This window comes from Dactylosporangium sucinum (genome assembly GCF_014647515.1).
In the GTDB taxonomy this organism is placed as follows: Bacteria; Actinomycetota; Actinomycetes; order Mycobacteriales; family Micromonosporaceae; genus Dactylosporangium; species Dactylosporangium sucinum.
Genome location: NZ_BMPI01000042.1, coordinates 21,272 through 76,468, shown reverse-complemented (window position 1 = coordinate 76,468; position 55,197 = coordinate 21,272). Strand labels below are relative to the sequence as shown.

56 protein-coding genes, 3 pseudogenes and 1 riboswitch (1 of these 60 running past the window's edge) are annotated in these 55,197 nt (G+C 74.0%); of the genes and pseudogenes, 37 read left to right on the top strand and 22 right to left on the bottom strand.

The genetic code is table 11. From position 1 onward, the window contains the following. A protein-coding gene (gene metX, locus IEZ31_RS35280; RefSeq protein ID WP_229836127.1) for a homoserine O-acetyltransferase MetX crosses the window boundary here: on the bottom strand, positions 1-987 show its 5' portion. Its footprint begins 189 nt before the window's first position; the window shows 987 of its 1,176 coding nt (coding positions 1-987); it begins with the start codon at positions 985-987; its stop codon lies beyond the left edge, outside the window. A gap of 75 nt (positions 988-1,062) precedes the next feature. On the opposite strand from metX, the gene IEZ31_RS35275 reads away from it, so the two are divergent. The 4 genes from IEZ31_RS35275 (at position 1,063) to IEZ31_RS35260 (ending at position 4,056) form a co-directional block, all read left to right on the top strand. Continuing rightward, on the top strand, positions 1,063-1,611 hold the full coding sequence (locus tag IEZ31_RS35275; RefSeq protein ID WP_190254402.1) for an OsmC family protein: 549 nt from the start codon (positions 1,063-1,065) through the stop codon (positions 1,609-1,611). Between the two features lie 10 nt (positions 1,612-1,621). Next, a complete protein-coding gene (locus tag IEZ31_RS35270; protein WP_190254430.1) occupies positions 1,622-2,845 on the top strand; it encodes an NAD(P)-binding domain-containing protein in 1,224 nt (407 codons plus the stop codon). A 257-nt stretch (positions 2,846-3,102) separates the two neighbouring features. Further along, complete coding sequence (locus IEZ31_RS35265) at positions 3,103-3,837, top strand: hypothetical protein (RefSeq protein WP_190254401.1); 735 nt, start codon at positions 3,103-3,105, stop codon at positions 3,835-3,837. Between the two features lie 42 nt (positions 3,838-3,879). After that, positions 3,880-4,056 carry a hypothetical protein gene (locus IEZ31_RS35260; RefSeq protein ID WP_190254400.1) on the top strand — a complete coding sequence of 59 codons (177 nt, stop codon included), beginning with the start codon at positions 3,880-3,882 and terminating at the stop codon, positions 4,054-4,056. An 18-nt stretch (positions 4,057-4,074) separates the two neighbouring features. On the opposite strand, the gene IEZ31_RS35255 is transcribed toward IEZ31_RS35260, so the two are convergent. Continuing rightward, complete coding sequence (locus tag IEZ31_RS35255) at positions 4,075-4,671, bottom strand: cadmium resistance transporter (protein WP_190254399.1); 597 nt, start codon at positions 4,669-4,671, stop codon at positions 4,075-4,077. Between the two features lie 55 nt (positions 4,672-4,726). Then, complete coding sequence (locus tag IEZ31_RS35250; RefSeq protein WP_229836126.1) at positions 4,727-5,611, bottom strand: carbohydrate kinase family protein; 885 nt, start codon at positions 5,609-5,611, stop codon at positions 4,727-4,729. Positions 5,612-5,648: 37 nt separating this feature from the next. On the opposite strand from IEZ31_RS35250, the gene IEZ31_RS35245 reads away from it, so the two are divergent. Next, positions 5,649-5,870: a hypothetical protein gene (locus tag IEZ31_RS35245; protein WP_190254397.1), complete on the top strand. Its 222-nt coding sequence runs from the start codon at positions 5,649-5,651 to the stop codon at positions 5,868-5,870. A gap of 98 nt (positions 5,871-5,968) precedes the next feature. On the opposite strand, the gene IEZ31_RS35240 is transcribed toward IEZ31_RS35245, so the two are convergent. Then, positions 5,969-7,447, bottom strand: coding sequence for an ankyrin repeat domain-containing protein (locus IEZ31_RS35240; RefSeq protein WP_190254396.1), 1,479 nt, complete (start codon positions 7,445-7,447; stop codon positions 5,969-5,971). 240 nt (positions 7,448-7,687) lie between these two features. On the opposite strand from IEZ31_RS35240, the gene IEZ31_RS35235 reads away from it, so the two are divergent. The 10 genes from IEZ31_RS35235 (at position 7,688) to IEZ31_RS35190 (ending at position 19,707) form a co-directional block, all read left to right on the top strand. Beyond that, the gene (locus IEZ31_RS35235) at positions 7,688-8,692 is read left to right on the top strand and encodes an ABC transporter substrate-binding protein (RefSeq protein WP_190254395.1); all 1,005 of its coding nucleotides are present in this window, start codon (positions 7,688-7,690) and stop codon (positions 8,690-8,692) included. Next, complete coding sequence (locus IEZ31_RS35230; protein WP_190254394.1) at positions 8,692-9,708, top strand: FecCD family ABC transporter permease; 1,017 nt, start codon at positions 8,692-8,694, stop codon at positions 9,706-9,708. The genes IEZ31_RS35235 and IEZ31_RS35230 overlap by 1 nt, the downstream gene beginning before the upstream one ends. A 3-nt stretch (positions 9,709-9,711) precedes the next feature. Further along, positions 9,712-10,755 carry a FecCD family ABC transporter permease gene (locus tag IEZ31_RS35225; RefSeq protein WP_190254393.1) on the top strand — a complete coding sequence of 348 codons (1,044 nt, stop codon included), beginning with the start codon at positions 9,712-9,714 and terminating at the stop codon, positions 10,753-10,755. Continuing rightward, the gene (locus tag IEZ31_RS35220; protein WP_190254392.1) at positions 10,752-11,525 is read left to right on the top strand and encodes an ABC transporter ATP-binding protein; all 774 of its coding nucleotides are present in this window, start codon (positions 10,752-10,754) and stop codon (positions 11,523-11,525) included. Before IEZ31_RS35225 ends, IEZ31_RS35220 begins: the two co-directional genes overlap by 4 nt. Positions 11,526-12,049: 524 nt before the next feature. After that, positions 12,050-13,558, top strand: coding sequence for a hypothetical protein (locus tag IEZ31_RS35215; RefSeq protein WP_229836125.1), 1,509 nt, complete (start codon positions 12,050-12,052; stop codon positions 13,556-13,558). A gap of 16 nt (positions 13,559-13,574) precedes the next feature. Further along, positions 13,575-14,012 carry a hypothetical protein gene (locus tag IEZ31_RS35210; RefSeq protein WP_190254390.1) on the top strand — a complete coding sequence of 146 codons (438 nt, stop codon included), beginning with the start codon at positions 13,575-13,577 and terminating at the stop codon, positions 14,010-14,012. Beyond that, complete coding sequence (locus tag IEZ31_RS35205) at positions 14,009-15,025, top strand: FHA domain-containing protein (RefSeq protein ID WP_229836124.1); 1,017 nt, start codon at positions 14,009-14,011, stop codon at positions 15,023-15,025. The genes IEZ31_RS35210 and IEZ31_RS35205 overlap by 4 nt, the downstream gene beginning before the upstream one ends. Before the next feature lie 32 nt (positions 15,026-15,057). Next, positions 15,058-15,846 (top strand): protein kinase domain-containing protein, encoded by a 789-nt coding sequence (locus IEZ31_RS35200; protein ID WP_190254389.1) that lies wholly within the window; start codon positions 15,058-15,060, stop codon positions 15,844-15,846. Next, a complete protein-coding gene (locus IEZ31_RS35195) occupies positions 15,843-17,774 on the top strand; it encodes a cation:proton antiporter (RefSeq protein ID WP_190254388.1) in 1,932 nt (643 codons plus the stop codon). The genes IEZ31_RS35200 and IEZ31_RS35195 overlap by 4 nt, the downstream gene beginning before the upstream one ends. Positions 17,775-17,790: 16 nt before the next feature. Continuing rightward, the gene (locus IEZ31_RS35190) at positions 17,791-19,707 is read left to right on the top strand and encodes a serine/threonine-protein kinase (protein ID WP_190254387.1); all 1,917 of its coding nucleotides are present in this window, start codon (positions 17,791-17,793) and stop codon (positions 19,705-19,707) included. Between the two features lie 48 nt (positions 19,708-19,755). On the opposite strand, the gene IEZ31_RS35185 is transcribed toward IEZ31_RS35190, so the two are convergent. Next, a complete protein-coding gene (locus tag IEZ31_RS35185; protein ID WP_190254386.1) occupies positions 19,756-20,262 on the bottom strand; it encodes a DUF1269 domain-containing protein in 507 nt (168 codons plus the stop codon). A 160-nt stretch (positions 20,263-20,422) separates the two neighbouring features. Here IEZ31_RS35185 and IEZ31_RS35180 point away from each other — a divergent pair, with 160 nt between their 5' ends. The 4 genes from IEZ31_RS35180 to IEZ31_RS35165 all read left to right on the top strand — a co-directional run bounded on the left by IEZ31_RS35180 (position 20,423) and on the right by IEZ31_RS35165 (position 22,270). Then, entirely contained in the window at positions 20,423-20,830 is a 408-nt protein-coding gene (locus tag IEZ31_RS35180) for a cupin domain-containing protein (protein WP_190254385.1), read from the top strand. A 98-nt stretch (positions 20,831-20,928) separates the two neighbouring features. Next, positions 20,929-21,348: a helix-turn-helix transcriptional regulator gene (locus IEZ31_RS35175; RefSeq protein WP_190254384.1), complete on the top strand. Its 420-nt coding sequence runs from the start codon at positions 20,929-20,931 to the stop codon at positions 21,346-21,348. Positions 21,349-21,359: 11 nt separating this feature from the next. Continuing rightward, positions 21,360-21,770 (top strand): VOC family protein, encoded by a 411-nt coding sequence (locus IEZ31_RS35170; RefSeq protein ID WP_190254383.1) that lies wholly within the window; start codon positions 21,360-21,362, stop codon positions 21,768-21,770. Positions 21,771-22,009: 239 nt separating this feature from the next. Continuing rightward, on the top strand, positions 22,010-22,270 hold the full coding sequence (locus IEZ31_RS35165; protein ID WP_190254382.1) for a hypothetical protein: 261 nt from the start codon (positions 22,010-22,012) through the stop codon (positions 22,268-22,270). 195 nt (positions 22,271-22,465) lie between these two features. Here the strand turns inward: IEZ31_RS35165 and IEZ31_RS35160 are convergent, their stop codons facing one another. Further along, positions 22,466-23,383, bottom strand: a complete 918-nt coding sequence (locus IEZ31_RS35160) for a diacylglycerol/lipid kinase family protein (RefSeq protein ID WP_190254381.1) — start codon at positions 23,381-23,383, stop codon at positions 22,466-22,468. 185 nt (positions 23,384-23,568) lie between these two features. Further along, positions 23,569-23,967: a DUF6010 family protein gene (locus IEZ31_RS35155; protein WP_190254380.1), complete on the bottom strand. Its 399-nt coding sequence runs from the start codon at positions 23,965-23,967 to the stop codon at positions 23,569-23,571. Between the two features lie 229 nt (positions 23,968-24,196). Here IEZ31_RS35155 and IEZ31_RS35150 point away from each other — a divergent pair, with 229 nt between their 5' ends. From IEZ31_RS35150 to IEZ31_RS35135, 5 genes are all read left to right on the top strand, one after another. Further along, positions 24,197-24,361: a hypothetical protein gene (locus IEZ31_RS35150; RefSeq protein ID WP_190254379.1), complete on the top strand. Its 165-nt coding sequence runs from the start codon at positions 24,197-24,199 to the stop codon at positions 24,359-24,361. An 87-nt stretch (positions 24,362-24,448) separates the two neighbouring features. Then, positions 24,449-26,299, top strand: a complete 1,851-nt coding sequence (gene asnB, locus IEZ31_RS35145) for an asparagine synthase (glutamine-hydrolyzing) (RefSeq protein ID WP_190254378.1) — start codon at positions 24,449-24,451, stop codon at positions 26,297-26,299. Between the two features lie 83 nt (positions 26,300-26,382). Then, on the top strand, positions 26,383-27,075 hold the full coding sequence (locus tag IEZ31_RS57085) for an Hsp70 family protein (RefSeq protein ID WP_229836135.1): 693 nt from the start codon (positions 26,383-26,385) through the stop codon (positions 27,073-27,075). Further along, positions 27,002-28,279, top strand: coding sequence for a WD40 repeat domain-containing protein (locus IEZ31_RS58950; RefSeq protein ID WP_308429462.1), 1,278 nt, complete (start codon positions 27,002-27,004; stop codon positions 28,277-28,279). Before IEZ31_RS57085 ends, IEZ31_RS58950 begins: the two co-directional genes overlap by 74 nt. Before the next feature lie 159 nt (positions 28,280-28,438). Then, on the top strand, positions 28,439-29,158 hold the full coding sequence (locus IEZ31_RS35135; protein WP_190254376.1) for an SDR family oxidoreductase: 720 nt from the start codon (positions 28,439-28,441) through the stop codon (positions 29,156-29,158). 72 nt (positions 29,159-29,230) lie between these two features. Here the strand turns inward: IEZ31_RS35135 and IEZ31_RS59510 are convergent. The 4 genes and pseudogenes from IEZ31_RS59510 to IEZ31_RS35120 all read right to left on the bottom strand — a co-directional run. Continuing rightward, positions 29,231-29,947, bottom strand: a pseudogene (locus tag IEZ31_RS59510) (GNAT family N-acetyltransferase); the annotation flags it as partial. A gap of 494 nt (positions 29,948-30,441) precedes the next feature. Continuing rightward, positions 30,442-30,792 (bottom strand): annotated as a pseudogene (locus IEZ31_RS35130) (ADP-ribosylation/crystallin J1); the annotation flags it as partial. Next, the gene (locus tag IEZ31_RS35125; protein ID WP_268241714.1) at positions 30,789-31,130 is read right to left on the bottom strand and encodes an RBBP9/YdeN family alpha/beta hydrolase; all 342 of its coding nucleotides are present in this window, start codon (positions 31,128-31,130) and stop codon (positions 30,789-30,791) included. The pseudogene IEZ31_RS35130 and the gene IEZ31_RS35125, both read right to left, overlap by 4 nt. 10 nt (positions 31,131-31,140) lie before the next feature. After that, a complete protein-coding gene (locus IEZ31_RS35120) occupies positions 31,141-31,476 on the bottom strand; it encodes an HPF/RaiA family ribosome-associated protein (protein ID WP_190254374.1) in 336 nt (111 codons plus the stop codon). A 136-nt stretch (positions 31,477-31,612) separates the two neighbouring features. Between IEZ31_RS35120 and IEZ31_RS35115 the strand changes: the two genes are divergently transcribed. From IEZ31_RS35115 to IEZ31_RS35095, 5 genes are all read left to right on the top strand, one after another. Then, positions 31,613-32,797: an MFS transporter gene (locus IEZ31_RS35115; protein ID WP_190254373.1), complete on the top strand. Its 1,185-nt coding sequence runs from the start codon at positions 31,613-31,615 to the stop codon at positions 32,795-32,797. Between the two features lie 121 nt (positions 32,798-32,918). Further along, a riboswitch (cyclic di-AMP (ydaO/yuaA leader) is annotated at positions 32,919-33,065 on the top strand. A gap of 6 nt (positions 33,066-33,071) precedes the next feature. Then, positions 33,072-34,052 (top strand): C40 family peptidase, encoded by a 981-nt coding sequence (locus IEZ31_RS35110; protein ID WP_190254372.1) that lies wholly within the window; start codon positions 33,072-33,074, stop codon positions 34,050-34,052. A gap of 206 nt (positions 34,053-34,258) precedes the next feature. Beyond that, positions 34,259-35,053: a hypothetical protein gene (locus tag IEZ31_RS35105; RefSeq protein WP_190254371.1), complete on the top strand. Its 795-nt coding sequence runs from the start codon at positions 34,259-34,261 to the stop codon at positions 35,051-35,053. A gap of 102 nt (positions 35,054-35,155) precedes the next feature. Further along, a complete protein-coding gene (locus tag IEZ31_RS35100) occupies positions 35,156-35,479 on the top strand; it encodes a hypothetical protein (protein ID WP_190254370.1) in 324 nt (107 codons plus the stop codon). A gap of 78 nt (positions 35,480-35,557) precedes the next feature. After that, positions 35,558-35,890, top strand: coding sequence for a DUF3817 domain-containing protein (locus IEZ31_RS35095; protein ID WP_190254369.1), 333 nt, complete (start codon positions 35,558-35,560; stop codon positions 35,888-35,890). On the opposite strand, the gene IEZ31_RS58945 is transcribed toward IEZ31_RS35095, so the two are convergent. Both IEZ31_RS58945 and IEZ31_RS58940 read right to left on the bottom strand, forming a co-directional pair. Next, the gene (locus IEZ31_RS58945) at positions 35,887-36,249 is read right to left on the bottom strand and encodes a zinc-binding dehydrogenase (protein WP_308429461.1); all 363 of its coding nucleotides are present in this window, start codon (positions 36,247-36,249) and stop codon (positions 35,887-35,889) included. The two genes, IEZ31_RS35095 and IEZ31_RS58945, sit on opposite strands and share 4 nt — an antisense overlap. A 290-nt stretch (positions 36,250-36,539) precedes the next feature. After that, positions 36,540-36,812: pseudogene (locus tag IEZ31_RS58940) on the bottom strand (alcohol dehydrogenase catalytic domain-containing protein); the annotation flags it as partial. A gap of 95 nt (positions 36,813-36,907) precedes the next feature. On the opposite strand from IEZ31_RS58940, the gene IEZ31_RS35085 reads away from it, so the two are divergent. Beyond that, entirely contained in the window at positions 36,908-37,879 is a 972-nt protein-coding gene (locus IEZ31_RS35085; protein WP_190254368.1) for a GlxA family transcriptional regulator, read from the top strand. Positions 37,880-37,882: 3 nt separating this feature from the next. Here IEZ31_RS35085 and IEZ31_RS35080 read toward each other — a convergent pair whose 3' ends face one another. Both IEZ31_RS35080 and IEZ31_RS35075 read right to left on the bottom strand, forming a co-directional pair. Then, positions 37,883-38,137: a protein-tyrosine phosphatase family protein gene (locus IEZ31_RS35080; protein WP_190254367.1), complete on the bottom strand. Its 255-nt coding sequence runs from the start codon at positions 38,135-38,137 to the stop codon at positions 37,883-37,885. Beyond that, positions 38,134-38,835 carry an N-acyl homoserine lactonase family protein gene (locus tag IEZ31_RS35075; RefSeq protein WP_190254366.1) on the bottom strand — a complete coding sequence of 234 codons (702 nt, stop codon included), beginning with the start codon at positions 38,833-38,835 and terminating at the stop codon, positions 38,134-38,136. Before IEZ31_RS35075 ends, IEZ31_RS35080 begins: the two co-directional genes overlap by 4 nt. 58 nt (positions 38,836-38,893) lie before the next feature. On the opposite strand from IEZ31_RS35075, the gene IEZ31_RS35070 reads away from it, so the two are divergent. Next, positions 38,894-39,604, top strand: coding sequence for a TetR/AcrR family transcriptional regulator (locus IEZ31_RS35070; protein WP_229836121.1), 711 nt, complete (start codon positions 38,894-38,896; stop codon positions 39,602-39,604). Here the strand turns inward: IEZ31_RS35070 and IEZ31_RS35065 are convergent. After that, complete coding sequence (locus tag IEZ31_RS35065; RefSeq protein ID WP_190254365.1) at positions 39,580-40,125, bottom strand: hypothetical protein; 546 nt, start codon at positions 40,123-40,125, stop codon at positions 39,580-39,582. The two genes, IEZ31_RS35070 and IEZ31_RS35065, sit on opposite strands and share 25 nt — an antisense overlap. 199 nt (positions 40,126-40,324) lie before the next feature. Here IEZ31_RS35065 and IEZ31_RS35060 point away from each other — a divergent pair, with 199 nt between their 5' ends. After that, the gene (locus IEZ31_RS35060) at positions 40,325-40,669 is read left to right on the top strand and encodes an STAS domain-containing protein (RefSeq protein WP_190254364.1); all 345 of its coding nucleotides are present in this window, start codon (positions 40,325-40,327) and stop codon (positions 40,667-40,669) included. A gap of 9 nt (positions 40,670-40,678) precedes the next feature. On the opposite strand, the gene IEZ31_RS35055 is transcribed toward IEZ31_RS35060, so the two are convergent. After that, positions 40,679-43,222: a chitinase C-terminal domain-containing protein gene (locus IEZ31_RS35055; RefSeq protein ID WP_190254363.1), complete on the bottom strand. Its 2,544-nt coding sequence runs from the start codon at positions 43,220-43,222 to the stop codon at positions 40,679-40,681. A gap of 114 nt (positions 43,223-43,336) precedes the next feature. Between IEZ31_RS35055 and IEZ31_RS35050 the strand changes: the two genes are divergently transcribed. Next, on the top strand, positions 43,337-43,510 hold the full coding sequence (locus IEZ31_RS35050; protein ID WP_190254362.1) for a hypothetical protein: 174 nt from the start codon (positions 43,337-43,339) through the stop codon (positions 43,508-43,510). 13 nt (positions 43,511-43,523) lie between these two features. Here IEZ31_RS35050 and IEZ31_RS35045 read toward each other — a convergent pair whose 3' ends face one another. Next, complete coding sequence (locus IEZ31_RS35045) at positions 43,524-46,451, bottom strand: FtsX-like permease family protein (protein ID WP_190254361.1); 2,928 nt, start codon at positions 46,449-46,451, stop codon at positions 43,524-43,526. Then, positions 46,448-49,411, bottom strand: a complete 2,964-nt coding sequence (locus tag IEZ31_RS35040; protein ID WP_190254360.1) for an FtsX-like permease family protein — start codon at positions 49,409-49,411, stop codon at positions 46,448-46,450. Before IEZ31_RS35040 ends, IEZ31_RS35045 begins: the two co-directional genes overlap by 4 nt. Before the next feature lie 110 nt (positions 49,412-49,521). On the opposite strand from IEZ31_RS35040, the gene IEZ31_RS35035 reads away from it, so the two are divergent. Further along, positions 49,522-50,556, top strand: a complete 1,035-nt coding sequence (locus IEZ31_RS35035) for an alpha/beta hydrolase (RefSeq protein ID WP_190254359.1) — start codon at positions 49,522-49,524, stop codon at positions 50,554-50,556. On the opposite strand, the gene IEZ31_RS35030 is transcribed toward IEZ31_RS35035, so the two are convergent. Further along, on the bottom strand, positions 50,546-51,550 hold the full coding sequence (locus IEZ31_RS35030) for a hypothetical protein (RefSeq protein ID WP_190254358.1): 1,005 nt from the start codon (positions 51,548-51,550) through the stop codon (positions 50,546-50,548). The genes IEZ31_RS35035 and IEZ31_RS35030 overlap by 11 nt on opposite strands. 57 nt (positions 51,551-51,607) lie before the next feature. On the opposite strand from IEZ31_RS35030, the gene IEZ31_RS35025 reads away from it, so the two are divergent. The 3 genes from IEZ31_RS35025 to IEZ31_RS35015 all read left to right on the top strand — a co-directional run bounded on the left by IEZ31_RS35025 (position 51,608) and on the right by IEZ31_RS35015 (position 53,688). Continuing rightward, positions 51,608-52,216, top strand: coding sequence for a TetR/AcrR family transcriptional regulator (locus IEZ31_RS35025; protein WP_229836117.1), 609 nt, complete (start codon positions 51,608-51,610; stop codon positions 52,214-52,216). A gap of 151 nt (positions 52,217-52,367) precedes the next feature. After that, on the top strand, positions 52,368-53,105 hold the full coding sequence (locus IEZ31_RS35020; protein ID WP_190254426.1) for an SDR family NAD(P)-dependent oxidoreductase: 738 nt from the start codon (positions 52,368-52,370) through the stop codon (positions 53,103-53,105). A 1-nt stretch (position 53,106) separates the two neighbouring features. Continuing rightward, positions 53,107-53,688, top strand: coding sequence for a TetR/AcrR family transcriptional regulator (locus tag IEZ31_RS35015; RefSeq protein ID WP_190254357.1), 582 nt, complete (start codon positions 53,107-53,109; stop codon positions 53,686-53,688). A gap of 6 nt (positions 53,689-53,694) precedes the next feature. Here the strand turns inward: IEZ31_RS35015 and IEZ31_RS35010 are convergent, their stop codons facing one another. Then, positions 53,695-54,834: a thiolase C-terminal domain-containing protein gene (locus tag IEZ31_RS35010; protein WP_229836116.1), complete on the bottom strand. Its 1,140-nt coding sequence runs from the start codon at positions 54,832-54,834 to the stop codon at positions 53,695-53,697. An 80-nt stretch (positions 54,835-54,914) separates the two neighbouring features. After that, positions 54,915-55,197, bottom strand: a 283-nt coding sequence (locus IEZ31_RS35005; RefSeq protein ID WP_190254355.1) for an acetate--CoA ligase family protein, incomplete at its 5' end; no start/stop codon positions are given.

The following is a 55,197-nucleotide window of genomic DNA, read 5'->3' as shown; positions in this document are numbered from 1 at the left end:
CAGCGTCCGGGCCGTGACCGCTGCGAAGGCTTGCCGCAAGGATCCGAACGAGCGGGCGAGGTCGAAGTACGTCAGCGCCCGCGAGGTGTAGAGGTACGTGTTCGCGTCGAAGCGCTTGACGAACGAGGCCGCCTGGTGCCGCAGGTAGCTCTCGACCTGGTACTCCGGCTCGGTGATCGTGTACCGGACGTCGTCGGCGAACTGCAGCCGCCGGCCGAACCGGTCGCCCATCGCGGGCGCCGACAGGTACGTGACGTGGCCGACCATCCGGGCCACGCCCATGCCGGCGTCGGGCGCGCGGCCGGTGCCGTGGTAGTGGCCGCCCTGCCAGTCGGGGTCGCGCATGATCGCGTCGCGGGCGATCGAGTTCCAGGCCACGCCCTGCGGGTGCAGCGCGTGCGTGCTCGCGATCACCACGATCGCGTCGACCTGGTCGGGATACGACACCGCCCACTGCAGGGCCTGCATCCCGCCGAGTGAGCCGCCGGCCACCGCCGCGAGCCGCTCGATGCCGAGCTCGTCGAGGAACGCGCGCTCGGTGCGGACCATGTCGGCGACCGTGATGACCGGGAAGTCCGAGCCGTAGGGCCGGCCGGTCGCCGGGTCGGTCGACGACGGCCCGGTGGTGCCGCGGCAGCCGCCGAGCAGGTTGGTGGAGACCACGTAGTAGCGGTCGGTGTCGAACGCCTTGCCCGGGCCGATCATGCCGTCCCACCAGCCGAGGCCCTTGCCCGCCGTGCCGTCGCGATCCTCGGCCCCGAAGCCGTCGCGGGTGCTCTCGCCCGGCGCCGCCGACACGCCGGCGGCGTGCGCGTCGCCGCTGAGCGCGTGGCAGACCAGGATGACGTTGTCCCGTTCGGGTGACAGCGTGCCGTAGGTCTCGTAGGCGACCCGGACCTGATGCAGCTCCCGCCCGCAGTCAAGACGAACCGGTTTCGGCAGGTCAAGGAACTGCGTCTCGACCCGTCCGACCGATCCAGCTTCCATGGCGGCGATCATAGTCGCAGGGTGGAGGCCCGGTGTACTGTCAACCAACCCGATCGGGAAAATGGGAGGAGCATCATGACGACGGTCGAGAACGGGGTCAACGTCCAGGCGCTGCTGGAGGCGCGCACGGCGCTGCAGGGCGCGCCCGAGGCCGCGCAGTTCACCTGGCGAGCCTCCTCCAAGTGGCAGAACGGCGTGCACAGCCAGACCCGGATCCAGAAGTACTACGGGCTCGGCCAGGAGCAGAGCCACAAGACCGAGTCGGTCTTCGAGGCCGACCACCCCGAGGTCTTCGCCGCCGAGGACAACGGCATCACGCCGATCGAGTACCTGCTCGTCGGCCTCGCCGCCTGCCTGACCGCCGGCGTGGCGTCCGTCGCCCAGAACCGGGGCATCCAGCTGCGCTCGGTCGAGGCGTCCGTCGAGGGCCAGCACGACATCCGCGGCATCCTCGGCGCCGACAGCGACGTGCGCAACGGCTTCAACGACGTCAAGGTGACCTTCAACATCGACGCCGACGCCACGAAGCAGGAGATCGAGGCCCTCGTCGCCCAGTCGCAGAAGCGCTCGGCCGTCTTCGACGCGCTCACCAACCCGACGAACGTCTCCGTCGAAGTCGCCTGAGGGCCGCGCCATCGAGACCGTCACCACCGTCGTCATCGGCGCCGGGCACGCCGGGCTGGCCGCCAGCCGCTTCCTCACCGACCGGTCGATCGACCACGTCGTGCTGGAGCGCGGCGAGGTGGCCAACTCCTGGCGGCGCGAGCGCTGGGACTCGCTGCGGCTGCTGACGCCCAACTGGCAGAGCGGCCTGCCCGGCCTGCCGTACGACGGGCCGGACCCGGACGGGTATCTCACGATGGGCGAGGTGGTCGAGCTCGTCGAGCGCTTCGCCGCGGTCACCCGCGCCCCCGTCCGGACCGGCACCGCGGTCACCTCGGTCCGGCGCACCGACGCCGGCTACCACGTGACCACGGGTCAGGGCGAGCTGCGCTGCCGGACCGTGGTCATCGCCAGCGGCGCCTGCAACCGGCCGACCGTGCCGCCGTTCCACGACGCCGTCCCGCCCGAGGTCGAGCAGCTCACCCCGTTCGACTACCGCGGCCCCGCGAAGCTGGCCGAGGGCGGGGTCCTGGTCGTCGGCGCCTCGGCGACGGGCGTGCAGCTCGCCGCCGAGTTGCAGCGGTCGGGCCGCCCGGTGACGCTGTCCGTCGGCGAGCACACGCGCCTTCCCCGGCTGTACCGCGGGCACGACGTGCTCTGGTGGATGGACGCCTCGGGCGTGTGGGACCAGCGGTACGACGAGATCGACGACCTGACGAGGGCCCGGCGGCTGCCGTCGCCGCAGCTCGTCGGCGCACCGGACCGGGCCACGCTCGACCTCAACGCGCTCACCGACCTGGGCGTGCAGCTGGTCGGCCGCTGGGCCGCGGTGCGCGACGGCACGGCCCTGTTCTCGGGCGGCCTGCGCAACGTGTTCTCGCTGGCCGACCTGAAGCTGGAGCGGCTGCTCGACACGTTCGACGAGTGGGCCCGCACGAGCGGCGCCGAGGCCGGCCCGCCGGAGCGGTTCGCCCCGACCCGCGTCCCCGCGTCGAGCCGCCTCCAACTCGACCTGCGCCGCGGCGAGATCCGCACGATCGTGTGGGCGACCGGCTTCCGCCCGTCGTACGACTGGCTCGACGTGCCGGTCGTCGACGCGAAGGGCCGCCTCGACCACGACGGCGGGGTGGTCGCCAGCCCGGGCCTGTACGCGCTGGGCCTGCCGGTGCTGCGCCGCCGCAAGTCGACGTTCATCCACGGCATCGAGGACGACGCCCGCGAGGTGATCGACCACCTGGCCGGCCACCTCGGCTGACGCGCTCCCAGCCGTCGTCGGTCTGCAGGAGCACCTCGGTGCGGTCCGGCGACATGAGCATCGACCGCACCACCTTCTTCGGCCCGGCGGGCAGGCGCGGGACGTCCGGGCGGGGGCTCAGCGACGCCGAGGGGCCGGACCGGCGCCGGCCCGTTCCCGGTGCACCCGGCGCCCCCCCCAGGAGCGCGACGACGGCGACGACGGGCAGGCGCGACTGCTGCATCGGCGAAGCGTGCGCGGGGGCGCGTGCGGTTCGCGTGCAGGCGCCCGTCGCCCTCGTGGCGTACGTGGTGCGGTGGAGCGCGACGATCGGCCAACCGCCGCGGCGCTGGGGAGTGGTCGCGCTGGTCGCCGCCCTCGCGCTCGTCGTGGAGCTCGGCGTCGTCGGCCCGCTCGGGCCGGTGGGTGGCGGCCGGGCCGCGCGGCTGGTCCGGGCGACCGGATACCTGCTGGTCGGCACGCTCGCGGTAGAGGCCGTGCTGTTCCTGGCCGGCCGGACCGGCCCCGACCTGGCCGGCGTGCCCGTCTTCGGGGTCGCGTTCGCCGGCTACCTCGCCGCCGGCCTGGCGATGACGGCGCACCGCTCGGCGGCGACGCCCCGCGCGCTGCTCACCGGCGCCGCCGCCGGGACGGCCGCCGCGGCCGCGTGGACCGCCGTGGTGCTGGCGGTGCCGCCGATCCCGCCCGGCCCGTGGCCGGCGATCCTGCTCGTGGCGGCAGCCATGGCCGGCGCCGGCGCGGCCGGCGGACGGGTCGCCGCGCTGAGCGCCGGCACGACCGCGGCGCTGCTCATCCTCAACGTCGTCACCGCGTCGGCCGCCGTCGGGCCGGGCTGGCTGATCCCCGACCTCGCGCCGCCGGCGCTGGCTCCGGCCGCGCGGGTCGCGGTCGGGCGGGCCGAGCTGCCGGACGCGTACCTGTGGCTGTTGCTGCTCGGCTGGTTCGTGGCGCTCGCGCAGTGGGCTGCGGCCCGCGGCACGCGTCCACGCTGAGAACCTTGTGTCGCCCGGGCCCGCGCGGGGAATGGACACAGCATGCCGTGGATGCTCTGGGCGTTGCTCGCCGCCGTGGTACTGCGGGCCGCCGCCGGCCTGCTCGTCGTGTGGGACGATCGGCACCGCCCGGCGTCGCCCGCCGCGCGGCCGGTCGAGCCGGACGGTGGTGCGGCGCATCCGCTGTGGCGGCCGTTCGAGGACCAGGAGGCCGCCTGAGCGCGGGCTATCCCGGAGCTACCGGCCGAACGCGCCGCCCTCGATCAGGATGAGCAGGCCGATGCCGATCAGGACCAGCGGAAGCAGGATGTGCCCCCACCGGCTCAGCGCCCTCGCGATGACCGGCCGCGTCGCGAAGTACCGGCCGGTCAGGATCCAGACCGCGATCAGGACCAGGAAGACCACCGAGTAGGCGATCATGCCACCGAGGCCGGCGGTGGCGAACACCGGAACGTAGACGCCGATGTTGTCGCCGCCGTTGGCGAACGTGACCGTGGCGACCTCCAGGGCCCTCGGCCCGCCCTGCCTGGTCGCTCGTTCCTCGTCGGGATCGTTGCGGTGCCGCCAGGCCTGCACCGCGGCCTTGACGCCGAGCGCGAGCGGCAGCAGGCCGAGATACGGAACGGCCGCTTCGGGCAGGAAGGTGGCGCCGAACGCCGCCGCCCCCGCAACGGCGAGGATCGCGGCGAAGCCGAGGTACTGGCCGGCCGTGATCCGGCGCGCGGCGGCCCGGTGGCCGGCGCCTTGGGCGAAGAACAGGGCCAGGACGAGAATATCGTCGATGTTGGTGACGGCGAACAGGCCCGCCGCCTGGCCGATGATGCCGAGGCTCACGACCGCACGCCGGACCTCGCCGAATCGCCCGCGAGGCGGGCACGAGGGTACGGCGTCATGCCTGGATCGACTCCGGCGCGAGGTCCGCGGGAGCCAGGTCGCGGGTGCGGACGGCCAGGGCGCCCGCGCGGGAGGCCTGGCGCAGGCACTCGAGCAGTGGCGCGCCGCGGAGGTGGGCCGCCAGGAAGCCGGCGAAGAACGCGTCGCCCGCGCCGTTGGTGTCCACGACCTCGTCCACGCGGGTCGCCTCGACGTGGACCGGGTCGCCACCCCTCGCCAGGGCCGTTGCCCCGCGGGCGCCGTGGGTGCACACGGCCAGGCCGGCGCCCGCCGCGACCCGGGCCCGCAGGAACGACTCCGGGTCGGGGAGGCGTTCGTCGCTCACGAACAGGTAGTCGGCCGCCTCGGCGAACTCGCGGTGGAACTCGCTCTCGCCGTCGTAGTCGTGCAGGTCGCACCAGATCGGCCGGCCGGCCGCCCGGGCGGCGCGCAGCACGGGGCGGCTGTGGTCGGCCAGGTCGGCGACGACCGCGTCGGCCGCTGCGAGCACCGTTGCCGGCACCGCTACCGACAGCGCCGGCCGCGGGAGCGTCAGGTACACCGACAGCCGCGCCCCGTGCCGGTCCATGAGGTTCACGTGGCGCTCCGAGCCGTTGGCGCTCGGGAAGGCCAAGAGGTCGATCCCGGGTTCCCGCAGCGCGGCCGCGATGCGCCGGCCCGCGTCGTCGTCGGCCAGGAGCGTCGCCAGGGTCACGCCCAGGCCGAGCCGGGCCAGGTTCAGGGCCTTGCCGGCGGACGTGCCGCCCAGCGTCTCGTGGTGCCAGCCGGCGAAGACCGTGTGCGGCTCGGGCCGGGGCAGCTCATCGACGCGGATGAGCAGATTCCAGGCGACCGGACCGGCGATGAGGACATTGCCGCTGGGAGCAGGGGGCGGCGTCACCCCGTGACGGTACACCGGCCGCATCCATGTGCCGGCAGTGCATGGATCCGCCCGGTCCGCCCGCGGACGGTGGGCGCATGAGCAGCATGACACCGGATCTGACCGGCCGGCTCGCCGTGGTGACCGGCGCCGGCGGCGGGATCGGCGGGTCGGTCACATCTACCGCAACAAGTCGTTCAACTCCTACGGCACGCTCAACGCCCGCGAGGACTTCCTGGCGAAGTACCCGGCCGTCACCCAGCCGGCCGCACCGACGTGATGCTGCTGGCGATCCTGCTGCTGGCCCTGATCGGCAAGCTCACCGACTCGCTGCTCGCCCTCGCCGAACGCGCCATCCGCTGACGCCGGGCCGGCCGATCAGGGCATGGCCTCCTCCAGGAGGGCGGCGGTGGCCGGCTGGCCCAGGTGGCGGGCCCAGTCCAGCGGGGTCGCGCCGAAGCGGCGGTCGCGGGCCCGCACGTCGGCGCCCAGGGCCAGCAGGCGCTCGGTCAGCGCCACGTCGCCCGCGCCCGCGGCGTGGTGCAGGGCCGTCTCCCACGGCTCCTCCACCGGGGCGTCCGCGCGGCCCAGGGCGTTGACGTCGAAGCCCAGCTCGACCAGCAGCGAGACCGTGGAGGGCGTGGAGCGGGCCGCGGCCCAGACGACCAGGCCGGGGCGGGCGGCGCGGGCCCGGGTCACGACGTCCGGGTGCCGGGCGCGCAGCGCCTCGACCGCCGGGTGGTCGGCGCGGAACGCGGCCGCGATCAGATCGTGGACCGGGTCCGCCGGCGGCTCGGCCGCACCGCAGGCGACGAGGTGGTCCGCGATCTCCGCGTGGCCGTACAGGCGGGCCAGCTCCAGCGGGGTCCGGCCGTCGCCCGGGGCCCAGGCCGGGCCGTCGCCGGTGAACGGCGCGTGGACGTCGACGCCGTGCGCGGCCAGGAGGCGGACCTTCGCGCGCTGGTCGTGCTCGACCGCCCAGCGCAGCTGGGTGCGCAGCAGGTCGGCCGGGGGCGGGATCGCCTCGCCCACCCGGGACCGCCAGGTGCCGCCGGCCGGGCGGCCCAGGCCGTGGGCGAACAGCAGCTCCAGGTGGTCGGTCGTGGCCAGGAACATCGTGTTGTAGAGGGCCTGGGCGTCGTTCGGGTCGGCGCCCGAGCGCAGGAGCAGCTCGGCCAGCGGGTGCCAGTACCGGTGCCGCGGCTGGCGCGCCGGGCCCAGCTCGCCGTTGCCGAGGACGCCGGTGAGGGCGGTGAAGGGGTACGGCAGGCCGTCGAAGAGGTGGCCCTCGTTCGGGTCGGCGCCGGCCGCCAGCAGTTGCCGGGCGACGGCGAGCACGTCCGGCTCCGGAGGTGCCGGGTCGACGCGGGAGTAGGTGAGGTACAGCAGGGGCCGCCACCCGAACGGGCCGCCCCTCGCCCGCGCCAGGAGCGGGTCGGCGGCGAGCAGCCGGGCGACGTCCGCGGGGCGGGCCGCGGCCGACGCCGCCCAGATGTGGTCGGCGGTGCGCAGGCGGCCCGCGGCGGTCCAGCGGCCGGGGCCGTCGTCGCGGGTGTACGTCAAGCAGGCCAGCCGGCAGAACTCGTCCGCGGGCAGGGTGGCGGGCGACGCGGCGGTGCGGCTGTCCCAGCCGTGGGACGCCACCGTGTCGAGGTACCGCCGCAGCCGCGGCCAGCTGGCGAACCCCTGCTCGCGCGCGACGACCAGCTGCGCGGCGGTGAGCGCGAACCGGGCCGGTTCGGCGGGCGGGCCGGCGGGGTGGCGGGCGGCGACCCGGTCGATCGCGGCGGGGTCACCGGCGCGGACCGCGCGCTGCAGGGAACGCGCCGAGCGACGAAGTGCGGACAGGTCGGGCACAACGGCCTCCTCTCGTTCGCCTGCCGTCCGCTGGTCAGGCCGAAAGGAGGGGGTGGCCGTCGTTCGTCACGCACCGGGTGGGCTGCGCCCATTTCCGCGGACCGGCGGCTGCCCGGGACAGCCACCAGCACTGTACCGCCGATCAGGTCACTGTTTGATCTCGAATGTTGACCAAACAGGGAGTCATCAGCTTAGCCTAACCTAACTCTCGACCCCGACATGAAATGGAAATCGCTTCATATGCGTGCCTGGCGTTCGATCCTCGCCGTCGCGGCCCTCAGCGCCGTGCTCGCCGGATGTGGCTCGGAGGAGTCGCCCTCGTCCGGTTCGAGCGCGTCCGGACCGTGGAAGTTCACCGACGGATCCGGCAAGGTCGTCACCGCGGACAAGGTCCCCACGCGGATCATCGCCCACGCCGGCGAGGCGGCCGCCCTGATGTCGTTCGGGATCAAGCCCGTCGGCATCTACGCCGACGAGTCCGTCAAGACCGACCCCAACCTCAAGGACCTCGACCTCAGCGGCATCGAGATCCTCGGTGAGGAGTGGGGCAAGATCGACGTGGAGAAGGCCGCCTCGCTGCGGCCCGACCTCATCGTCGCCGACTGGTGGCCGGCCGAGAAGGCCAACAGCGGCCTCGAGGAGGGCGTCGACGAGAAGAGCAAGAAGCTCAAGGAGCTGGCCCCGATCGTCGGCGTCAGCCAGGGCAAGTCGATCCTCGAGCTCGCCGAGGGCTACGAGGACCTCGCCGAGAGCCTCGGCGCCAAGGTCGACGACCCGGCGATCGCGGCGAACAAGCAGCGCTTCGAGCAGTCGCTCGCCAAGTTCAAGGAGGCCGTCGCGGCCAAGCCCGGCCTGACCGTCGGCGCGATGTCGCCGGCCGACGACAAGGTGTACTTCGCCAACCCCGAGCACGCGCCGGAGCTGCTCGACTTCCAGCGCTGGGGCCTCAAGGTGATCAACCCGGACAGCCCGGACCCGGCGTTCCCGTACTGGGAGAACCTCAGCTGGGAGAACGCCGACAAGTACCAGCCCGACCTGATCCTGTGGGACGGCCGCTCCTACACGCCCACCGTGAACGCCGAGTGGGGCCAGAAGCAGCCGACCTGGTTCAAGATCAGGGCGGCCAAGGCCGGCGCCGTCGTCGCCTGGCCGGCGTACTGGCTGCACACCTACGGCCACTTCGCGACCGAGCTGGACAAGCTCACCGAGGCCGTGCGCAACGCCGACCCCAACATCGGGAACTGATGAGCGCTGCCCGGACGGTACGGCGGGGCGCGGCGCTGGGGCCGGGCCTCGCCGTGCTGCTCGCCGTGCTCGCCGCCGTCGCGTTCCTCAGCGTGACGCAAGGCTCCCGCGACATCAGCCTTGCCGAAGTATGGCGGGCCCTCGACAACGACGGCTCCATCAACAGCACCGTCACGCTGGAGCTGCGGGTGCCGCGCACCCTGCTCGGCATCCTGGTCGGCGCCGCCCTCGGCGTCGCCGGCGCGATCCTGCAGGGCGTCACCCGCAACCCGCTCGCCGACACCGGGATCATGGGCATCAACGCCGGCGCGGCCGTGCTGGTCGTGTTCGCCGTGACCGTCCTCGGCGTGCACGGCGTCGGCGTCTCGATCTGGTTCGCGTTCGCGGGCGCGATCCTGGCCACCGTGCTCGTCTACGCGATCGCGTCGCTCGGCCGCGAGGGCGCCACGCCGGTCAAGCTGGCGCTCGCGGGCGCCGCCGTCACCGCCGGGCTGACCTCGGTCACCACCGGCATCGTGATGACCAACATCAACGCACTGAACGAGCTGCGGTTCTGGCAGGTCGGCTCGCTCGCCGGCCGCTACGCGCCGGTGCTCACCGGCGTCGCGCCGTTCCTCATCCTCGCGCTGCTCGCGTCGCTCGGCTTCGGCCGCGTCCTCAACGGGCTGGCGCTCGGCGAGGACGTCGCCCGCGGGCTCGGCCAGCGGGTCGGCCGCACCCGCGCGGCCGCGTTCGTGGTGGTGGCGGTGCTCGCCGGGGCGGCCACCGCCGCCTGCGGGCCGATCGTCTTCGTCGGCCTGGTCGTGCCGCACCTCGCCCGCCTCATCTGCGGCCCCGACTACCGCTGGATCCTGCCGTACTCCATGCTCCTGGCGCCGATCGTGCTGCTGCTGTGCGACGTGGTCGGCCGCGTGGTCGCCGCGCCCGACGAGCTGCAGGTCGGCGTGGTGCTCGGGGTGCTCGGCGCGCCCGCCTTCGTCGCGGTCGTCCGCTACGGCAAGCTGTCGGAGGTGTAGGGCGTGACCGCGACGCTTGAGTCTGTGCGGGCGCTGCGCACCAACCGCCGGCGCCGCAGCACCCGGTTCGCGGTGGTGACCGGCGGGCTCGCCGCCGCCGTGGCCACGCTGTTCGTCGTCACCATGATGGTCGGCAGCTTCCGGCTCAGCGCCGGGGAGGTCATCACGTCGGTGCTGCACCTGGCCGACAACCCCGGCGTCGACTTCGTCGTCCGCGAGCTGCGCCTGCCGACCGCGGTGTCCGGCCTGGCCGTGGGCCTGGCCCTCGGCGCCTCGGGCACGATCTTCCAGCAGCTGCTGCGCAACCCGCTCGCCTCGCCCGACTTCGTCGGCATCACCTCCGGCGCCGGGCTCGCGGCCGTCACCGGCATCGTCGTCCTGCAGGCCGGCGGGCTGGCGATCACCGGGTTCGCGCTCGGTGGCGCGGTCGTCGCGGCGACGCTCATGTACGTGCTCGCCTGGCGCGACGGCGTCACGGGGTACCGCTTCATCCTGATCGGCATCGGCGTGGCCGTCTTCTTCGACGGGCTCACCGGCTACGTCCTCACCCGGGCGCAGCTCTTCGAGGCCCGGCAGGCGATACATTGGCTGACCGGCTCGGTGGGCCAGGCGAGCGGCCCGGAGCTGCGCCTGCTGCTCGGCGCGCTGGTGGTGCTGCTGCCGCTGGCGGTGGTGCTGCAGCGAGCGCTGCGGGCCCTGGAACTCGGCGACGACACGGCCCGCGCGCTCGGCTCGCGCACCGAGCTCAGCCGGGCCGGCCTGCTCGCCACGGCGGTGGCCCTCATCGCGCTCGCGGTCGCGGTGGCCGGCCCGATCATCTTCGTCGCGCTCGTCGCCGGCCCGATCGCGAACCGGCTGCTCGGCCCGGCGACCGGCGGCATCGTCCCGGCCGCCCTGGCCGGCGCGGCCCTGCTGCTCGGCGCCGACCTCGTGGCCGAGCACCTGCTGCCCACCCCGCTCCCGACCGGCGTGGTCACCGGCGCGGTCGGCGCACCGTACCTCCTGTGGCTGCTGGCCACCACGAACCGGCAAGGAGCGGGCGGATGACCCGGCTGAGCGCTGAGAAGCTGACCCTCGGGTACGACGACCGCACCGTCGTCGCCGACCTCGACGTGACCGTGCTGGAGGGCAAGGTCACCGCCATCGTCGGTGCCAACGCCTGCGGCAAGTCGACGCTGCTGCGCGGGCTCGCCCGGCTGCTGCGACCGCGCGCGGGCACGGTGTACCTCGACGGCCGGCAGATGGCCTCGCTGAGCACGCTCGACGTCGCCAAGGTGCTCGGGCTCCTGCCGCAGACGCCGGTGGCGCCCGACGGCATCACCGTGGCCGACCTGGTGTCCCGGGGCCGGTACCCGCACCAGGGCTGGTTCCGCCGCTGGACCGACGCCGACGACGACGCGGTCGCCCGGGCGCTGGACGCCACCGGCACCGCCGAGCTCCTCGACCGCCCGCTGCGCCAGCTCTCCGGCGGCCAGCGGCAGCGCGTGTGGGTGGCCATGGCCCTGGCCCAGGACACCGACCTGCTGCTGCTCGACGAGCCGACGACGTACCTCGACATCAACCACCAGGTCGAGCTGCTGCGCCTGCTCCGCAAGCTCAACGCCGAGTCGGGCAGGACGATCGTGATCGTCATGCACGACCTGAACCTGGCGTGCCGCTACTGCGACCACATCATCGCGATGGCGGACGGCAGCATCGTGGCCGAGGGCGCGCCGGTGGACGTCGTCACGGCGGAGCTGATCGAGAAGGTCTTCGGCCTGGCGTGCGTCGTGGTCCCGGACCCGGTGGCGGGCACCCCGATCATCGTGCCCGCCTAGGACGCCTCGGGTCCGCGCAAGGCGCGACCGTCGCTCCCGCCAGACAACGCTCGTGGCGCCGGTGCATCCGCCCCGGCGCCACGGACGCTGCCGTCGCCGTCGTGCCCAGAGCTCGCGGGCTGAAGCCCGCGCCGGACGCCCGCCGTGGCTCGCGCCCCGCGCGCCCCGACCGGCCCGCGTCGACTATGCGAAGACGTTGGTCGATCTACCCTCGGAATTCGAGATCAACTTGAGGGTGGACGCCGGTTCGGCCGAGCCCGCCGCAACGCCGAGCCCGCGGGCCGGGCTCGCGGGCCGGGCTCGCGGGCCGGGCTCGCGGGCCGGGCGGTGATCGGCGGGGCGGGCGCTCCCGGGCAACCGGAGACGTGGTAGGGAAACCGGTGCTCCAGCAGCAGTTTCCCTACCATGTAACGAACCGGCGGTTCGCGGCTGTGACTGTCGCCTCGCGGTCACTGTCCACATCGTGTATTGCCCGGCGATCTCCCGGTGTGCTACCCGTATGGCACACAAATCGGGGGATGCATATGAATCTTGGTGAGCTCACGCCGGAGCTGACGGGCACCGCCGTCTGGTCCGACGACATGGTCGCCCGGGCCGGCATTCCGGTGCGCGACGCGCCGTTCGTGACCGTGGGCGGCGGGATCGGCTCGTTCGTCACCGTGGACTACCTGCGGATCGCGGGCGTGCCGCCCGAACAGATCCGGGTCCTGTCCAACATCGACCACCCGTGGCAGACGTACCAGTACCTGACGCGGGTCTCGCAGATCCCCGAGCCGGAACGGATCCGCTCGGACTCCTCGTCGAGGCCGGACAACATCTGGGGCTTCCCGTCGTACGCGCTGGCCGAGGCCTGGCGGGACCGCACCCTGCGGCCCCTGCTGCACGTGCTCGGCGAGCCGGTCTTCGCCGACTACTGGACCCCGCGCGCCGGCGACGTCTTCGCCGGGCTGCGGCGCGAGTCCGACCGCATCGGCTACGACGCGATGGTCGACAAGGGCGTCGTGCGCATGGTCCGCAAGCGCGACCCGGGCGGCTACTTCACCGTGCTGACCCCGCCGAGCGGCGGCCCGACCAAGCGCGTCGCGTACCGGTCGCGGTTCGTGCACCTCGCGGTCGGCTACCCGGGGCTGCGGTTCCTGCCCGACCTCCAGGCGTTCCGCGAGCAGCACGGCGACTTCGAGCACGTCGTCAACGCGTACGAGCCGCACGAGCACGTCTACGAGTTCCTCAAGACGCGGCCGGGCACGGTGCTGGTGCGCGGCGGCGGGATCGTCGCTTCGCGCGTGCTGCAGCGGCTCATGGACGACCGTGCGAAGCACGGGCTGCAGACGCAGGTCGAGCACCTGTTCCGCACGTTCGTCACCGGCGCGCACGGCCCGCACTGGTGGGCCCGGCGCAAGGGCGGCGACGGCTTCGCCTACCAGGGTTTCAACTACCCGAAGTCGGTGTGGGGCGGGCAGCTCAAGGCCCGCATGCGCCGGCTGGAGGGCGAGGAGCGGGCCGCCGCCTACAAGGGGATGGGCGGCACCAACACCCCGAAGCGGCGCCGCTGGCAGCAGCAGATGCGCGAGGGACGCGAGGCCGGCTGGTACCGCGCCGCGCAGGGCACCGTCGAGAAGGTCTGGCCCGACACCGACGGCACGCTGGTCAGCCTGGTCAACGGCGACGACGGCACCCGCGAGATCCGGGCGCACTACATCATCGACTGCACCGGCCTGGAGGCGGACATCGCGGAGCACCGCGTGCTGGCCGACCTCCTGGAGCACGGCGGCGCCGGCCGCAACCCGCTGGGCCGGCTCGACGTCGAGCGGCACTTCGAGGTGCGCGGCACGGCCAGCGGCGACGGTGCGCTCTACGCGTCGGGCACGACCACGCTCGGCGGCTATTTCCCCGGCGTCGACACGTTCCTGGGCCTGCAGATCGCCGCCCAGGAGATCGCCGACGACCTCGCCCGGCGCGGCTGGTGCCGGCGCATCGGACCGGTCCGCTCCACGGTGCAGTGGTGGCGCTGGGCGCTCGGCCGCCCGATCTGAGACGGAGAACCCAACAATGGTGCCCATCCTGTCGGGTCGCCTCCAGACCCGGATCTTCCTGCTCGCCGTCGTCGGCTCGGCCGTCACGGCGCTGATCGTGCCGCTCCTGCCCGGCGACGGGCCGGCGAGTGAGCGCTACCGCACGGCGTTCCTCGTGCTCGCCGCCGTCGCCGTCCTCGGCATCGGCTGGGAGCTGCTCTACCACTTCCTCATGCAGTTCCGCTGGGAGAAGGACTGGCCGTCGCTGTTCGGCCTGCTGACCGGCGTCCCGGAGGCGGTGGTGCTGTGGCTGCTGCTGCGCGCCGGCGCGGTGCCGGGCATCGACGCCGCCCCGCCGCTGACGGCGTTCGTGCTGCAGTTCGCGGCGGTGTGGCTGGCCGTCTGGCTGGCCGCGAACGGCCCGATGCGGGTGCCGTTCCTGCGCTGGCGGTTCCGGGGCGGGCGGCTGACGTGACGGATCCGACGGTACTGCCGATGCCCGGCCCCGGCCTCGTGGCCCGGGCGGGCGCCCTGCTCGCGGTCGCCGAGCCGGCCGGCGCCGACGACCTGCTGGCCATCGTCGAGCGGATCGCGGCCGACGGCGGCGACGGGTCGGACCTCGCCGCCCGGGTCGCCGAGCTGTTCCCGGCCGGCGAGCTCAGCTGCGCCGTGGCCGGCCCGACCGCGGCCGGCGACCTGGCGGTCCTCGTGTGCGGCCACGCCACCGCCGAGATCGACGGCCGCCAGGAACAGGTCCGCGTGACCGGCCCGGGGCCGGCCATGCGGGTGGTCGCCGGGCCGGTCGCGGCGGTACGGCTGGCGCTGCCCGGGGCCGGTGCGCCCCATCCCCTCGCCCGCCTCGACGCCGGGGTCGTCGGCGGGGCCGGCCTGACCGCGCGGTTCGGCGCCGAACGAGCGCCGGCGCCGCCGGAGCCGGGCCGGCCGTTCGAGGCGGTGCTGCTCGTGCCCGGCTTCGCGCCGCCGCTGGCGCCGGCCGAGCCGGTCGCCGACACGGAGGTGCTCGTCGAGGGGGTCGACTGCAAGAACGGCCACTTCAACGACCCGGCGCTGCGGTACTGCCAGCGCTGCGGCATCGCGATGCACCAGCTGACGCTCGTGAGCCGGCTCGGGCCCCGGCCGCCGCTCGGCGTGCTGCTGCTCGACAACGGCATGACGCTGCGGGCCGACACGGACTACGTCGTCGGCCGGGACCCGGGCCGCGACCCCGACGTTGCCACCGGCCGGGCCCGCCCGCTGCGCATCGCCGACTCCTACGGCGGCATCTCCCGCCGGCACCTGCGGGTGCAGCTGTCGGGCTGGACCGTGCGGGTGGTCGACCTCGGCTCGGCCAACGGCACCTACGTGCAGGACCCCGGCGCCGACGAGGCGCCGCGCGTCCCGGCCGGCGGCGCCGTGGAGGTCCGGCCCGGCTCGAAGATCATCTTCGGTCGCCGGTGGCTGCGCTACGAGTCGCACCGCAATCCGTGATGTCCGCGCTTCGTGAAGGGACCCCGGCCGACATGCAGGGAATCGCCGACTACGAGTTCATCCGGCCGCTCGGCGCCGGCAACCACGGACAGTTCTACCTCGCCCGCCGCCCGGCCCGGCTGCCGGTCGACGTGGAGTTCGTCGCCGTCAAGGTGCTCTCCGCCGAGTCGACCGACGCCGCGTTCCGCCGGGCCGTGCGCGAGCTGACCGCGTTCGGCGCGGTGACGTCGCCGTACCTCGTCAGCCCGTTCGACGCCGGCCAGCAGGACGGGACGTTCTACTACTCGATGGAGTACCTGCCGGACGGCTCCCTCGCGAGCCCGGCCGTGCCGCTTTCCCCCGCCGCCGCGCTGCGGGCCGTCGCCGACGCCGCCCGGGCGCTCGCCGACCTGCACGCGGCCGGCATCGTGCACCGCGACGTCAAGCCGGGCAACGTGCTGCTGCACCCCGGCGGCGGGAGGCTCTCCGACCTCGGCCTGGCCCAGGTGTTCACCGAGGGCGTGACGATCACCGGGATGGGGCCGCTGGACGCGGTCGAGTACGTCGACCCGGCGATCCTCATGGGCGGCCGGCCGGTGCCCGCCGCCGACGTGTGGTCGCTCGGCGTGCTGCTGCACCGGGTGGTGAGCGGCACCGGCGTCTACGGCAACCTGCCGGCCGGCGACGGCCTGCTCGCCCTGCGCCAGGTGCTGGCGGCGCCGCCACACGTCAGCGGCGCGCTGCCCGAACCGGTGGCCGACGTCGTCCGCGCCTGCCTGGGCCCGGCCGGTGAGCGGCCGTCCGCCGCGGCGGTCGCCGAGCAGATCGGCTCGCTTGGATGAGCGCACACGCCGTCGGGCAGCTCATGCTGGCCCTCGCCTGCATCGTCGTGCTGGCCCGGGTGCTCGGCCTGGCCGCCCGCAAGCTCGGCCAGCCGCCGGTCGTCGGTGAGATCCTGGCCGGCATCCTGCTGGGCCCCACGCTGTTCGGCGCCGCGGTCAGCGGCTGGCTGTTCCCGGCCGAGGTGCGCACCGCCCTGGCCGGCCTGGCCAACGTCGGGCTGGTGCTGTTCATGTTCATCGTCGGCTACGAGGTGGACCTGGCCGCCGTGCGTGGCCGGCGCCGGGCCGCGGTGTCGGTGTCGGTCGGCTCCGTCGTGCTGCCGCTCGGCCTCGGCATCGGGCTCGCCTTCTGGTTGGCCGGCCACCACGACGTCGCCAATGTCGCGCCGTTCGCGTTGTTCATGGGCGCGGCGATGTCCGTGACCGCGTTCCCGGTGCTGGCCCGCATCCTGACCGACCGGGGCATGCTGCGCACCGAGGTCGGCGGCCTCGCGCTGGCCAGCGGCGCCGTCGACGACGTCGTCGCGTGGACCCTGCTCGCCGGCGTCGTCGCCCTCGGCACCGGCGGCGGGGAGGTGCCCTGGCAGGTCCTGCTCGCCCTGCCGTACGTGCTGGTGATGTTCCTGGTGGTCCGCCCGTTCCTGCGGCGGCTCGTCGCCGCCCGCGACCGGGCCGGCCGGCTCACTCCCGACATCCTCGCCGTGATCCTCATCGGGCTGCTGCTGTCGTGCTGGTTCACCGAGGCCATCGGCATCCACGCGATCTTCGGCGCGTTCCTGTTCGGCGCGGTCATGCCCCGGCTCGGCGGCGAGGCGCTGCGGCACGAGACCCTCGAACGGCTGGAGCAGCTCAGCGTCCTCGTCCTGCTGCCGGTGTTCTTCGTCATCGCCGGCCTGCGCGTCGACCTGTCCACGGTGGACGGTCGCGGCCTGATCGACCTCGCGCTCATCCTGGCCGTCGCGATCACCGGCAAGTTCTTCGGCGCCTACGCCGGGGCGCGGCTCAACCGGATCGATGCCCGCCGCTCCGGCGCGCTCGCGACCCTGATGAACACCCGCGGCCTGACCGAGATCGTCATCCTCACCGTCGGCCTGCAACTGGGCATCCTGCCCGCCGACCTGTTCTCGCTCATGGTGGTGATGGCGCTGGTCACCACGGCGATGGCCGGCCCGCTGCTCGCGGTCGTCTATCCGCGGCGGATGGTCGAGCAGGACGCCGCCGACCTGCAGAAGGCTGCTCTGGGTGTACCGGAGGCGTTCCGCGTCCTGGTCGTCGTGCCACCGGGGACGGCGGCGGCGCCCGTGGTGGAGCTCGCCACCGACCTCGCCGTGCGGCGCGAGCCGGCCGAGGTGCTGCTCAGCCGGGTCGTGCCCTACGAGCACGCGCGCATCGAGGTCGGCTCCGGGCTGTCCGGCGACCTGCTCGCGATGACCGCGTCGATGGCCGAGCTGAACAGGCTGGCCGAGCCGGTCCGCGAGCGCGGGCCGGCGGCGCCGGTCTTCGCCCGGTTCAGCGCCGACCCGGCGGCCGAGGTCCGGGCCCAGATCGACGTCGCCCGCCCCGACACGGTCGTGCTCAGCGGCGACCACCCGGAGCTGGCCGCCGCCGGGCCCCGGCTGGTGACCGTCGTCGCGCCGCTGCCGGCGGGCTGGGACGCGGTCGTCGTCCGGGCCGGCGACGACGCCGACGGCGAGGCCGCGGTGCGCGTCGGCGCCGACCTCGCCGCCGCCCGCGACGCGGTCCTGGTGGTCGATGCCGGGCCGCGGGCGCCGCGCCGTATCGTCACGGTGCTCGACGAGCTCGGCCAGTCGGCCGCCGCCGGCCGGGCGGCGCCCCCGTCGGCGCTCGTCGTCGCCACCGGCGCGGCGGCGGGCGCGCACCTGCTCGTGCGGGCCCGGCTGGACGCGCCGGTGCCGGCCCCCGCCTGACCTGGAGAGGACGACGATGACCGGCAACCACGCGCCGTTGCGCGACGGGGACCCGCGGCGGCTCGGCCGGTACACGGTGATCGGCCGCCTCGGCGAGGGCGGGATGGGCACCGTCTACCTCGCCACCGCCCCCGACGGCGTGCCGGTCGCCGTCAAGGTGGTGCGCATCGACCTGGCGCACGACGAGCAGTTCCGCCGCCGGTTCCGCAGCGAGGTCAACCGGGCCCGGCAGGTGCCGCCGTTCTGCACCGCGGAGGTGCTCGACGCCGCCCCCGACGACGAGCGGCCGTACCTCGTGGTCGAGTACGTCGACGGGCCGAGCCTGGCCGCCGTGGTCCGCGACCGGGGACCGCTCTCGCAGGCGAACCTGCACGGCCTGGCGATCGGGGTGGCGACCGCGCTGACCGCCATCCACGGCGCCGGCGTGGTCCACCGCGACCTGAAGCCCAACAACGTGCTGCTCGCGGCGGGCAGCCCGAAGGTCATCGACTTCGGCATCGCCCACTCGCCGCAGGCCACCACGGGGCACACGCGGACCGACCAGGTGGTGGGCACCGTGGCCTACATGGCCCCGGAGCGATTCGGCCCGGAGTCGAGCGGCAGCACGACCCCGGCGGCGGACATCTTCTCGTGGGGTGCGGTCATCGCGTACGCGGGCACCGGCCGCAACCCGTTCGGCTCCGACGCGGCGCCGGTGGTGGCGGCGCGGATCCTGACCCAGCCGCCGGACCTGACCGGGCTGTCCGGGCCGCTGCGCGACCTGGTCGAGCAGGCCCTCGCCAAGGATCCGGCCGAGCGGCCCACGGCTCGGGAGCTCATCGACCGGCTGCTCACGGCGGCGCCCGCGCAGTCGGCGCTCGCCCGGCAGCCGGAGCTGCTGGCCGCGGTGGAGGAGGCCCAGGCGACGGACGTGGCCACGGCCCTCGACGGCGCCGGCTCGCCGGGCACTGTCGCTGCGCCCGGCGCTGCTCCCGCGCATCCCGCTCCTCCGTCCCCGGCCGCGCCTTCGCCGGGCGCTGGGGTCGGGGCGGGCGCGGGGCTTTCCACCGACGCGACGACGCGGTTCGACGACGGGGCCGTGCCGCACGTGCCGGCGGCAGCCGCGCCGGTCGCCGCCGCAGCCGCGCCGCTGCCGGTTTCGCCCGCGCCGGCCGGCGACGGGCCGACGTCCGGGCCGCCGCCCGCCCCTCCCGGGCCCTCGTCGGGGCGATGGGGGCGGGTCACGCTCGTTGTTGTCGCCGTCGTCGCGCTGGTGACGTCGCTGACGGTGGCCGGCCTGATGTACGGCGTCATCCCGCTGCCCGACCGGAGCCCCCAGGCCCAGTCCTCCAGCAGTGCCGCCCCCACGTCCCCGGCCGCTTCGCCGTCGGGCGCCGCGGACCAGGTGCTGTTCTTCGACCGGCTGACGAGCGAGAACCGCTGGCAGCCGCGCGAGGACAAGGACAACGACACCACCTGCGCGTTCCAGAACGCGCTCGTGGTCACCCGGCAGAGCGTCGGCTCCTACCGCTGCCCAGGCGCGCGGGACCAGCTCACCGACTTCACCATGACGGTCGACGTGCGGCTGCAGACCGCCGCCAGCTGCGCCGGCATCTGGTTCCGCTTCGACACCGGCGGCTACGTGCTGCGGGTCTGTGCCGACGGCTACTACGTGCTCACCCACGGCGTCGGCGGCCCGTCGGCGGTGACGACCGTGGGCACGTACCCGTTCGCCGCGCTGCTCGGCGTCAACGACCTCGTGAAGGTCGGCATCGTTGCGAAGGGCCCCGACATGACCTTCACCCGTGATGGGCAGCCGCTGGGCACCTACAAGGACCCGACGTTCGACGTCGGCCGGGTCGTGCTCGGCATCTTCCCCGATCCGAAGACGACCGCCGACCCGCCGTTCTCGGTGGCGTTCACGAACATCGAGGTCCGCGTCCCAACGCCCTGAGCGGGGTTCCCCGGACGGTCACGCCGACCGCCCGGGTCCCCGGCCACTTCACGCGTGGGCCATGTGCTGGGCCTCGATCGCGGCCCGCAGGCGCTGCTCGGCCTCCATGTCCAGCGAGCTGTGCAGGAGCCGCCCGCCGAAGTTGTACGGCGCCATCTCCGACATCACCTTGTCGACCGTCACCTGGTCGACGAGCAGGAACATGGCCGCGGACCCGGGCTCGAGCGACGCGGCGAGGTCCTTCATGAACTTGTCGTCGACGCCGACGTCGGTGGCCTTGCCGGCGAGCGCGCCGGCGCCCGCGCCGACCGCCATGCCGAGGAACGGGGCGAGGAACAGCAGCCCGATGAGCCCACCCCAGAGCGCCCCACCGGCCGCGCCCGCGGCCGCCATCGAGGTCGACTGGTGGATCTTGATCTTGCGGTCGGGCCCGACGTCGACGACCGCGGCGTCCCGCACCGTGATGAGGCCCTGCCGCTGCAGGTCCATGATCTTGTCCCGCGCCGCGTTGGCGGTGGACAGGTCGCGGTAGCCGATCGCAACGAGATCAGTCATGGATCGTTCCCTTCTACACCGGCCGGCGGCCCCACCGGTTGGGCGCCGCTCCTGGCAAGCGTCGCGGCGGACGGCCGGTCCGAACCCACCCGGTCCGGGCTACGCCCGGTTGCACGGACGCCCCGTGGTTGCGCCGCGACTTCACGGGTAGCGGGCGCGCATGACGCACACGACGAGGTCCGACGCCTGGCGGACGGCGGTCACGGTACTGCAGGAAGCCCACCCGCCGTTCTTCCCGCCGGACGGCCACGTGATGACCATCGTCGTCGAGTATCCGCCCGGGGACCCGGGCACGCCGCCGCACCGGCACTCCGGACCGGCGTTCGGGTACGTGGTCGAGGGCGAGATGGTGTTCGAGCTCGAGGGCGAGCCGCCGCGCGTGCTGCGGGCCGGCGACGCGTTCTGGGAGCCCGGCGGTGACGTGATCCACTACCAGGACGGCAACCACCGCGACGACCGGCCGGTGAGGTTCACCGTCACGATGTTCTGCGAGGAGGGCAAGCCGATGCTCACCCTCGTCCCGCCCGACGAACTCGCCCAGCGGGCCGGCCGGCGGCGATCCGCCTAGTTGCCAGCCCAGCCGGCGCCCTCCGCGTCCGTCACCGAACACTCCGTGGTTGTCCGGGCTCCTGCGCAGGTGGGAGGGGGTTGTGGGATGCTGGCCGGGTGACGCCGGAGGACCTCAAGCACCTGCGCCGCGCCCGCGACCTGATCGACCGCGACTACGCGCAGCCGCTCGACGTGCCCGCGATGGCCCGCACCGCGCTGATGTCCCCCGCGCACTTCGCCCGCCAGTTCCGCGTCGTCTACGGCGAAACGCCGTATTCGTACCTCATGACCCGCCGGATCGAGCGCGCCAAGGCCCTGCTGCGCCGGGGCGACCTGTCGGTGACCGAGGTCTGCATGGCGGTCGGCGCCACCTCGCTCGGCTCGTTCAGCACCCGGTTCACCGAGCTGGTGGGGGAGAGCCCGAGCGCCTATCGGGCCCGCAACCACGGCGACCTCGCCCCGATCCCGGCGTGCTGGGCCAAGCTGGTCACCCGCCCGAGCAGGAACAAAGAAGCGCAGGTCAACCCGGCCCGGTAGCGTGCGGTGGCATGGAGCTGAAACTCACCCACACCTTCCTCGAGGTCGACGACCACGAGGCCGCGCTCGGCTTCTACCGCGACGCGCTCGGCTTCGAGGTCCGCCAGGACGTCGCGATGGAGGGCGCCCGCTGGCTCACGGTGGGTCCGACGGACCAGCCCGAGCTCGGCATCGTCCTGCAGTCGGCCGGCGTCGCCCGCTCGCCCGGCGACGCCGAGTCGATCAAGGCGCTGCTCGCCAAGGGCTCGCTGTCCGGGCTCGTCTTCCAGACCGACGACGTCGACGCGCTGTTCGACCGGCTCGCGACCAGCGGGGCCGAGGTGCTGCAGGAGCCGATGGACCAGCCCTACGGCCTGCGCGACTGCGCGTTCCGCGACCCGGCCGGCAACATGCTGCGGTTCAACCAGAAGCCCAAGGGTTAGCCGGGCAACCCGGCGGCCCGGTGCGCGTGTCTGCAGGGGTATGGCAACCGACGTCGAGGGCTTCCGCGAGTACGTCACCGCCCGCCTGCCGGCCCTGCGCCGAGTCGCCCTCCGGCCGGACCTGACGCTGTTCCCCTAGGGCGCGGCGTTGAGCAGGTCATAAATCGACTAGCGTCAACATCTGGCTGCGGTTGCGATCGCCCTGCGGTGACACCCTCGGGTTGAGTACGCTGCGAACCGTGCTGCTCCAGCGGACGCCGGGGGAACGGGTGAGCGCGCGGGTCGTCGGCCGGGTGATGTACCACTCCGGCCGGCTCATCCTTGTCGGCGCCGTGCTCGCCAGCGTGATCGCCTTTTTGGCCGTCGCCGGCACCCTCGCGTTCGCCCCCGGCCGGCGCGACGCCGCCTACGAGGCGCTCGTGCTGTCCGGCACCGTCGTCGGCGCGGCGGGCGCCCTCATCTATCTCGGCACCCTCCTCGGCGGCGACCGCCAGTCGTAGGATCGGCCGGCGCTGACCGGGGAGTGGCTCACCGGCCGGGCGGCGCGGCTGCGGGTCGCCACCGAGCGGGAGGCTCTCCTCGCCGCGGTGGCCCGCTTCGCGGACGCCGGCGGCGTCTCGTCCGCCGTGTGAATGCCGGCGGCGCCGGACGCCGCTGCGGCATCCGCCGGCTCGTCGACCCCTCGCCGCTGAACGTCAGTGGTCCGGGGTGCCGGGTGGGGCCATGATGCGCAGCGCGTTCGCCGCCAGGCCGATGCGCAGCGGGGTCTCGCCGCGCGGCTCGCCGTCGACCTCCACCGGGGCGGGGCGGTCGGTTTCGAGCCACAGCTCGTCCGTGGCCAGGAACGGTTCGTCGGCCAGGGTGCGGCGGTGGCCGGTGGCCGCGTTGCGGGCCGTCTCGCGCACGAGTTGCCAGCGGCTGGGGCCGCCGACCGGATACGCGATCAGCAGCCGGTCGTCCGCGTGCGCGTCGGCCGTGATCGGGCGGCCGGCGTGGAAGCCGCCGTTGGCGATGTACAACTGGTGCGTCTGGAACTCGTGCCGCCGGCCGTCCGTGCGGAGCACCGCCCGCAGCGGCCGGTGGCGGGCGAGCAGGGCCGCGGCGGTGACCGGGTAGGCGACCCGGCCGGCGACGCGCTTGAGCCGGCGGGGCGCGGACAGCATCACCTGCGCCGACAACCCGACGCCGATGTGGTTCGTGAACGGCACGTCCCCGGCGAGGCCGAGGTCCACGTCGATCACGGCGCCGTCCGTGAGCGTGCGGACCGCCTCGTCGAGGGTGAGGGGGATGCCGACGGTGCGCGCGAAGTTGTTGGTCGTGCCCAGCGGCAGCAGGCCGAGCGCGACGTCGCGGTGGGCGAGCACGCGCGCCGCGGTGCTGATCGTGCCGTCCCCGCCGCCGGCGACGACCAGGTCGGCGCCGCCCTCGACGGCGGCGAGCAGCCGCTCCTCCAGCCCGCCGGAGTCGGCGACCTCGATCGAGAAGCCGGCGGCGACGAGCCGCGACCGCGCCTCGGCGTAGAACCGGCGGCCGCGCCGCGCCCGGGTGTTGACCACCAGTGCCGCCCGCCGGTCCTGCCGGATGGCCTCGGTCAGCTCCCGTTTCGTCCGCATCGCACCGAGCCTAGCCGTTGACGGCGGCCACCAGGTCGTCGAGCCGGCCGCGGACCCGGGCGGCCGTGAGGTGGTCGAAGTAGTCGCGGGAGCGGGTGCGTAGCGCGGCTCGGGCTGCGCCGGGCCGTCGGCGCCCTGCTCGACCGGGCCCAGCGGGCCGGTGCCGGCCGTCTGCATCGACGGCCTCAAGCCCCGTCGCTGACCGGGACCGCTGCCGGCCGTCTGAACGCGAGCCAGAAGCACCACGCGGCGATCACCGGATCGCAGATGGCGCAGCCGAACGACGAGTCGTGCAGCGACGGGATGATCGGCGCGCCCCGGTGGTGGTGGGCGACGTCCCATGCGGTGTGCAGCAGCCAGCCGAGCCCGATGAACGCGTACGACCGCAGCCCGGCGAACGCGACGGCCGCCATGACCGCGGCGAACCCCAGCTCCCACAGCCCGAACCCGCCGCCGCTGATGTACACCCCGCCGGCCCCGCCGACCATGACGGCGTTGAACCGCTGCCGGTGCGCTTCGGGCACGAACGAGTTGAGGGCCACGTACAGCAGCCCGATCGCCACGGGCACGACATACCCCAGCATCGCGGTCCTCCTCCGGTCACCGGCCGTCGCCGGCCGACCCGAAGCTAACCGGGCACCGGCGGTACCGCAGCGTCCGTCGATGCCAGAAACCAACGGGATTCCCGCCAGCGCTCAGACCCCGAACGTGACGCCGGTGAGGCGCTCGGAGGCCGCCCACAGGCGCCGCTGGGCGTCGGGGTCGTGGGCGCGGCGGCCTGCCTCGACGCGGTGCGGGTAGCCGCGGATCTCCATGAAGCCGTCCGGGCCCGCGGGCCACGCCGACGGCGCCCTCCACCCCGACCTCACGGTGGACGACATCGCCCTGCTGCTGCGCTCCGCCCCGGACGCCCGGTCCCCGCGGGCGGAACGCACCCGCTGGGTCGAGCTGGCTTGTCGCGCGCTGCGCAGCCCGTGACGACACGATCCGGGTGATCTCGTCGACGCCCACGAGGTCGGGCGTTGCGAGCGATTGTGCGCGGCGCTGGCTGGGTACGGCCCAACGATGTGCGGAATTGTCGGTTGGGTCGCGTTTGACCGAAATCTTGGACACGAGCAGTCGGCGCTGCGGGCCATGACGGCCACCGCCGCGCTCCGCGGACCCGATGCCGAAGGGCTTTGGTTCGATCAGCACTGCGGCTTCGGGCATCGCCGGCTGGCCGTGATCGACCTGGCGGGCGGCGTGCAGCCCATGCTCGCCGAAGAGGACCGGCAGCCGACCGTCGCACTCACCTACAGCGGGGAGGTCTACAACTACCGGGAGCTGCGCGCGGAGCTGCGCGCGCTCGGACACGACTTCCGGACCGACTCCGACACCGAGGTCGTGCTCCACGCCTACCTCGAGTGGGGCGACGAATTCGCCGAACGGCTCAACGGCATGTTCGCCTTCGGGGTATGGGACGGTCGCCGGCAGCGCCTGTTGCTGGTCCGGGACCGGATGGGGGTGAAGCCGCTGTACTTCCATCCGACGCCGGACGGGGTGCTCTTCGCCTCGGAGCCGAAGAGCATTCTGGCCCATCCGGACGTGTCGGCCGAGGTGGACCTCGACGGGCTGCGGGAGCTGCTGGCGCTGGTGAAGACGCCGGGGCACGGCGTGTATCGCGGGGTGCACGAGGTCCGGCCGGGCCACGTCGTCGTCGTAGACCGGGACGGGACCCGGACGCGCCGCTACTGGGGGCTGTCGGCGCGGCCGCATCCGGACGACCTCGACACGACCGTGCACACCGTGCGAGACCTGCTGGAAGACATCATTCGCCGGCAGTTGATCGCGGATGTACCGCTGTGCACCCTGCTGTCCGGTGGGCTCGACTCGTCGGCGGTCACCGCGCTCGCCGCACTCGGGTCGCGGGAACAGGGGCTCGGGCCGGTGCGCTCGTTCGCGGTCGACTTCGTCGGACAGACCGAGCACTTCCACCCGGACGCGATGCGGCCGGAGCCGGACACGCCCTACGTCCACGAGGTCGCCAAGCACGTCGGCTCCCAGCACGCCGACATCGTGTTGAACAGCGGCGAGTTGACGGACTCCTTGTACCGCACGGAAGTCCTGGTCGCCAACGACGTCCCGACCGGCCTCGGCGACCTGTACACCTCCTTGTTCCTGCTCTTCCGCGCGGTGCGGGAGCACTCCACCGTCGCGTTGTCCGGCGAGTCGGCGGACGAGGTGTTCGGCGGGTACCGCTGGTTCCACGACCCCACCGCGATCAACGCCAACGGGTTCCCCTGGCTGACCGCGCTGCCGGATCGGCCGGGCAGCGCACAGGGACTGTTCGCCCCGGAGCTGGAGCGCGCGCTGGATCTGCACGGGTACCGGGACGCCGCCTACCGGCAGGCACTGACCGAGGTCGATCACCTGCCCGACGAGTCGCCGGCCGAGCACCGGATGCGCGAGATCTCCTATCTGCACCTGACCCGATTCCTGCAGACCCTGCTGGACCGCAAGGACCGGATGAGCATGGCGCACGGGCTGGAGGTCCGGGTGCCGTACTGCGACCACCGGCTGGTGGAGTACGTCTACAACACACCGTGGTCGATGAAGGCGTTCGACGGCCGGGAGAAGAGCGTGCTGCGCGCCGCCGTCGCCGACCTGCTGCCCGAGTCGGTGCTGCGCCGGCAGAAGAGCCCGTACCCGTCGACCCAGGATCCGGTGTACGAACGGACGCTGCGCCAGTCGTTGACCGAGGTCGTCGCCGACCCGCAGGCACCGATCGCGGAGCTGATCAACCCGCCGCGGGTCCGGGAGATGCTGGCCGCCCCGCTGGAGGAGAGCGGGTTCGGGATGAGCCGCCGCTCGGTCGAGCTGCTGCTCGGCCTCAACCTGTGGCTGCGCCGCTACCCGGTCCGGCTGGCGCTCACCTGATCCGCAGCAGTCGTACTCCTGCACCCTGACCACGGCCGCTCGTCGTGGTGCCGGGCCGCTTGAACACGGGCAGTTTGGACGATGTGCGTCCGGCCGCGGTACCCGATAGGAAGGACGCGGAACAGGACGCCACCGTTCCGCTCGGCGACGGGCACTATGCGCCCGGCGACCTCGTCGCCGTGCTGCGGGCCGTCGCCGGGCGGGCCGAGCCCGCGGACCGGCTCGTGCTCACCGTGCCGGCGTCGTACGGGCACGGGGACGCGCGCTCGCATCGCATGGTCGCGGCGGGGGAGGCGGCCGGGTTCGCCGAGGTCGAGCTGCTGCCCGAGCCCGTGGCGGCGGCGCTCGGGCCGATCTCCGGGGCGCCGTTCGCCGCCGGGGACCTCGTGCTGGTGTACGACTTCGGTGGCGGTACCTTCGACGCCGCCCTCGTCCGGTTCGGCGACAACGGGACGCACGAGGTGCTCGGGCACGCCGCGCTCAACGACTGCGGCGGCCGTGACGTCGACGCGCTGATCGCCCGGCACCTGCGCGGGCAGGCCGATCCCGAGCTGGCCGAGACGCTCGCCGCGGGTGCGGGTCCAGCTGGCCGACTTCGTCCGCGGCGTCAAGCACCAGCTCAGCGACGTCGGCCGGGTCGAGGACTACCTGACGCCGGCCGCGCCGCCGTACCGGCTCGACCGGGCCGAGCTGGCCCGGCTGGTGGCGCCCCTGGTCGACGACACCGTCGAGTGCTGCCTCGACCTGCTGTCCCGGTGCGGCATCGGTACCGCTGACATCACCGCGGCCCACGCCACCCGCGCCCCGGACGACGGCGTGCCGCCGGCGCTGCTCGACGAGGGCCTGCAGCCGCTCTGCTGGGAGCTGCCCGGTGACGGCGTCGCCACCCTGCTGCGCTGGCTGGTCGAGGAGGGCAAGCCGTTCGCCGCGGGCGACCGCCTGGCCCTGCTGCGCACGCCCGGCGGCGCGCTCGTGCGGCTCTCGGCGCCCGGCCGCGCGGGGGTGCTGGCCCGCACGCACGCCGAGCCGGGCGAGCGCGTCCGCAGCCTGGACTGGCTGGCCACAGTCGGCCTCGCCGCCGTGCCGCGCCCCGCACCGGCCTGGGACGGCGCCACCGTCACCGACCGGTACACGCTCTCGACGCCGTCCGAGGACACCGTGCGGGTCGGCTGGTCGCCCGACGGCCGCCACCTGGCGACGTCCAGCAACCAGAGCCCGGTCCGCATCTGGGACGCGGCCACCGGCCGGCAGGCGCGCACCGTGGGCGGTGACCGGGCCTCACTGACCTTGGCCTGGTCCCCGGACGGCGAGCGGTTCGCCACGTCCGGCACCGGGCCGAAGGTGACCGTCCGCTCCGGCGGCGGGGAGTGGCTGTACGACCTGGAGGGCCACGACGGCCGGGTGTATGCGACGGCCTGGTCCCCGGACGGCCGCTTCCTCGCCACCGCCGGCTACGACGACACGGCCCGCGTCTGGGACGCCGCCGGCGGCCGCGAGCTGCGCGTCCTGCACGGCCACCGCACGATGGTCTCCTCCGTCGCCTGGTCCCCGGACGGCACGCGCCTGCTGACGGCGAGCTACGACAACACGGCCCGCATCTGGGATCCGGCGACCGGCGCGCACGTGGACACGCTGACCGGCCACGACAGCGCCGTCTCACAGGCGGTATGGTCGCCGGACGGCTCCCGGGTGGCGACGTCGAGCCACGACAAGACCGTGCGAATCTGGGGTGCCTCGCATCAGCCGGAGGTGCTGGACGGCCACGGCTTCGGCCTGTACACGCTGGCCTGGTCACCCGACGGGCGCCACATCGCGGCGGGCGGCATCGGCGGCACCTCCGTGTGGGACGCCGAGCGGGGAACCCACCTCGGCCGGATCGACGGCCCCCAGCGGGTACAGTCGCTGGCCTGGTCCCCGGACGGGCAATGGCTCGCCACGGCCGGCGACGACCACGTCCGCGTCCGCCGCCTGGGCCCATGACCGGGATCCCCGTCGGCGCGTGCTCGTCACGTTCGGGCCCCTGCCGGCCGTGCCGGCGGTGGTGCTGCTCCACGGCGACCCGCACCGAGATGGAGCCGATACTGTGAGGCCGTTCGGCGTCCGCGGGTAAGACGCCGCTCATGGGGAAGGCATCGCCCCATGAGCGGAAGTCTCAAGGATCGGACCGTGCTCGTCGTCGGGCGGGGGAGCGGGATCGCGCGAGCCGTCACCCTCGCCGCGCGGGATGCCGGGGCCAGCGTCGTGGCCGCCGGGCGGAACCGGGCCGGGCTCGAAACCGCCTACCGGGACGAGCCCGGGGTCGCCGCCGACACCGTCGACCTTACCGACGAGCGCTCGATCGAGCAGCTGGGGGAGCGGCTCGGCACCGTCGACCACGTGGTCTCCACCGCGTCCGCGCGGGCCCGTGGGCGGCTCGCCGAGCTGGACCGCGACGAGGTGCGCAGCTCGTTCGACACCAAGGTGATCGGGCCGCTCATGCTCGCCAAGCACCTGGCGCCGCGGATGGGCGACGACGGCTCGATAACGATCTTCTCCGGCGTCGCCGCGGCGAAGCTCGCCGTTGGCACGATGGCCGTGGCCATCACCAACGGCGCGGCCGACGTCCTCGCCCGATCGCTCGCCCTCGAACTCGCCCCGATCCGGGTCAACGCCATCTCACCCGGCGTGGTCGACACCGGCGCCTGGGACGAGTTCGGCGACCAGACCAAGTCGGCCTACTTCGACATGATCAGTTCCCGCAACCCGGCCCGTCGCATCGGTACCGCCACCGAGATCGCCGACGGCGTCCTCTTCGCCATGACGAGCCCCTTCCTGACCGGCACCACCCTGCACATCGACGGCGGCGAGCCGCTCACCTGACCGCCCGGCGAACAAGGTGCGCGACTCGGCGAGCGGCGCTTCGATCGTCCACAATGGATGGAATCCCTGCCCGCGGAGGTACCCGTGCAGCCGCGGGTTGCCCGGCCACGCCGGCACGCGGAGCCAGCGGCTGCCGTGCCGGTGCGCGTGGGCCCGCGCCCAGTCGAGCACCTGCGCGCCGAGGCCCCGGCCGGCCAGGCCACGGCGCACGGCCAGGCGCGTGAGGTACGTGGCGGGCTGGTCGTCGGGCCAGGTCAGCCACTGCTGCAGCCCCTTGCCCCGCAGCCAGGCGACGCTCTCGTCCAGCAGGTCCAGCACGGCGGGCACGTCTTCGGGCTCGGCCCGGCGGATCGTCAACGGCGGCGTGATGTCGAGCGGCGCGACCGCCAGCGGTCGCGGCGAGGCAGCGACCGGCTCGACGGGCGTGTGCCCGCCCGCCACCCGGTCCAGCAGCCGCAGCAGCAGCCGCGTGTTGGCGAGCTGGTCGCGCGGGTCCTCGTAGCCGAGCGCGCCGTCGCCGATGTCCTCCGCCGAGTCGTACCGGTGCGCCTCGTCCAGCAGTTCCCACAGCGCCGCCTGGCCGGCCTTGAACAGCTCGATCGGCAGCGGCCCGGCGTAGGGCCGGTCGCCGCCGGTCGCCGCGCTCCACCGCCGGTCCAGCGCCGCGGCGGCCTCGGCCACGGGTTCGCCGGCCGCCGCCCGCTCGGTGAGCGCGACGATGTCGTCGACGAGCCGCCGCTCCGACGAGGGGAGGTCGTCGTCGAGGTACAGCCGGCGATACTCGGCCATCGTGAACGCGAAGCACCGCAGGTACCCGTCCGGCGGCAGCGCCGACAACCGCGCACCGAACCGCCGCCACAGCTCCCCGGGATCGAGCCGCGCCAGCTGCAGCTGCGTCATCGGCTCCGGCATCATCCGGCGAACGAGAACGAGAACGTGCCGTCCTCGATGCGCTCGATGAGCTCGCCGACGTCGTGGGCCTGGGGGACCGCCGTGTCCCAGCCGCTGCTGCCGATGTCGACCAGCATCACCGGCGCGGGGTCGTGGCGCAGGTCGAGCGCCAGCTGCGCCCGTGCGCCGTCGCCGCCGATGATGGCGATACCGGGGTGCGCCGCCGTGCTGTCGCCCCACGCCGCTTGGAGTTCGAGCATCTCGCGCGGGCTGTTCAGCCACACGTGGGTTTCGTCGGTCAGCCATCCCCGGCGGTACCACGACGGGCCCTGCAGGTAGCTGCGCCACTCGGCGGGCAGCGGGGTGGTGAACTCCTCGTCGTCGACCGGCCCCCGGTACTCCGCCTCCGCGACGATCGCCCCGACGATGTGCGTGTTGAACTCGGCGAGGCGCTCGGCCGGAATCCAGTACTCCAGCACGTCCCGCCCGCCGACCTGCTGCACCTGGTACTGCTCAAGATGGGCCCGCTCGACCGCGAACTGCGTCACGTGCCCCACCCCGCCCGCGGGCACGTTCCACTCGCGGGCGATCTTCGTCGCGTACCACCGGTTCAGCACCGGGTAGAAGATCGGCTGGTCCGCCAGCCGTGGCGGCCACTCGCGCCAGCCGGACGCGGCCACGAGGTCGAGCTCGGCCTGCCCGGTCGGTCGCCAGAGGGTCATCGTGTCGGACACGCCGATCATGATGCACTAGGGCGCCAGGGAGCGGGCCAGGCGCTCGCCCTCCGGCCAGGGTCGAAGCCCGCCGTCGAGTCCAGGTGCCCGACCGGGCCGGCGTCGTAGAGGTCGGCGCCCCAGTCGCGTGCGTACGCCTCGAACTGCTCGAACGTGGTCATCGGGTCGTTGCGGCTGGCCACCAGGAGCGCGCGGAACGGCAGCGGCGAGCGTGGCACGTGGTCGATGACGACGTTCACCACCTCGCCCGGGGCGGGGGTCCAGGCCGGGTCGAGGTACGGCGGGGTCACCAGCAGGGCACTGTGCACCGGGCCGGTGTGCCGCGCCGCCCACCCGGCCACCGTCAGGCCGCCGGGGCTAGCCCTTCCGTGGCTCGCGGCGGGTCTTGGCGTCCGTCAGGCGGCGGCGCAGGTCGTCGCGGACGTCCATCACCGCCGCGTGGAGGTCGTCCTCGGCGGACGTGGTGACGATCTTGTCCAGTCCGCGGACCCAGCACTCCAGGGTGACCTTCTGGCCGGGGGCCTGGCGGTCCTTCACCGAGATCTCCAGCTCCGTCGCGTCGGCGTCGAACGACGCGAGGCGGGCGTCCAGCGGGCCGAACTGCTCCGCGATCCAGGTCCGGTCACCCTGGGTGAACCCCGCACCCACGCGCAGGCACTGCTCGACCGTGGCCGGGTTGGCGACGCCACTCATCTGACCTCCTCGAGTCGGCAACAGACGATCAACGTGTACCCCGGACCGCGGCACCGAAAAACCATTTGACGGCCGCGATACGGTAATCCTCCGTGCTTCCCGGCGGGTGGGGTCACCCACTCTCCCGGAGGAGCACGTGTCCCTGCGCCGCCCGCCTGCCCTGGCGTTCCTGCTGGTCACCGTTGTGATCGACATGCTCGGGCTGGGCATCATCGTGCCCGTCGTGCCGAGCCTCATGACCGCCGTCACCGGCGACCCGGTCGCCGCCGCCCACTGGTCGGGGTGGATCGGCGCGAGCTTCGGCGTGACCCAGTTCCTGGCCGCGCCGCTGCTCGGCCGGCTCGCCGACCGCTACGGCCGCCGCCCCGTCCTGATCGGCGCGCTCACCCTGCTGGGCGTGGACTACCTCGCCCACGCCCTGGCCGGCGGGCCCGGGCCGATGCTCGTCGCGCACGCCGCGGCGGGGGCCCTCGCCGGCACCACGACCGTCGTCAACGCCTACCTGGCCGACGTCACGCCGCCGGACCAGCGGCCCAGGGCGTTCGGATACGTCGGGGCCGCGTTCTCGGTCGGGTTCGTCGCCGGGCCGGTCATCGGCGGCCTGCTCGGCGCCGTCGACCTGCGGCTGCCCTTCCTCGTCGCGGCCGGCCTGGCCGGGGCCAACGCACTGTACGGCGCGTTCGTGCTGCCCGAGTCCCGCCCCGGCGACCGGACCACCGGCCTCGCCTGGGCCGTCGCCAACCCGGTCGGGGCGATCGTCGCGCTGGCCCGCCGGCCCGGGCTCGGGCGCCTCACGGTCGCCCGCCTGCTGTCCGACGTGGCCCGCATGACCAACCAGGTGACCTGGACGTTCGTCATGATCGCCCGGTTCGGCTGGGGCACCGCGAAGGTCGGCGCGGTGCTGGCGGCCAGCGCGCTGCTCGGCGCCCTCTGCTCGGGCACGCTCGCCGGCCCGTACGTGCGGCGCCTCGGGGTACACCGGGCGGCCATCGTCTCGGCCTGGGCCGGAGCCATCAGTCTCGCCGGCTTCGGACTGGCCGGGCCGGGGTGGATCGTGCCGCTCATGGGGCTCGGCGCGGTGGCGGCGCTGGGCGGCACCGCGGTGCAGACGTGGATCACGTCGGCGACCCGCGACAGTGAGCACGGCACCGTGCAGGGTGCGCTGACCGGGATCGCGGCCCTGGCCGAGGCGGGGGTCCCGGCGGTGGCGACCGCCCTGTTCGCCTGGAGTCTGACGGTACCGCTGCCGGGGCTGGTCCTCGTCGCGGCCGGCCTCGTCGCCGCGGCGTCGGCCGTCGTGCTCACCTGTGGTGAACATTAAGAACGACTTAGGGCGGTACCGCCCCTGAGACGCTCCCGTTACGTTTGGCTGGCCCGACCGGGCGTCGCCGCCTCGCCGAGGCGGCCCGGACGGGCGCCGCCGAGTCGGCGGTCCGGCGCCCGTCCCCCGGGCGCTGGCGGCCGAGCCGGGGACCCACCTGGGCGAGCGATCGCCCGCGGGGTGAATCCGTGGCGTGTCTGCCACGGTAGGGCGCCTTCCTCTCGCCCGAACCCGTCAGCTCACCCGGTAGGCGGTCCGGAAGAAGGAATCCGCCGTGTCCAACGGAAGAACGCTCCTGCGTTCCCTGCTCGTCGGGATGACCGTGGCGGCGGTCGTGGCGCCTGCGTGCGCCGCCCACGCCGACCCGACGGCGGCCGAGATCCAGGTCCAGATCGACGACGGCAACCGCAAGGTCGAGCTGATCGTCGAGGAGTACAACAAGGTCAACGGCGACCTCACCGCGACCCAGGCGGCGCTGACCGACCTCGACGCCAAGCTGCGCCCGTTGCAGGCGCAGATGGCGGCGGCCCAGGTCAACGTCGAGCAGGTGGCGGTGTCGGCGTACAAGACCGGCAGCCACCTGCGGACGCTGTCGGTGGTGCTCGGCGCCGGGTCGTCGGAGGGCTTCGTCGACCAGCTCGGCACCCTCCGGCAGATCTCGCACAACCAGCAGGCCGAGCTCGACACGTTCACGGCCGCGAAGAAGGCCTACGACGCCGAGCAGCAGCGGCTGAACACGCTGCTCACCACCCAGCAGACCCAGAAGGGCGAGCTGGAGACGCGGCGCAAGCAGATCGAGGCGGACATCGCCCGGCTCGACGCGCTGCAGGACAAGGTGAACGCGGAGGAGGCCGCGAAGAAGAAGCCCGCGCCACCGGCCACCAACCCCGGCCCGCCGCCGGCGGTGTCCGGCCAGGCGGGCAAGGCGGTGTCCTACGCCTGGGCGCAGCTGGGCAAGAAGTACGTCTGGGGCACCGCGGGCCCGAACACGTTCGACTGCTCGGGCCTGACGATGATGGCCTGGAAGGCGGCGGGCGTCACGTTGCCGCACAACGCGGCCCAGCAGTGGGGCAAGGTCAAGCACATCAGCCGCAGTCAACTGGCCCCCGGCGACCTGGTCTTCTACAACGGCCTGGGCCACGTGGGCATCTACATCGGCAACAACCAGATCATCCACGCCCCGAACAGCCGCACGGTCGTCAAGGTCGCCCCGATCGACGTCGACCCCCTGTACGGCTACGGCCGACCAGGCTAGACGGTTTTTCAACGTGGGCCGGTCCGCCCCCTCGACGGACCGGCCCACGCTGTTGTCGTCGTTCGCATGCCTCCATCGTGCACAACGCTCGAGACGGGTGGATGGGTACGCCTACCCGACCGCTTTGAGTACCGCTACTCAGCGCGCGCCCGGCCCGCGCCGAATATGCCGAGCGTGATCCGCGACCCGGCCTCTAGGGTCTGCGCGTGGCATCGAACCTCGAATGCGTGGGCCTGGCCCTCGACCAGCGCGACCTGTACGACCTGATCGAGCCGGCGCTCCCCTCGGCCGAGGTCCTGGGCCGGCGTGGTGAGCTCATCGTGTACCGCTGGCAGGACCCGAGCGGCGCCCGGCTCACGGTGGCGACCCGGGGCGGCGCGGTCGTCGACCTCCTGCCGACGTTCGCCGCCGAGCCGGGCGCGACGCTGGCCCAGGTCCGTGCCGCCAACGACGATGTGGCGCTCGCCGACGTGCTCGGCTCCGACGGCACCTTGGCCACCAAGATCGCGGCGGAGTTCGAGCAGCGGCACTTCCTGCCGAAGGCCGGGCGGGCGAGCATCGTCGCGCTCGGCGTCGACGTGACCGTCCACGCGTCGGCGGCCGAGTTCGCCGCGTCGGAGGCCAGCCTGCTGTCGCCCGGCAACGAGGACCCCGGCCCGGCGCCCGCGCACTGCGCCGAGCGGGGCTGGCCGTGGCCGCCGCGGATGGCCCCGGACTCCTTCATCTCGTACGGGCAGTTCGCCCGCGACGGGCCGGCGGAGGCCTACGCGCGGCTCCACGGCGTCGTGCTGAGCGCCGACGTGCGCACCGTCGCGGCCACCGGGCAGCGGTTCGTCGCGGCGCGGGTGCGGACCGTCGGGTTCGAGGCCGTCGTCTGCCTGCCGGCGGATGCGGACGCCGCGCCGCCGCCCCCCGGCGGCGTCGTCGGCGGCACGGTGTTTCTGACCGGGTCGATCGACGGGGCACCGCGGCGATCGTGGCTGCCGTGGAAGAAGCGCTGACCCGCATGGCTGGGCAAGACATCCATTGTCGTGGAAACGTTCCTCGCCGATGATGAGTGTGGCGCCGCGATCTTCTTCCCCAGGTTTTGCGGAGGTTGCACCGTGTTTCGTCGTCTCATGACCCTCGCCGCCGGCGCCGCGCTGGCGCTGGCGGGAACGTTCGCGTTCGCGTCGCCCGCGCAGGCGGCCGTCGTGGACGTGCCCTTCGGGCCACTGTCCATCGGCGACTACTGCCACTCGCGGTACCCGTCGGCCTGGATCGGCTTCTACGAGAGCTCCGGCCTGCGCTGCTACACCGGTTCGAGCCCGCTGTCGTACGTCGGCTCGGGCGACCCGTACCTCGCCTGCAAGTATCTCACCGCCGACGTGGTCATGAGCGCCGTCCGCGGCACCTCGGACGCCTTGGTCTGCCGCGTCGTCCGCTGAGGTCCCGAGCGTGGTTCACGCCACGCCTGCCACCCGGCGAGCGGTGCTCCGCCCGCCGGGTGGATATCCTCGGTCGTCATGCAGCTGTACCGCCTGTTCCGCCTGACCGCGTTCGCCGAGGCCGTCTCCTGGACCGGTCTCCTCATCGGCATGTACCTCAAGCACGTCGCCGAGGTGACCGACGCGGGCGTGTGGCTGTTCGGGCGGTTGCACGGTGGGCTGTTCGTCGCCTACCTGGTGGCGACGCTCCTGGTGGCGCGCGCCGAGCGGTGGTCGTTCGTGCGCACGGCCGTGGCGCTCGCCGCCTCCGTGCCGCCGCTCACCACGCTCCTCGTCGAGCGGTGGCTGTCGCGCCGCCGGCCGGCGCCGGCCGGGCAAGCCGTCGAGGAAGCCGTCGAGGAAGCCGTCTAGACGGTCAGCACGATCTTGCCGCGGGTGCGGCCGGACTGGCCGAGCTCGTGCGCCTTCGCCGCCTCCTCCAGCGGGAGCACGGTGTCGACGGCCACGCGCAGCCGGCCGGCGGTGACCAGGTCGCTCAGTGCCCGCAGGCCCGCCTGGTCCGGTTCGACGATCATGAACCGGGCCCGCTTGCCGTCGGCGGTGGCCACCTCGGCCAGGGCCGCCTCGGCGGGTGAGGCGAGGGAGACCACGATGCCGCCGGGGCGGAGGGTGCGCAGGGAGCGCGGGCCGTACTCGCCGCCGATCGGGTCCACGACCACGTCCACATCCGACAGCTCGGCGGCGAAGTCGGCCGTCGTGTAGTCCAGCACCTCGTCGGCGCCCAGCCCGCGGACGAAGTCGTGGCCGGCCGCGCGGGCGGTGCCGAGACGTGGGCGCCTTGCGCCTTGGCCAGCTGTACCGCCAGATGACCCACGCCACCGGCCGCGGCATGCACCAGGACGCGCCGGCCGGGCCGGACGTCGGCGACGTCGACCAGGGCCTGCCAGGCGGTGAGGCCGGCGAGGCCCAGGCCGGCCGCCTCCTCGTGGGACAGCGCGGCGGGCTTGGGCGCGAGGTGGCGGGCGGGCGCGGTGAGGTACTCCGCGTAGCTCCCCGCCGGCTGGGGCAGGCGCGGCATGCCGAAGACCGCGTCGCCGGGCCGGTGCAGGGCGACGCCGACGCCCACCGCCTCGACGACGCCGGAGACGTCCCAGCCGAGCCGCACCGGCCGGCCCAGGAGACCGCCGGTGGCGCGGTGCCAGTAGTCGGTCGGGTTGACGCCGGCGGCGTGGACGCGGACGAGGACCTCGCCCGGGCCGGGCTCGGGCTTCGGGACCTCGACCAGTCGCAGCACCTCTGGACCGCCGAACGTGACCTGCTCGATTGCGCGCATCGTGGATTGCCTTCCGGGTTGGTGTGCCTCAACCCTGCCGATCGGCGTGACGACCTTCGAGTGGCCGGATCGCCAAGATGTGCAAAGATCTGGCCATGTCGCATCGGCCCCATCGCGTGGTGGTCCTGGCCCTCGACGGCGTCTACCCGTTCGAGCTGAGCATCCCGGTCCGCATCTTCGGCACCGCCGCCGATCCGGACGGCACGCCGCTGTACGAGGTCGTGACCTGCAGCCTCGACGGCCGGCCGGTGCCGACCAGCGCCGACTTCGCGGTGGCCGTCGAGCACGGCGCGGAGGCGATCGACACCGCCGACACGCTGGTCCTGCCGCCGTTCGTGTGCGCGCCGACCGGCCCGCGCGACTGGCTGCCCGACGAGGTCGCGGCGGCGCTGGGCCGGGTGCGGCCGGGCGCGCGGATCGTCTCCATCTGCACGGCGTCGTACGTGCTCGCCTCGGCCGGCCTGCTCGACGGCCGCCGCGCGACGACCCACTGGAACGACGCCGAGCACTTCCAGCGCACGTTCCCGAGCGTCGTCGTCGACGCCGGCGTCCTGTTCGTCGACGACGGTGAGGTCCTCACCGCGGCCGGCGTCGCGTCGGGCGTCGACCTCTGCCTCCACCTGGTCCGCCGCGACCACGGCAGCGCCGTCGCGAACCGGGTCGCCCGCCTGTGCGTCGTGCCGCCGTGGCGGGAGGGCGGGCAGGCGCAGTACATCGAACGCCCGGTCCCCCCGGCGAGCACCGCGACGACGTCGGCCACCCGCCAGTGGGCGCTGGGCCGCCTCGACCGCCCGATCAGCCTGGCCGAGCTGGCGGCCCACGCGCGGACGAGCGTGCGAACGTTCTCCCGCCGCTTCCGCGAGGAGGTCGGCCTGACCCCGGTCCAGTGGCTCACCCGCCAGCGCGTCGAGCACGCCCGCCGCCTCCTGGAGACGACGGACCTGCCGGTGGATCGCGTCGCGGCCGAGGCGGGCTTCGGCACGGCCGCGTCCCTGCGCCTGCACATGAGCGAGACGCTCGGCGTCTCCCCGACGGCGTACCGCAACACGTTCCGCACGGCGGCCTGATCTTCACGGCGCCCGCAACCGCGAGCGGGCCAGAAGCTCGGCCGGCCAGGCGCGTTGCTCCGGCGTGTCCGGGACCGGGAGGCCGCGCGCGCGTTCGATGAGGGGCCAGGCCCGCTCGGGCGGGACCCCCGTCAGCGCCAGGATGCCCGCCGCGAGCAGCGAGGCGCGGCCGATGCCGATGCGGCAGTGCGCGACGACGTGGGTGCTGAGCCGGCCGGGGCCGTCGGTGTCCACTGTGTACAGTGCCGGGCGCATCATCGATAGGACTCCCTGAGGGTCGCCCACTGGGCGGTGTCGTGGTTGTGGATCACGAGCGTCACGTCGTGGGTGCGGGCCAGGTCGGCCAGGCGGCGCTGGGAGCGGCGGGTCGCCGGCTCGTCCAGGTCGAACGGGCTCATCGGCCGGGTGTCCGGGTCGGTGTCGCGCATCCAGGCGTCGCCCGCCAGGAGGATCCGGCCCGTCTCCAGGAGCTCCAGCAGGACCGCCTGGTGGCCGGGCACGTGGCCGCCGGACTCCAGCAGGGTCAGGCCCGGCGCGAGCTCGGTGTCGCCGTCGAGCAGGCGATACCGCAGCCTCGGGTCATCCCAATGCTGCCGGATCCAGGTGTACCGGAACAGGCCCGACTCCCGGGCATGATCGTACTGCGCCCGTTGTACCACGAACTCCGCGTGCGGGAACTCGTCGTTCGCGCCGGCGTGGTCGGGATCGAAGTGGCTCACGATCACCGTATCGATGTCGGCCGGCGTCAGGCCGAGGGTCTCGAGCCGGCCGACGACGTAGTCGTCCGAGGCCACGACGAAGTGCGACTCCGGGTCGGTCAGCGCCTCGCGGGCGCACCCCGTGTCGACCAGGATGCGGCGGCCGTCGCGCAGCCGCAGCAGGTACCCGGCGATCGGCACGCCGACCCCGCGCACCGTTCCGAACCGGAGCAGGGTCAGTTCCACCACGTCAGTCATGGACCGAGTCTAAACATGAGCGACTACAAAATTGCACACCCTCATCTATGCTGGGGGTGTGGAGGCGGGTGCGCGAGCGCACGGGAGAGCTGGCGGCGGGCGGCAGGAGCGCGACGGCATGCAGGAGCAGGCGCCCGCGGACGGGCGAGGACGCGCGGAGCCGGGGCTGCGGGCGCGCAAGAAGGAGCGGACGCGCCAGGCGTTGAGCGATGCGGCCACCGAGCTGTTCGCGGCCCGAGGCTTCGAGGCGGTGACCGTCGCCGACATCGCCGCATCGGCCGACGTCGCTGTCGGGACCGTGTTCAACTACTTCCGGTCGAAGGAGGAGCTCTTCTTCGACCGTGCGGACGCCGTCGAGCAATCGCTCGTCGCCGCGATCGTCGAACGCAAGGCCGGCGCCGGGATCGTGGCCGCGTTCCGGGAGTGGCACGAGGGCGAACTCGAGTTCCTCCTCGACGCGCGGGCCGAGGCCGCCACCCGGCGCTACTTCGCCGCCATCGCGGCCAGCCGGGGCCTGCAGGCGGCCGAGCGCGGCATGTACCGGCGGCTCCAGGACGCCCTCGCCGGCGCCGTGCGAGCAGAGGGCGCGGGCGACGACCCCATGCCCGATCTCCTGGCCGCCGTGCTGCTCGCCCTGCACCGGACGGTCGTCGACCTCGCCGGCGGCGACCCGGGCCGGGCCCGGCGCGCGTCGGCCGGGGCCTTCGACGCGCTCTCCGCGTCAGCCCACGCGTATGGAGCGGATCATGCCGCCGGGGCGGTCTCGTAGGTCATGAAGGTCTGGCTGTCGGCCGCCTCGCAGCGGACCCGGCCGCCCGAGATGCGGCGCAGCCACACGCCGATCGCGCGGTCCAGGCGGTAGGTCTCCATGTTGTGGCGGCAGATGTCGAGGGAGATGACGCCGTCGTGCTCCTCGGCGTGGCGGTACATCGCCTCGATGAGCTTCGTGAACACGCCCTGCTCGTGGCCGGGCACCGCGACGAAGCCGCAATACCAGATCCGGTTGTCCGCGTAGTGCGCCGGCCAGCGCCGGGCGAAGTACTCGGGGGAGATGAGTGGCCAGGCGCTGAGCTGGTTGGTGTACGTCGCGAGGCCCAGCAGGACGCCGTCGTCGGAGTAGGCGAGCCACTTCTCGACGCGGGTGTCGGTCATGACGTCGTCGAACTCGCTACGGTACATCAGGTGCCGCTGGACGGTGAGCGCATTGAGATGACGGAATGCGGTGTCGTAGCGGTGCCACGCCTGTTCGAGCTGCTCACCGACGAGATCCGTGCGAATGTCGATCTTCATCCGACCCTCCCGAGTTACGTTCGGTAGGACTCTGTGTACAGACTGTACGGTCGGGCGAATGTGATCGACAATCATCAGAATCTTCGCCATAAGGGAGGCCTTGATCCCGCGCGCAGGACGCCGAGTCCTGGCCTTCGGGGGGCGCAGAAAACCCGAAGCGCCGATCCGGAGGGGCCGGGCCGCGTGGGAGGCTCGTGGCATGGGGCTGTCGTTCGAGGTACAACGACGAGCCGCGGGGCAGATCATCCTGCTGCTGCGCGGCGAACTGGACCAGGAGACCGCCGGCACGTTCCACCAGGCCCTCGCCACCGCGCTGGCCGCGTTCCCGAGCGATCTGCTGCTCGACCTGAGCATGGTGACGGCGATGGGCGCGGGCGGCCTCGGTGTGCTGCTGGCCGTGCGCCGGGCCGCCGACCAGCTGCGCTGCCGGCTGGCCCTGCAGGCCGCCAGCCCGGCCGTCCGCGACGAGCTGCGGGCCCGCGGCCTGGCCGACGACCTGCGACCGATGCGCCCCTCAGGCGGCGCCGCGAACGGCGCCGCCTGAGGGGAGCGTCTAGCAGGCGCCCTGGTCCTCCCAGGCGCCCCACTGACCCGACGTGGACGGGTTCTCGCCCTGCGTCCACCACTTCGCGCGGTACTTGCGGTTGTTGTACTGCACGACCGTGTTGCCGCTGTAGGCGGTCGTGGAGTTCCAGACCGGCAGCCCGGCGCAGCCGGTGCCGGTGGAGCCGCTCGGTGAGGCGGACGCCGATGCCGATGCCGACGCGGACGGTGAGGTGCCGGAGCAGGCGCCCTGGTCGACCCACACCGCGTTGGTGCCGGGCGTGTCGCCCTGCGTCCACCACTGGGCCTTCCAGGTGCGGCCGTTGTACGACACCAGGTTGCCGCCCGTGTAGACGGTGGTCGACGACCACGCCGGCGCCGTGCAGGTCCCGCCCGACGGGCTGGTCGACGTCGTCGGGGAGGTCGTCGGCGCGGTGCCGCCCCGGGCGTAGTCGGCCGCGAGCGCGTAGGTCTGGCCGCCGAACGCGAGCGTGAAGTTCGAGGGGCCCGAGATCGGCAGCTGGTAGTTCAGGGTGACCTCGGCGTACGAGCCGGCCGCGATGGCCGACGGGATCGTCAGCCGGACCCGGTGGAAGTCGCCCTTGAGGCCGCCGACGTTGCTGCCGGTGTGGCCGGTCGAGACGACGGTCAGCGCCCAGCCCGACTGCTGGCCGAGCGTGCCGGGCGTCGTGGTCGGGTAGTCGAACTCCAGCTGAGCGCCCGCCGGGATCGGCGCGCCGGTGTTGTTGACGAGCCGCAGCTCCGGGTTGATCGGGTAGTTGTTGTCGCCGAGCGCGAAGCCGCTGACCTGCACGCCGACGTTCAGCGTCGCGGTCGGCAGGGTGATGTTGGCCTTCTTCGCGCCGTACGGGGCGGCCGTCTTGAACTTGTCGTAGAGGACGGTCGTCATCGTGTTGCCCATGTAATACTCGCCGCGCGTGGCGTTCCAGGCGTAGTCGCCGGCGAGCTCCCAGATCATCACGCCGCCGATGCCCTTGTTCACCACGTAGTCGGCCTTGACGCCGATGGACTGGTCGTCCTCGGTGGACAGGAAGACCTGCTTCTGCGCGTTCCACAACCACGGCGCGACCAGCGCGCTGGAGTAGTTGCGGACGTAGGTGCCGCTCACCCGGTCCTCGGGGTCGGTCGCCGGCGTCAGGCCGTACGCCTCGAGGTAGCTGCCGGCCCGCCCGTCCTGCAGGTTCTTCGCGTGCCACATCGGGTTGGCCCCCGCCGGCACCTCGGCGTTGAGCTCCGTGTCGTGCCACAGGTTGTCGATGCCCACGGCGCCGTTGCCGCACGGCGTGGTCGAGCCCACGGTGCCGCCGGTGCCGGCCGGGCACTTCGTCTGGTCCGGCAGTGCCGCCCGGCCCCACAATCCGTTGGTACCGCCGGTGACGCCGCGGAAGCCGCGGGTGTAGTACGGCACGCCGATGTTGATGCGACCGGACTGCATGGCGCCGCGGAAGTAGTGGTATGCCCAGTCGGTGTTGAGGTAGCCGATGTTCTGGTAAGCCCCGTACACGCCGCCGGCCGCGAGCTCCGCGTCGTCGCCGTTGTCGTAGAGCGCCGCGTTCGGGCCGACGAAGTGGTTCCACGCCCCGTGCAGGTCGTAGGACATGATGTTGACGTAGTCGAGGTACTGCAGCGCCCGGTAGGACTCCATGCCGCGCAGCAGCCAGCCGGAGGCGGGCGCGGCGACGGTCACCATGTAGTACTTGCCGTCCGCGGCGGACGCGGCGTCGAGCTTCTCGCGCAGCGTCTTCATGAGCACGTGGTATGAGGCGTTGAGCCCGGCCCGCTTGGCGTCGGCCTGGGCGAAGTCGAGCGGGTTGCCGGCCTTGTTGTTCGACGTCGGGTACTCGTAGTCGATGTCCACGCCGTCGAAGCCGTAGGTGCGCAGGAAGCTGACGACGGAGTCGGCGAAGGTGTTGATGCCGGCCGTGTTGACCGTGTTGCTGGAGGTCGTCGTCATGCGGTAGAAGCCGCCGGAGTCGACCCGGTTGCCGTCGTCGCCGAAGTAGCCGCCGGTCTCCGCCCAGCCGCCGACGCTGATCAGCGTCTTGACGTTGGGGTGCTGCTTCTTGAACTTGTTGAGCAGGTTGAAGTGCCCGGTGTACGAGTAGGCGGGGTCCATCTCGGCCCCGGCGACCCCCGGCCACGTCATGTTCGTCGACACGTTGTCGGCGGCCGTCGGCGTGCCGACCGAGATCTTGTTCGCGCCGTCCACGTGCGCGAACGCGTAGTTGATGTGGGTGATCTTGTCCCACGGGATCTGGTTGACGAGGTAGGCCGGCGCGCCGTTCTTGCCGGTGCGCCAGCTGGTGAAGTAGCCGATGATCCGCCGGCCGTGGTCGGCGCCGAGCGTCTCGCGGCCGTTCGTGTCGTACTTGTCGCAGTAGGGGACCGTGACGCCGGGCGTCTGGTAGAGCCCGTCGGGCCGGCAGGCCGCGTGGTCGACCTCCGCGTTGGCCGTCGCCACGAAGAAGGCCGCGGATCCGGCCACCAGCGCGGCCGTCGCGGCGGACAAGAGGTGCAGGGCGCGTCGTCGCATAGAACCCTCCGCCAACCGTTAATAAAGTTAACAGTAAAGTGCCTAAAGGTATAGCGGTATCGATGCGATGAACGCAAGGGTTGTTATGGCTGCCGAAAGGTAGACGCTGCACGCGTGACGACGCGTTCGATCGCCGCGGTCCGCGACGAGTTCCGGCTACCGGCGCTCGCGGCGGTGATGGCTGTCGGGCTTGCGCCTCGCCTGGTCCTCGAACCGGGCCAGGACCTCCTCGGCGAACCCCGGCCCAAGCGGTCCACCGCAGGGGGCGGCATCATCCGCACGGAATGAGCGGGCGTCCGCCTCAGGTGGCCTGCCGCCGGGCGGCGGAACCGGCACCGCCGACCCGCAGCGCGACCGCCAGCAGCAGGGCCACGCCGAACAGCCAGCTCAGCGGCAGCGCCGCCGTCGCCGGCCAGCGCGGGGACGGCAGCGGCGGCAGGTCGGTCGTCGAGCCGAACACCGGCAGCGCCCACCCGGTCAGCCGCCACACCGCCAGCGACACGGCCAGGCCGCACACGCCCGACGCCACCACCAGCGCCGGATAGGTCCAGAGCGCGGCCCGGCGGACCGTGTCGCGCGGCAGGCCCTGGATCCGCAGCGCCGCGCGGTCGGCGGAGCGGTCCGCGCGGTCCACCGCCGCGATCAGCCCGATGCCCCCCGCCGCCAGCACCACGGCCAGCACACCCGCGCACAGGTGGAACCACAACGACAGCGCCGGGCCCTGGCGGTCCAGCCGGTCGCGGACCGAGCCGGCCGTCCGCTCGCCGGTCACCCAGAGGCCGGCCGCCGCCAGCCGGTCCAGGACGTCCGGCGGGGCGGCCGCGTTCAGCCACACCTCGGGCGACCGGGCCACCCCGGCGTCGACCGACAGCCGGTCGGCGTACTCCAGGTCGACCAGCGTGCCGGCGGTACCGACGCGGGGGAGGGCGGCGAAGGTCCCGACAGTGCGGACCGGCACCGCGCGCTCGTCCAGGCCGTCGACCTGGGCGCCCGGCGGGCCGGCGGAGACGGCCGGCAGCGGGTAGGGGGCGTCGGCCGGCTGCAGCCACGCGGGCGAGTCGACCAGGCCGGCGACCGAGAGGCGCAGGCCGTCGCCCGAGGCGGTCACCGACGCGCCGCTCACGCGCCAGCGAGTCGCGTCGAACAGGTCTGCGCCCGACAGGGAGCGCAGCGTCAGGGTGGCGTCGGCGGCGCCGCCGGTCCCGTCCCTGCTCAGGCCGATGCCCGCGAGGCGGCAGCCGCCGTCGCACATGCGCTCGCGCTCGGTAAACGTGTGCGGGCCGTTGTCGAGCAGGCCGAAGTCCAGCGTCGTCGTGTCGGGGCCGCTGAGCGAGGCGAGCACCAGGCGCAGCCGGACCCGCTCGCCGGGGTCGATGCCCGACACGACGGCGTCGAGCGACACCTCCCGGGACGGGAACACAACCGGGGCGTGGGCGGGCGGGTGCAGCAGGTCCGCCACGCGCTCCAGAGCGCCGTACTCGGGAAGGAGGTCGACGACGGCCGCCAGCCGGGCCGAGTCCACCGCCAGGCCGCCGCCCGGCAGCTGCGCGACGGCCATCGCGAACTCGCCGGACGGGTCGGCCGCCCGTACCGCGCGCAGCAGCTCGTGCCGGCTCACCGGGGCGAGCGACACCACCCGCGGCGCACCGGTGCCGATCCGGGCGCCCAGCTCGCGGTCCTGGCGGGCCACGTCGGCGGCGCTCACCGCGTACCCGAGCACGGCGACCGACGCGACGAGCAGCAGCATCATCCGCTGCGCGGCCGGCCGGCGGCCCAGCTGCAGTGCGGCCAGCGCGAGGTCGAGGCGGCCCCGGCGCAGCGCGGCCCGGCCGGCGGCGCGGGCGGCCGGGGCGAGCAGCCACGAGCAGGCGTAGGCGAGCGCGCCGATGGCCAGCGCGGGCGCGAGCAGGCCGACGCCGGCGAGCTGGCCGTCGGTGAGGAACAGCTGCACGACGGTGGTCGCGGCGAGGACGGCCAGCACGACGAACACCACGACGCCGGCGGCGCCGGCGCGCGAGCGGACCCGCCGCAGCAGCTCGGTGACCGGGCTGAGCAGGTGGCGGCGCTGGGCGAGCAGCGCGACGAGCAGCGCGCCGGCCGCGGCCGCCCCGGCGTACAGCAGAGTGTCGGTGCCGAGGCCCGGGGCGCCGGCGCCGGGCAGGCGCCACGCGACGAGCGCGCTCACCGCCAGCTGCCCGGCGACGCACCCGGCCGCGGCGCCGGCCACGATCGCGGCGAAGGGCTCGCCGGACACCAGCAGCCAGCGGTGCCACCAGCGCGCGCCGCGCAGCGCCACGACCGCCAGCTCGCGGCGGCGGCCCTCGGTGCCGTAGTCGACGGCGAGGTACAGCGTGAGATAGGCGAGCAGGACCAGCGGCACCGCGCCGATCGGCACCGTCTGCCGCGCGACCGCCCGGCTGCGCTCGACCCGGTCGGCGAGGTCCGGGATGCCGGTCTGCACCCTCAGCCCCGGCGCGGTCTCCGCGGCCTGCCCCTGCAGCCCGTCGAGCCGGGCCCGCAGGTCGTCGAGCCGGTCGAACGCGGACGGCGGCGCCTCCGCGTCGACGGTGAGGTACGCGACCTGCGGATCGAACCGCTCCATGGTGGCGGCGCCGGTGAAGACCGGCTCCCCCTTGCGGCCGGTGGCGTCGGGGGCGAAGTAGTTGTGGCCGGCCCAGTACGTCTCGCCGGGCGCCCGCACCGTGTAGATGCCGACGACGGTGACCGTCACCGGCGGCTTCGGCTCGCCGGTGACCCCGGCCTCGGACAGCAGGAGGTCGTCGCCGGTCGACAGGCGCAGCCGCTGCGCGGTCTCCGCGCCGATGACCACCTCGCCGGAGCCGATGAGGCAGCGCCCGGCGACCCAGCCGAGATGGGCGCAGACACCCTGCCGGAAGATGACCCGCGAGCTGCGGTCGGGCTCGACGCTCTTGGTGGCGAACTCGACCGAGTACACCGGTGCGAGCCCGGGCACGTCGTCGAGCAGGACGCTGGTGAGGGCCTCGAACCCGGCCGGGTCCGCGCCGCCCGGGGCGGTCAGCGTCGACACGGTGAGCGTGCGCTCGGCCGGGCTCGCGTCGGCGACCTCGCCCCGGACCACCTGCACGTCGACCGCCCGCATGTAGGCCGGCACCGCGACGGCGGCCCCGACGGCGAGCAGGCCGAGCAGCCCGAGGGCGATCGCCTGGCCGCGGCGGGTGCGCAGCATCTGCAGGATCAGCTCGATCATCGCCCGGCTCCCTCGCGAAGGACGCCCCGCGTCCAGGACAGCAGCACCCCGGCGGACACCCCGCCGAGGACCAGGACGGCCAGCAGCCCGGCGGCGGCCAGGGCGACCGGCTGGAAGGCCGGCGGCGGCTGCGTCAGCCGCCAGCCGTCCACGAACACCGGGATCGGCTCGCCGACGGCCGCGCCGACGACCACGGCCGTGACCAGCCCACCCAGCGTCGCCAGGCCGAGCAGCGCGAGCTGGCCGCCGACGCCGGCGCCCACCGCGACCCGGGCGGCCAGGCCCTGGGTGCGCATGGCCCGCACCTCGCGGGCGCGCACCCGCTGCTCCACGGTGACCGCGACCGCGGACGCCACGGCGGCGAGCAGCAGCCCCGCGGCCGCGGCGAGCAGCCGGAACAGCGCCGCGAACGCGGGACCGTGCGTGGCCAGCCGCCGCTCGTGCTCCCGCGCCGTCTCGCTGCCGAGCAGCTCCACCCCGGCGGCGGCGAGCCGGCCGGCGATGGCGCCCGCGGGCGCGCCCGGCGCCAGCCACACCTGCAGCTCGCCCGGGTTGACCAGGTCGGGCAGCGCCCGCTGGAGGGTCGCCAGGTCGAGCACCACCCCGGCCGGCCCGAGCACGGGAAGGAGTGCTCCGGTTCGCGTGAGATCCAGCGGTACCGCCGAAGCCCCGAACATCGACAACAGTGCGTCGCCGAAGTTCCACGCGTGCGGTCGTTGCCCCGCGAGCAGGGCCGGGACGGGCAGCCGGGTGTCGACCGCGAAGGCCCGCGCGTCGGGGACCGCCGTGTCGCCGTCGAACGCCGGCCGCGGCACCCGCAGCGTCAGGGCGCCCGCCTTCGGCGCGATGACGATCACCGGCCCGCTCAGCGCGGACCGCCAGTAGCGGGGGTCGCCGAGCCGCCCGCCGTCGAGCACCGTGCGGGCGTGCTGCCGCAGCGCGCGGACGCTCAGCCCGGCCCCGGCGGGCGCCGGCCCCGGCGCACCGTCCACATCGGACGGACCGGCGAGGGCCAGGCTCACGATCCGGCACCCGGGCGCGGTCGCGCAGCCGTCGACCGGCGCCGTCGCCTCGTGCTCGCCCGGGTCCAGCGGACCGAGGACCACGCGGACCGTGGCGCCGTTCGTCGCGTGGACGAGCTGGACGGTGAGGCGCAGCGGCCCGCCGGAGTCGTTGACGGCGCGGACGGTGAGCTCGTCGCCGTCGACCGCGGGCGGGTCGCTGTCGAGTGCCGGCGGAAGAGACAGCGGCCGGCCGGTCACCGCGGCGTACCGGGCGGTGTCCACGGCGAGCACCGGCGGGACCGCGCCGCGGTCGAGGGCGACCGCCATCGCCTGCCGGCCGCCGGGGTCGGCCGCGCGGACCGCCGACAGCAGGACGCTCTGGTTGGCCGCCCGCACGGTGAACACCCGGTCGGCGCCGAGTTCGGCGGCGGTCCGCTCGGCCCGGGCCCGGCCGGCGGCGGCGTACCCGGACGCGGCCAGCCCGAGCAGCGCGACCGCGACGGCGACGAGCGCGAAGATGCGGTCGATGCCCGCCCGCCGGTGGTACTGCAGCGCGGCCATCGCCAGCGGCAGCCGCCCGGTGCGCAGCGCGGCGCGGCCGGCCTGCCCGGCGAGCGCGGTGACCACGCGGGCGAGCAGCCCGGCCACGGCGAGCGCCGCGAGCACCGGCGCGACCAGCCCGACGCCGTTGCCGGTGCCGGACCGCGCCTGCACCAGGGCCGCCCCGGCCAGCGCGACGAGCAGCACGTCGACGAGCGCCCCTGCCCACCGGCGACCGGGCGCGGCCGAGCGGCGCAGGAGCCCCGCGACGGGCGTTCGCAGCAGCGGTACCTCCACGAGCACGAGCACGACCAGCCCCGCCCCGGCGGCGATCCCGGCGGCCACGGCCGCGGCCGGCAGCCGGTCGGCGGGGGCGGGCGCGCCGGCCGCGAGCCGGGCGACGGCCCAGCCGAGCGGCAGCCCGGCCGGCAACGCGGCGGCCACCGGCAGCAGGTGCTGCCACAGGACCAGCCGCAGCATCCGCCGCCGGGTGGCGCCGCGCAGCTTGAGCAGCGCGAGGTCCGGCCGCCGGTCCTGCGCGGTGTGCCGCCCGACGATGCCGAGCGCGAGCAGGCACAGCGTCAGCGCCTCGACCCAGCCGGCGAGCACGCCGTCGGCGGTCGCGGCCTGGTCCTCCGCGATGCGGTCGAGCAGCGCCCCGGACGGCGCCTCGGTGTCGAACCCCGCCTCCCGCAGCGTGGTGCTGACGACGTCGAGCCGGTCGATCAGCGCCTTGGTGACGGGCACGGTGCAGACGGCGGTCGGCCCGTCGAGCACGTCGCCCGCGAACGTCTCCAGCGGGACGAACACGGGGTCGAGCGTCTCCTCGCCCGCCACGATGTGGCCCGGCCCGAACAGCGGGTCGGCCCACCAGGCGCCGCCGGGGTCCTGCCGTTCATAGGTGGCGGTGACTCTCAGGGATACCTTGGGCGCGCCCGGCTGGCTGCGCAGGACGAGCTCGTCGCCGGCCCGCAGCCCGAGCGCGTTCGCGGTGTGCGCGCTGACCGCGGCCTCGCCCGCCCTGGCCGGGCAGTCGCCGGCGAGGCGCATGCTCGGGCAGGCGCCGTCGCGGTACGCGACGGGGACCATGCGCCCGAACCCGCCGGTGTCGGCGGTGAGCGTCTGGGTCAGCCCGAGGACCGCGCCGTGTTCGCCCGGGAGCAGCGCCTCGACCTCCCGCCGGAAGCCGTCGAGTGCCGTGGCCGGGTCGCCGCCGGTCGGCGCGGACCGGTGCACCGACAACAGCCGCTGCGGCGCCGGCGCCTCGGCGAGGTCGGCCGCGGCGACCCGCCCGCCGGCCGCGGCGGTGTACAGCGGCCCGGCGGCGGCGACCGCGCACAGCAGCACGGTGAGCACCAGGACCGCCAGCCCCTGCGCCCTGCGCCTGCGCAGGGCGCCGAACACGAGTCGAAGCACGCCGCCTCCCCGTACGACTTTCGAGCTCCGTCGATCGACGTAGGTTACCCCTATTTCGGGACCCGTAAAAAGGCGGCCCGTAGGTTGGGCGGACTGGCTAGGCTGGCCGCATGCTGCCCTGGTCCGCCGAGCTCGCCGGCCGCGTCGAGCGCCACGTCGTCGACAGCGCCGTCCTGCGGGGCAACCCGCTCGGCGACCCGCACGAGCGGCCGCTGTACGTTCAGCTGCCGCCCGGCTACGACGACGCCCCCGAGCGGCGCTACCCGGCCGTGTTCGTGCTGCAGGGGTACACCGGACACCTCGCGATGTGGTGGAACCGGTCCCCGTTCCGCCAGCCGTACCCGGAACTGGCCGACGCCACCTTCGCCCGCGGCGAGGCGCAGCCGATGATCATCGTCTACGTCGACGCCTGGACCTCCTACGGCGGCAGCCAGTTCCTCGACTCGCCCGCGACCGGCCGCTACCAGACGTACCTCTGCGACGAGGTCGTGCCGTGGGTCGACGCCCGCTACCGCACCCTCGCCGACCGCGACCACCGCGCCGTCTCCGGCAAGTCGAGCGGCGGCTACGGTGCGATGGTCACGGCGATGCTGCGCCCGGACGTGTTCGGCGCCTTCGCGACCCACGCCGGTGACGCCCACTTCGACGTGTGCCACCGCGCCGCGTTCCCGGCCGTGGCCCGCAAGCTGCGCGACCAGCACGACGGCTCGTACGACGCCTTCCTCACCGCGTTCCGCTCCCGCACGCTGCCGCCGTCGGGCGACGACATGGAGCTGCTGGAGGTGTACGGCTACGCGGCCGCGTACTCCGCCGACGAGGACGGCACCGTGCACCTGCCGTTCGACGCGCACGGCGCGGTGGTCCCGGAGGTGTGGCAGCGCTGGCTCGACCGGGACCCGGTCGTGATGGCCGCACAGCCGCGGTACCGCGACGCACTACGGTCGATGCGGGCGCTGTGGATCGACGCCGGCACCCGCGACGAGTACTACCTGGACTTCGGCGCCGCGGCCTTCAACGCCGCCGTGCGCTCCGCCGGCGTCCCGCCCGAGTTGGTCCACTTCGAACTGTTCCCGGCCGGCCACGGCGGCATCGAGTACCGCTACCCGCTGGCCCTGGCCTGGCTGTCCCACCGCCTCAGCCCGTGAGCTCCGCGCCGTAGCGGGCGGCGATCGCCGCGAACGCCTCCTTGGGCTCCCACGGCAGGTCCGGGTACGTCGTGCCCGTGCGGTCCTCGTACACCTTCACGATGCCCAGGCTCGCCAGGTCCAGGTCGTCGCGCGGGTCGCCGTCCGGGCGGTGCGGGAGGTTGTGCAGCGCGAAGAGGTGGACGAAGGCGCTGTCGACGCCCTCCTCCGCGAAGATGTCGAGCAGCTCGCCGAGGTACGCGGCCTGGCCGGCCTCGTCGCGCTCGTAGTGGCCGTCGATGCGGCCGTCCTTGAGGATCTCCATGCTGCGCGGGGCCACGTCGCCGGCGCCGCGCCAGGTTGCGGTGCCGAAGCCCGTGATGGCGAGCGGCTTGGGCTGGGCCGCCAGGGTGCGCACGCCCGTGCGGAAGCGGTCGGCCACCTCCGCGGAGCGGATCAGCTCGTACGTCACGATGTCGAACGGGTCCCAGTCGATGCCCTCGAACTGGATCGCCGCGTAGGTCAGCCGGCCGCCGAAGTGGCGCCGGATCGCGGGCACGGCGGTACCGAAGAAACCGTTGAGCACCGCGGACCCGGCGGCGATGCGGGCGCGGTCGGTGAACAACCCGGCCAGGCGCTCCTCGATGTGGTCGCCGGGCAGGAAGCCGCGGTTCATGAGGCTCAGCTCCACACCCGCGACGAGCACGACCTCGGCGCCCGCCGCCCGCAGCCGCTCGGCTCGCTCGGCGCAGTCCACGAACAGCGCCAGGATCTCGTCGGGTGTGCGGTCCAGGGGGTACGGCGCGAGCCACACCTCCAGGCCGAGTGCAGCGGCGGTCCGACCGACCCACTCCAGCCGGGAAGCGTCGCCGCCCACCAGCATCACGGCGGTGCAGTGCAGGTCGTCGCGGATGATGCTCAGCTCGCGCTGAACCAGGTCGGGGTCGAGGTGCTCGATCGAGTTCCGGCCGTCCTGGACGAAACCGGTGTCATAGGTCATGCCCTTGGCTCGCATGATTCGACGGTACCGCTAAAACTTGCGTGCACGCAATTTTGCGTGACCGCAGGGAACGTGCCAGACTGGAGCGTGTCGCTGAGGGAGCGGAAGAAGCAGGCCACCCGGGAGGCGCTGCGCTCGGCGGCACTGCGGCTCGCCCTGGAGCGCGGGCCCGAGAACGTCCGCGTCGACGACATCGCCGAGGCGGCGGGGGTGTCGCCCCGCACGTACAACAACTACTTCTCCAGCCGCGAGGAGGCGATCGTCGCCGCCGTGACGGCGGAGCGCTCCACGCAGCTCGCGGCGGCCGTCGCCCGCCACCCGGACGGCCTGGCCGAGGCGGTCGTGGCGGCGATCGTGGCGCAGTACGCCGAACCGGCCCGCGACTCGCTCCTGATGATCACCGGCAGTCCGGCCCTGCGTGCCTGCTACGTCGACACCGTCACCGCGATCGAGGACCCGCTCACCGACGCCGTCGCCGCCCGCGCGCCGGGCCTGGACCGGCTGGCCGCCGCGGCCCTGGCCGCGGCCGTGGGCGCCGCCGTGAAGGTGGCGATCCGGCACTGGCTGCAGGCCGCGACCGAGCCGCTGCCCGGCTTCGTGGTGCCGGCCGGATCCCTGGAGGACCTGCTCCGCACCGCGCTGGCGCCGTTGCGGCCGGCCCTCGACGCGGTGGACCGGTGAGTCGCGCGGCGCTTGCCGAGCCGGCCAACGTTGACGGACACCGCGCCGGCCGCTGACGGTTTGTTCACGGCTGCCCCAGGAAAACAGGCCGAGATGGTCATCACTCTTGAACAAGCGTTTGGTTCATCCGTAAGATGAGCCGGTGGGATCGATGTATGGGTTGTCGCTGGATGGACGGACCGCGCTCGTCACCGGAGGGGCCGGCGGGATCGGCGCGGCCATCTGCCGTGACCTGGCCGAATGCGGCGCCCGGGTGGTGATCGCCGACATCGACGTCGATGGTGCCAAGGACGTCGCGGCCGGGCTGCCCGACGCGGCCGTCGTCGGGGTCGACCTCGACGACGCCGCGTCGATCGAGCGCTGCGCCGCCGAGGCCGGGCCGGTCGACATCCTCGTCAACAACGGTGGTATCACGAAGGTCGAGCGGTTCGCCGAGAGCGACCCCGCCCACTGGGACCGCCTGTGGCGGATCAACCTGCGCGGGCCGATGCTGCTCAGCCGCCTGCTCGTGCCGGCCATGGTGGAGCGCACCTGGGGCCGCGCGGTGTTCATCTCCTCGGACAGCGCGCGGGTCGGCGCCGGCGGCGAGGTGGTGTACTCCGCGGTCAAGGCCGGCCTCCTCGGCCTGGCCAAGTCCCTGGCCCGCGAGACGGCCCGGTTCGGCGTGACCTCCAACGTCGTCTGCCCCGGCATGGTCGACACCCCGCTGCTGCGCTCGGTGGCCAAGGAGAAGCCGGCGCTGCTGGAGACGATGGTCCGCCTGGTGCCCCAGCGGCGCATCGGCGACCCCGAGGACGTGTCGGGCCTGGTGGCCTTCCTGTGCACCCCCCGGGCGAGCTATCTCACCGGGCAGGTGTTCAGCGCCAGCGGTGGCATGACGATGTCGTGAGATGCGCAACCGGGAGAAGGCGCCGTACCACGCGCGCCGTGAGGCCGTGCTGGCGGTGGCCCGCGATCTCTTCGCCGAGCGCGGCTACCGGGCCACGACCGTGCGCGACATCGCCGACGCGTCGGGCGTCCTCTCCGGCAGCCTGTACCACTACTTCGACTCCAAAGAGACCCTCATCGACGAGATGCTGTCGAGCTATCTCGATGAGCTCACCATCGCGTACCGCAACGTCGTCGCCCAGGGCGGCGACGCCCCGGCGACGCTGGCCCGTCTGGTCGCGGCCGCCTTCGCCGCCGTCGAGAAGCACCGGGCGGCCGGCCTGGTGCTGCACAGCGAGCGCCACCACCTCGCCCGGCTGCCCCGGTTCGCCCACCTGGTCGAGCGCGAGGAAGAGATCGAGCACCTCTGGTCGACGGTGATCGAGCGCGGCAAGACGACCGGTCAGCTGCGCCCCGACATCGACGAGCACATGACGTACCGCTTCGTCCGCGACGGCATCTGCGCCGCCGCCCGCTGGTCCCGCCCCGCAACGGGGCTCGCCGAGCAGTTCCTGTCGCTGCTGCTGGACGGCCTGCGCGGCTGACGGGGGTCAGGCGGTCTGCAGGATCGCGGCGCTGCCGTAGCTGCCGCCGAAGCCGGCCACCAGCGCCGTCCGCGCGCCCGGGACCTGGTTCGCGGGGGCCTCGCCGCGCAGCTGGCGCACCGCCTCCAGGACGTTGTTGAAGCCGTGCAGCGAACCCTCCGACAGCAGGCCGCCGTGCGGGTTCACCGGCACCCTGCCCGTCGGGGCCGTCTCGCCCGAGCGGACCAGCGAGCCGGACTCACCCGGGGCGCACAGGCCGAAGTCCTCCATCTGCTGCAGCTGCAGCGGCGCGTAGGCGTCGTAGAGCAGGGACACGTCCACGTCGGACGGGCCCAGGCCGGCCGCCGAGTAGATCACCGGCGCCACGTAGGAGGAGAACAGGCGGGAGCCGTCCTCGGCGCGCGCGATGTTCGACGAGCCCGGGCCGCCCGCCCGTTCGGCCGCCCGGATCAGGACCGGGGCGTGGCCCGAGGACCGGGCGCGGTTCAGCGACGTGATGACCACCGCCGCCGCGCCGTCGTTCTCCTGGCAGCAGTCGACCAGGCGGAGCGGGGCGGCCACGAAGGGGCTCGCCAGGTACTCGTCCAGCGTCATCGGGTCGCGGCGGGTCGCGCGTTCGTTGAGCGACGCGTTGGCACGGGACCGCAGTACCACCGCCGCCGTGTCCTGCTCGTCCAGGCCCCGCTCGTGGAGGAAGCGGCGCGCGACCATCGCGAACAGGTGGACCGGACCGCGCATGCCGTAGGGCGCGACGAACTCCTCCTCGGCGCCGTCGCCGACCCGCAGCGCGCTCTGGCCGAGCCGCTTGCCGGTGCGGCCGTTGAGCGAGCGGAAGACGACGACGGTGCGGGCGGCGCCGGACGAGACCGCGCGGGCCGCGTCGCCGAGGATCGACGCGCTCTGCGAGCCGCCGCCGGCGATGTCGTTGTGCCAGCGGACGCTCGGCAGGCCCAGGCCCTCGATGAGGTACTGCACCGCGATGGTGTCGTTCAGCCCGTACGTCAGCACGCCGTCCACCTCGGGCACCTCCAGGCCGGCGTCGGCCACGGCGGCGCGCACGGCATCGAGGGCCATGTCCAGCACGGTCCGGCCGGAGGCGCGGTACAGCGGGGTCGACCCGATCCCGGCGACCACCGCGCGCGTCATGCCGCCTCCGCTTCGCTCCGGCCGCATGCCTTCCAAACTGAACCCATGATGACCGGCCCCTCCGCTTCGCTCCGGACCGGTCATGCCGCACCCCGCACGATGAGCGCGTCGAGCGCCTCGACGACGTCGCCCCGCACGAACAGCGGGTTGATCTCCAGCGCCTCGAACTGCCCCCGCAGGCCGAGCCCGGCCCGGGTCACGGCGGCGATCGCGGCGACGAGGCGTTCCCGGTCGGCGGGCGGTATCCCGCGGACGCCGTCGAGCAGGGCCCGGCCGCGCAGCTCGCCGAGCATCCGGCCGATCTCGTCAGGCGACACCGGCAGCCCGCGCCACACGGTGTCGCGCAGCGCCTCGGCGAGCACC

Coding starts and splice junctions, on each gene's coding strand:
- IEZ31_RS35275 (WP_190254402.1), top strand. CDS start 1,063: ATGACGACGGTCGAGAACGGGGTCAACGTCCAGGCGCTGCTGGAGGCG.
- IEZ31_RS35260 (WP_190254400.1), top strand. CDS start 3,880: ATGCCGTGGATGCTCTGGGCGTTGCTCGCCGCCGTGGTACTGCGGGCC.
- IEZ31_RS35235 (WP_190254395.1), top strand. CDS start 7,688: ATGCGTGCCTGGCGTTCGATCCTCGCCGTCGCGGCCCTCAGCGCCGTG.
- IEZ31_RS35230 (WP_190254394.1), top strand. CDS start 8,692: ATGAGCGCTGCCCGGACGGTACGGCGGGGCGCGGCGCTGGGGCCGGGC.
- IEZ31_RS35220 (WP_190254392.1), top strand. CDS start 10,752: ATGACCCGGCTGAGCGCTGAGAAGCTGACCCTCGGGTACGACGACCGC.
- IEZ31_RS35215 (WP_229836125.1), top strand. CDS start 12,050: ATGAATCTTGGTGAGCTCACGCCGGAGCTGACGGGCACCGCCGTCTGG.
- IEZ31_RS35210 (WP_190254390.1), top strand. CDS start 13,575: ATGGTGCCCATCCTGTCGGGTCGCCTCCAGACCCGGATCTTCCTGCTC.
- IEZ31_RS35200 (WP_190254389.1), top strand. CDS start 15,058: ATGCAGGGAATCGCCGACTACGAGTTCATCCGGCCGCTCGGCGCCGGC.
- IEZ31_RS35195 (WP_190254388.1), top strand. CDS start 15,843: ATGAGCGCACACGCCGTCGGGCAGCTCATGCTGGCCCTCGCCTGCATC.
- IEZ31_RS35190 (WP_190254387.1), top strand. CDS start 17,791: ATGACCGGCAACCACGCGCCGTTGCGCGACGGGGACCCGCGGCGGCTC.
- IEZ31_RS35185 (WP_190254386.1), bottom strand. CDS start 20,262: ATGACTGATCTCGTTGCGATCGGCTACCGCGACCTGTCCACCGCCAAC.
- IEZ31_RS35180 (WP_190254385.1), top strand. CDS start 20,423: ATGACGCACACGACGAGGTCCGACGCCTGGCGGACGGCGGTCACGGTA.
- IEZ31_RS35170 (WP_190254383.1), top strand. CDS start 21,360: ATGGAGCTGAAACTCACCCACACCTTCCTCGAGGTCGACGACCACGAG.
- IEZ31_RS35160 (WP_190254381.1), bottom strand. CDS start 23,383: ATGCGGACGAAACGGGAGCTGACCGAGGCCATCCGGCAGGACCGGCGG.
- IEZ31_RS35155 (WP_190254380.1), bottom strand. CDS start 23,967: ATGCTGGGGTATGTCGTGCCCGTGGCGATCGGGCTGCTGTACGTGGCC.
- IEZ31_RS35150 (WP_190254379.1), top strand. CDS start 24,197: ATGAAGCCGTCCGGGCCCGCGGGCCACGCCGACGGCGCCCTCCACCCC.
- asnB (WP_190254378.1), top strand. CDS start 24,449: ATGTGCGGAATTGTCGGTTGGGTCGCGTTTGACCGAAATCTTGGACAC.
- IEZ31_RS35135 (WP_190254376.1), top strand. CDS start 28,439: ATGAGCGGAAGTCTCAAGGATCGGACCGTGCTCGTCGTCGGGCGGGGG.
- IEZ31_RS35120 (WP_190254374.1), bottom strand. CDS start 31,476: ATGAGTGGCGTCGCCAACCCGGCCACGGTCGAGCAGTGCCTGCGCGTG.
- IEZ31_RS35095 (WP_190254369.1), top strand. CDS start 35,558: ATGCAGCTGTACCGCCTGTTCCGCCTGACCGCGTTCGCCGAGGCCGTC.
- IEZ31_RS35085 (WP_190254368.1), top strand. CDS start 36,908: ATGTCGCATCGGCCCCATCGCGTGGTGGTCCTGGCCCTCGACGGCGTC.
- IEZ31_RS35080 (WP_190254367.1), bottom strand. CDS start 38,137: ATGATGCGCCCGGCACTGTACACAGTGGACACCGACGGCCCCGGCCGG.
- IEZ31_RS35075 (WP_190254366.1), bottom strand. CDS start 38,835: ATGACTGACGTGGTGGAACTGACCCTGCTCCGGTTCGGAACGGTGCGC.
- IEZ31_RS35065 (WP_190254365.1), bottom strand. CDS start 40,125: ATGAAGATCGACATTCGCACGGATCTCGTCGGTGAGCAGCTCGAACAG.
- IEZ31_RS35060 (WP_190254364.1), top strand. CDS start 40,325: ATGGGGCTGTCGTTCGAGGTACAACGACGAGCCGCGGGGCAGATCATC.
- IEZ31_RS35055 (WP_190254363.1), bottom strand. CDS start 43,222: ATGCGACGACGCGCCCTGCACCTCTTGTCCGCCGCGACGGCCGCGCTG.
- IEZ31_RS35045 (WP_190254361.1), bottom strand. CDS start 46,451: ATGATCGAGCTGATCCTGCAGATGCTGCGCACCCGCCGCGGCCAGGCG.
- IEZ31_RS35035 (WP_190254359.1), top strand. CDS start 49,522: ATGCTGCCCTGGTCCGCCGAGCTCGCCGGCCGCGTCGAGCGCCACGTC.
- IEZ31_RS35030 (WP_190254358.1), bottom strand. CDS start 51,550: ATGCGAGCCAAGGGCATGACCTATGACACCGGTTTCGTCCAGGACGGC.
- IEZ31_RS35020 (WP_190254426.1), top strand. CDS start 52,368: ATGTATGGGTTGTCGCTGGATGGACGGACCGCGCTCGTCACCGGAGGG.
- IEZ31_RS35015 (WP_190254357.1), top strand. CDS start 53,107: ATGCGCAACCGGGAGAAGGCGCCGTACCACGCGCGCCGTGAGGCCGTG.
- IEZ31_RS35010 (WP_229836116.1), bottom strand. CDS start 54,834: ATGACGCGCGCGGTGGTCGCCGGGATCGGGTCGACCCCGCTGTACCGC.